Raw genomic sequence first — 55,036 nt, 5'->3', positions numbered from 1 at the left:
GTCATGGCACGTCGTTACGACTGCTCGGACCCGGTCGACCGCAAGCACGGGCTGCGGGAGGCCGCTTCCGCCGTGCGGCGCGGCGACCTCGTCGTGCTGCCCACCGACACCCTCTACGGGGTCGGCGCCGACGCCTTCAACACCGGCGCCGTGGGCGACCTGTTCGAGGCCAAGGGCCGCAGCCGCGGCATGCCGTCGCCCGTGCTGATCGGCTCGCCCAACACCCTGCACGGCCTGGTCACCGACTTCTCCGAACGCGCCTGGGAGCTCGTCGACGCGTTCTGGCCCGGCGCGCTCACCATCGTCGCCAAGCACCAGCCGTCCCTCACCTGGGACCTCGGCGAGACCCGCGGCACGGTCGCGGTGCGGATGCCGCTGCACCCCGTCGCGCTGGAACTCCTCAAGGACTTCGGCCCGATGGCCGTCTCCAGCGCCAACCTCAGCGGCCACCCGCCGCCAGTCGACTGCGACGGCGCGATGGACATGCTGGGCGACGCGATCGCCGTCTACCTGGACGGCGGGCCGACGCTGGACACCGTGCCCTCCTCGATCGTCGACGTCACCGGGAGCGTTCCGGTGCTGTTGCGCGCCGGGGCGGTGAGCGAGGAGGAGCTGCGCAAGGTCGTCCCCGATCTGGAGACCTCGCATTGACCCCGCCCGCGGCCAGCCCCGCGGACACCGGCAACACCGGCATACCGGCCCACGAGGTGCCCGGCGGTCCGCGGCAGGTCTTCCGGATACTGCACGTCAGCACGGGCAACGTGTGCCGTTCCCCGATCACCGAGCGGCTGACCCGCCAGGCCATCGCCGACCGCCTCGGCGGCTACACGGGCGGCCTGGTGGTGGAGAGCGCCGGCACCTGGGGGCACGAGGGCGCGCCGATGGAGGAGCACGCCGCCCAACTGCTCGCCGAGTACGGCGCCGACGCCGGGGGCTTCACCGGCCGGGAACTGCTCGACGAGCACGTGATTCAAGCCGATCTCGTGCTCACGGCGACCCGCGACCACCGGGCCCAGGTCATCTCCATGGGGCACTCGGCCGGACTGCGCACGTTCACGCTCAAGGAGTTCACCCGCCTGGTGCGGGCCATCGACATGACCACGCTGCCGGCGGCCACCTCGCCCGAGGGCCTGGTGGAACGGGCGCGGGCGCTGGCGCGCGCGGCGGCCGCGCTGCGGGGGTGGCTGCTCGCGCCCAACGCGGAGGCCGACGAGGTGCAGGACCCGTATGGTGCGCCCCTGCCCTATTTCCGCAGTATCGGCGAGGAGATCAACGCGGCGCTGGATCCCGTCGTCACGGCCCTGACCGGGGTGCCTTCGCGCGCACCATGGCGGTCGAGGGGGGCGCGGGCATGAGAAGGTGTTCCGCGGTAGTCCAGCGAGACCACTGGGGCATCTTGTGCGCGAATACCTGTTGACGCTCTGCGTCACCGCCGCCGTCACCTATCTGTTGACGGGTCCGGTGCGGAAGTTCGCGATCGCCTGGGGCGCCATGCCGGCGATCCGGGCGCGGGACATCCACCGCGAGCCCACGCCGCGGCTCGGCGGCATCGCGATGTTCGGCGGCCTGTGCGCGGGCCTCCTGGTGGCCGCGCAGCTGGAGAACATCGGCGAGGTGTTCCTCTTCTCGCAGGAGCCGCGGGCGCTGCTCTCCGGTGCCGCGCTGATCTGGATCGTCGGCGTCCTCGACGACCGCTACGGCGTGGACGCGCTGCTCAAGCTCGGCCTGCAGATGATCGCGGCCGGCGTGATGGTGCTCCAGGGCCTGACCATCCTGTGGCTGCCGGTGCCGACCGTCGGCATGGTCGCGCTCACCCCGCTCCAGGGCACGCTGCTGACGGTGGCCATCGTGGTGGTCACCATCAACGCGGTGAACTTCGTGGACGGCCTCGACGGCCTGGCCGCCGGCATGGTCTGCATCTCGGCGGCGGCGTTCTTCCTGTACGCCTACCGCATCTGGTACGGCTACGGCATCGAGGCGGCCGCCCCGGCGACGCTCTTCGCGGCCGTGCTGATGGGCATGTGCATCGGCTTCCTGCCGCACAACCTGCACCCGGCGCGGATCTTCATGGGCGACTCGGGGTCGATGCTGCTCGGACTGGTGCTCGCCGCGGGCGCGGTGTCCATCACGGGCCAGGTCGACCCGGACGCGATGGGCCTCGACCTGACCGGCCGGGAACGCACGGTGCAGCAGGTGCCGGTGTACATCCCGCTGCTGCTGCCGCTGACGATCATCGTGGTGCCGTTCATGGACCTGGTGCTGGCGATCGTGCGCCGGACGTGGAACGGACGCTCCCCGTTCAGCGCGGACCGCGGCCACCTGCACCACCGGCTGCTGGAGATCGGCCACTCGCAGAGCCGGGCCGTGCTGATCATGTACTTCTGGTCGGCGCTGATCTCGTTCGGCGCGGTGGCGTACTCGGCGCAGGCCGCCAACGAGTGGGCCAGCGCGTGGATCGTGCCGACGGTGGTGGTGCTGAGCGCGGTCGGCCTGATCGTGCTCCTCATGCCGCGCTTCACCCCCCGCGCCCCCCGCTGGGCGCAGAGCGTGGTGCCGCCTCGCTACCGCCGTGCGCCTGCCGGCGCCAGCGGCTCGAAGGTACGCGAGCCGGCGACGGCGGAAGCCGACACGGGCGCCCCCGCGGACCCGCTCGCCGCTGGCGCGGCAACCGTGCCGGCTTCGCCGGGTGGCGGCTCCTCGGCGGATGCCGAACGGCTTGCCGCTGGCGCGGCGCCGGCTTCGCCGGCTGGTGGGTCTTCGGCGGAGGCCGAGCCGCTTGCCGCTGGCGCGGCCGCGGCGCCGGCTGGCGCTGAGGTGGGCCTGTCGGCCGAACCGTTGGCCAATGGCGCGGCGGCGCCGGTCGCTTCGCCCGGCGGCGACGAACCGGCTTCGCCGGGCACCGGCTCCTCGGCGGATGCCGAGCCGCTTGCCGCTGGCGCGGCGACGGCGCCGGATGGCGCTGAGGTGGGCCGGTCCGCCGAACCGTTGGCCGCTGGCGCGGCAGCGCCGCCGGCTTCGCGGGGTGGTGGGTCTTCGGCGGATGCCGAGCCGCTTGCCGCTGGCACGCCGGCTTCGCCGGCGGACGCTGAGGCAGGTCTGTCCGCCGACCAGGCGGCTGGTGCGGCAGCGCCGGTCGCTGCGTCGGGCACCGGCTCCTCGGCGGACACCGAGCCGCTTGCCGCTGGCGCGGGAGCGTCGCCGACCGCCACGAGTGGGGGCGTCGATGCCGGCCTGTCGGCCGAGCTCGCCGCAGGCGGCGCCGCAGGCGGTGCCGGTTTGCCGGAGCACACGGTGGGGGACGCCGAGGCGGCCAAGCCCGCCGGGGGCGGCCGGCGGCCGCGGGGGGCCACGGCGGTCGGCGACCGGCAGCGGTTCGGCCGCCGGCGGATCGACAGTCGGTCATGAGGGCGGCTCGCCGGGCCGGCCAGGCCTCCCGTCGGCGGATCGACAGTCGGTCGTGAGGGCGGCTCCGGCTGGGCCGGCAAGGCCCTAGCAGATGACGATCTTCCCGTCAGCACCGCAACGGTTTGATTACCTCTCCCGTGTGAGGTCCTGCACACGAACTGGGTAAAGACCTCATCAAATAGTTTGTGATAGCGTTCACGAAACGCTCGTCAACTCGTCAACGACGACAGTCCCCGAAGCCCGCCGGAGAAACACTTCCATGCAGTCCAACGACGCCGCGATCATCCGTGGCGCCGCGATCCCCACTGCCGCGGTAGGTGTACTCGCCGTCGCCATCGGCGCGGCGGTGGCCGCGGTCGACGGCGCCGTCGGAGTAGCCCTTGGTGTGCTCCTCGCCGCCTTCTTCTTCGGCGGTGGCCTGCTCTCCCTCGGGTACGTCGGCCGGCGCTGGCCCGAGTTGTTCTTCGGCGCGGCCTTCCTGATCTACACCACGCAGATGGTGCTGCTGGCCGCCGCGCTCTTCCTGCTGCGCGACGCGTCGTTCCTCAACGCGCGTGCCTTCGCCATCGGCGTCGTCGCCGGTACCGTCGCCTGGCTCGGGGGACAGGTTCGTGCGCATGTGCGCATCAAGACCCCCTACGTGGTGCCCGAGTCCGCCGGTAGCCCGCCTGGTGGGCGGCCATGAGCGGCAGCGGCGACCGCGGGGGCTGTATAACGAGCCTCGTCGCGGGCTGCTATCGTCCGTCGCCGAGAGCCGAGTCGAGACCGGCGCGCGTGCTGTGCGGGACAGCGGTGCATGTGCCGACCGGCGTTTCTCCCGCCACACCCAGTCCAGTGCCGTTCCGTGGCATGCCGCCACGCCGACACGTAGAGGTTGCCGTATTCATGCGTCACGCCGAGGGAGCTCACGGTGAGTAACGAGGAAGTGCTCGCCTTCGAGACCGATTGCCACCTGTTCCAAGACTGCGGCTTCCCCGCCCCGTCGGTGTGGTCGTTCCTCTTCGAGCCGATCGCCCACATCGGTCCGATCGAGTTCAACAAGATCATGCTGCTGGCGTTCCTCGGCACGGCGCTGATCCTCACCTTCTTCTGGGCCGCCTTCGCCAGCCCGAAGGTGGTGCCGGGCAAGCTCCAGATGGTGGCCGAGGCCGGCTACGACTTCGTGCGCCGCGGTGTCGCCCGCGAGATCATGGGCAAGAAGGGCGAGCCCTTCGTCCCCTTCCTGGTCTCGCTCTTCTTCTTCGTCTGGGTCATGAACCTCTGGGCGGTCATCCCGTTCGCCCAGTTCCCCGTGACCTCGGCCATCGCCTTCCCGGCCGGCCTCGCCGTCGTGGTCTGGGTCACCTACATGACGGTCACCTTCCGGACCAACGGCTTCGTCGGCGGCCTGCGCAACCTCTGTGTGCCCAGCGGCCTGCCCAAGCCGATCTACGTGATCCTGACGCCCATCGAGTTCATCTCGAACGTCTTCCTGCGGCCCTTCACGCTGGCGGTCCGGCTCTTCGCCAACATGTTCGCCGGCCACCTGCTGCTGCTGCTCTTCACCATCGCCTCCTGGTACATGCTGGGGAGCTTCGTCGGCACGCTCTACGCGATCCCCTCGCTGACGCTGGCGCTGGTCCTGACGGCCTTCGAGATGTTCATCCAGGCCCTGCAGGCTTACGTCTTCGTCGTCCTGACCGCCAACTACCTCTCCCAGGCGCTCGAAGAAGCGCACTGAGAGCACCAAGCACAACCCTCCGGTGGGCGCTCACACCCCACCGGCCCACCACAGAGAAGGAATACAACGGACATGTCCGCAGCTCTCGAGACCCTCGCCGCCGCCGACTCCATCGGGGGCAGCATCAACACCGTCGGTTTCGGTCTTGCCGCCATCGGCCCCGGCATCGGCGTCGGCATCGTCTTCGGTAACGGCGTCCAGGCCATGGCCCGCCAGCCCGAGGCGGCCGGTCTGATCCGGACCAACATGCTGCTCGGCTTCGCCGTCATCGAGGCGCTGGCGCTGATGGGCTTCGTGCTGGCCTTCGCCATCTCCTGAGCTTCCGCACGAAGCTCTAACAGACGAGAGGTCCACCAACATGATCACGATGATCGAACTGGCGGCGGAGGAGCCCAACAACCCGCTGCTGCCCGTGTGGCCCGAGGTCGCTGTCGGTCTGATCTGCTTCGGCATCATCTTCTTCGCCTTCTACAAGAAGCTGCTGCCGAACATCAACAAGACCCTCGAGGAGCGCCGCGAGGCCATCGAGGGCGGTATCGAGAAGGCCCAGTCCGTGCAGGCCGAGGCCCGCCAGACGCTGGACAGCTACAAGGAGCTGCTGGCCGAGGCGCGGCACGAGGCCGCCCGGCTGCGCCAGGAGGCGCAGGAGCAGGGCGCCGCGCTCATCTCGGAGATGCGCGCGGAGGGGCAGCGGCAGCGTGAGGAGATCATCGCCGCCGGTCACGCCCAGATCGAGGCCGACCGCAGGCAGGCCACCGAGCAGCTGCGGCAGGACGTCGGTCAGCTGGCCATCGAGCTGGCCGGCCGGCTCGTGGGCGAGTCCCTGGAGGACCACGCCCGGCAGAGCCGCACCATCGACAGGTTCCTCGACGAGCTCGAGGAGCAGGCCAGCGGCTCGGTCCCGAGCCGTTCCGAGGCTGGTCGATGAGGTCGACCGACAGCAGGGCGAGCCGCCGGGCCGGTGCCCGGCGGCGTCCGGCCTGTGAGCGGCAGCGAGTGAGAAGGGGAGCGTGACCAGAATGATCGGAGCGAGCCGTGAGGCCGTCGAGGCCGCGCGCGAGCGGCTTGACGCGCTGACCGACAACACCCGCGTGGACGCCGCCGCGCTGGCCGCCGATCTGGCCGCGGTCACCGTGCTGCTCGATCGCGAGACCGCGCTGCGGCGGCTGCTGACCGACCCGGCGCAGCCGGGCGAGGCCAAGGCGGACCTGGTCGGCCGGCTGCTCACCGGGCAGGTGAGCGGGGAGGCCGTCGACCTCGTCTCGGGCATGGTCAGGTCCCGCTGGTCCAGCTCCCGCGACCTGGTGGACGCGGTGGAGGGGCTGGCCGACAGCGCCGACCTGATCGCGGCCGACGAGGCGGGCGTGCTGGACACGGTGGAGGACGAGCTGTTCCGGTTCGGCCGGATCGTCGTCACCTCGCCGGAGCTGAGCGCGGCGCTCAGCGCCAAGGACACCGACCCCGAGCGGATCGCCGCCCGGGCCGGGCTGATCCGGGAGCTGCTCGGGGGCCGTGCCCACGAGGTCACGATCCGCCTCGTCACGAGGCTGGTGGAACGGCCGCGGGGACGTAGCCTGGACAGTGGGCTGGACGACCTGTGCTCGCTGGCCGCCGCGCGGCGTGGCCGCTCGGTCGCCGTCGTCACCTCGGCGGTGCCGCTCAGCGACGCGCAGCGGGACCGGCTCGGCGACACGCTGGCCCGGCTCTACGGCCGGCCCATCCAGCTGAACCTGGACGTCGACCCGGCGGTCATCGGCGGGATCTCGGTCCGGGTGGGTGACGAGGTCATCCACGGCACCATCGCCGACCGGCTCGACGAGGTCAACCGGCGGATGGCCGGCTGACCCGCCGACGCGGGGGAGCGCCACCTGACGGCGCCACCAACTCAAGAAGCAGTACTAGCGGCCCGAGTTGGGCCGTAGTGGACGTACTTACGGGCCCAACAAGGAGAGCAGGGAACCCAGATGGCGGAGCTCACGATCCGGCCGGATGAGATCCGGGACGCACTGGAGAACTTCGTCCAGTCGTACACGCCGGACGCGGCCTCGCGCGAAGAGGTCGGGACGGTCAGCGTTGCCGGCGACGGCATCGCGAAGGTCGAGGGACTGCCCTCGGCCATGGCGAACGAGCTGCTGGAGTTCGAGGACGGCACCCTCGGCCTCGCCCTCAACCTCGAGGAGCGGGAGATCGGCGTCGTCGTCCTCGGTGAGTTCAGCGGCATCGAGGAGGGCCAGCCGGTGCGCCGCACCGGCGAGGTGCTCTCGGTGGCCGTCGGCGACGGTTACCTGGGCCGGGTCGTGGACCCGCTGGGCAACGCGATCGACGGTCTTGGCGAGATCGAGACCACCGGGCGTCGCGCCCTGGAGCTGCGTGCCCCCAGCGTGATGCAGCGCAAGTCGGTGCACGAGCCCATGGAGACGGGCTACAAGGCCGTCGACACCATGACCCCGATCGGCCGCGGCCAGCGTCAGCTGATCATCGGCGACCGCCAGACCGGCAAGACGGCGCTCGCGGTCGACACGATCATCAACCAGCGCGACAACTGGCGTTCCGGCGACCCGAGCAAGCAGGTCCGCTGCATCTACGTGGCGATCGGCCAGAAGGGCTCCACCATCGCCTCGGTGCGTGGCGCCCTGGAGGAGGCCGGCGCGCTGGAGTACACCACCATCGTGGCCGCCCCGGCGTCCGACCCGGCGGGCTTCAAGTACATCGCCCCCTACACCGGCTCGGCCATCGGCCAGCACTGGATGTACGACGGCAAGCACGTCCTGATCATCTTCGACGACCTGTCGAAGCAGGCCGACGCCTACCGTGCCGTCTCCCTGCTGCTCCGCCGCCCGCCGGGCCGCGAGGCCTACCCGGGCGACGTGTTCTACCTGCACTCCCGGCTGCTGGAGCGCTGCGCCAAGCTGTCCGACGACATGGGCGCCGGCTCGATGACCGGTCTGCCGATCGTGGAGACCAAGGCCAACGATGTCTCCGCGTTCATCCCGACCAACGTGATCTCGATCACCGACGGTCAGTGCTTCCTGGAGTCCGACCTGTTCAACGCGGGCCAGCGCCCGGCGCTGAACGTCGGTATCTCCGTCTCCCGCGTCGGTGGCTCCGCGCAGCACAAGGCGATCCGGCAGATCACCGGTTCGCTCCGCGTGGACCTGGCCCAGTACCGCGAGCTCGAGGCGTTCGCCGCCTTCGGCTCCGACCTGGACGCGGCCTCCAAGGCCGCCCTGTCCCGTGGCCAGCGCATGGTCGAGCTGCTGAAGCAGGAGCAGTACAACCCGTACCCGACCGAGAACCAGGTCGTGTCGATCTGGGCCGGCACCAACGGTCTGATGGACGACATCCCGGTCGGCGACATCCGTCGCTTCGAGCGCGAGCTGCTCGACTTCCTGGGCCGTGAGCACAAGGGTCTGATGACCTCGATCCGCGAGGGCGGCAAGATGTCGGACGACACGCTCGAGGCCGTCGCCGCCGCCGTCAACAAGTTCAAGTCGCAGTTCGAGACGGCGGACGGCAAGCTGCTGGGCGAGGGCTGATCCATGGGCTCCCAGCTTCGGACCTACAAGCGGCGGATCAGGTCGGTCTCGGCGACCAAGAAGATCACCCGCGCCATGGAGATGATCGCCGCCTCGCGGATCATCAAGGCGCAGCGCCGGGTGGCCGCGGCCACGCCGTACGCCGACGAGCTCACCAACGCGGCGAGCGCGGTGGCGTACGGCTCGGAGGTCAAGCACCCGCTGACCACCAAGCTCGAGCGGCCGCGCCGCGCCGCGATGCTGCTGATCACCGCGGACCGCGGCCTGGCCGGCGGGTACTCGTCCAACGCGATCAAGGCGGGCGAGCACCTGACGGGCGAGCTGGTGGCCGCCGGCATGGAGGTCGACACCTACATCGTCGGCCGCAAGGGCGTGACGTACTACGGGTTCCGTGAGCGCCCCTTCGTCCAGTCCTGGACGGGGTTCACGGACAACCCGACGTACGCCGACGCCAAGGAGATCGCGGCGCCGCTGATCGAGGCGATCCGCAAGGACTCCGACGAGGGTGGCATCGACGAGCTCCACATCGCGTACACGGAGTTCGTCTCGATGATCAGCCAGACGCCGGTCGAGCAGCAACTGCTGCCGATGGAGCTCGGCGGCTCCGCCGAGGAGTCCGCCGAGACCTTCAAGCGCGGCGGCGCGCCGCGTCCGCTCTACGACTTCGAGCCGTCGGCCGAGCAGGTCCTCGACGCGCTGCTGCCGCGGTACGTGGAGAGCCGGATCTACGTGGCGCTGCTGCAGGCGGCCGCCTCCAAGCACGCCGCGACCCGGCGGGCCATGAAGTCGGCGACGGACAACGCGGACGAGCTCATCAAGTCGTTCACGCGGCTTGCCAACGCGGCCCGCCAGGCCGAAATCACCCAGGAAATCACCGAGATCGTCGGTGGCGCGAGCGCCTTGGCCGACGCGACCGCGGGAAGTGAACGCTAACCATGACCACTGCTGCTGAGGCGGCCACCAGCAAGGCCGCGGCCACGGGCCGGATCGCCCGAGTCATCGGTCCGGTCGTCGACGTGGAGTTCCCCGTCGACGCCATGCCGGACATCTACAACGCCCTGACGGTCGAGGTCGCCGACCCCGCCGAGAAGGGCACCACCAGGACGCTGACGCTCGAGGTGGCGCAGCACCTGGGTGAGGGCCTGGTGCGCACCATCGCGCTGGAGCCCAACGACGGTCTGGTGCGTCAGGCGCCGGTCACCGACACCGGCCGTGGCATCTCGGTGCCGGTCGGCGACGTGACCAAGGGCCGGGTGTTCAACACCCTGGGCCAGATCCTGAACGAGCCGGAGGCCGAGTCCGAGGTCACCGAGCGGTGGGACATCCACCGCAAGGCGCCGGCGTTCGACCAGCTCGAGTCCAAGACCGAGATGTTCGAGACCGGTCTGAAGGTCATCGACCTGCTGACCCCGTACGTCAAGGGCGGCAAGATCGGCCTCTTCGGCGGCGCGGGCGTGGGCAAGACGGTGCTCATCCAGGAGCTGATCATCCGCGTGGCCCGGCTCCACGAGGGTGTGTCGGTGTTCGCCGGCGTCGGCGAGCGCACCCGTGAGGGCAACGACCTGATCGAGGAGATGGCGGAGTCGGGCGTGCTCCCGCAGACCGCGCTCGTCTTCGGTCAGATGGACGAGCCGCCGGGCACCCGGCTCCGGGTGGCGCTGGCCGGTCTGACGATGGCGGAGTACTTCCGCGACGTCCAGAAGCAGGACGTGCTGTTCTTCATCGACAACATCTTCCGCTTCACCCAGGCCGGCTCCGAGGTCTCCACGCTGCTGGGCCGCATGCCGTCCGCGGTGGGCTACCAGCCCAACCTGGCCGACGAGATGGGCGTGCTGCAGGAGCGCATCACCTCCACCCGCGGTCACTCGATCACCTCGATGCAGGCGATCTACGTCCCCGCGGACGACCTGACCGACCCGGCGCCGGCGACCACCTTCGCCCACCTGGACGCGACCACGGTGCTCTCCCGCCCGATCTCGGAGAAGGGCATCTACCCGGCGGTCGACCCGCTGGACTCGACCTCCCGGATCCTGGACCCGCGGTACGTCGCGCAGGACCACTACGACTGCGCGGCCCGCGTCAAGGGGATCCTGCAGAAGTACAAGGACCTGCAGGACATCATCGCGATCCTCGGTATGGACGAGCTGAGCGAGGAGGACAAGCTCACCGTCCAGCGCGCCCGCCGGATCGAGCGCTTCCTGTCGCAGAACACCCACGCGGCGAAGCAGTTCACCGGCCTCGACGGCTCGGACGTGCCGCTGGAGGAGACGATCGCGGCGTTCAACGCGATCGCCGACGGCGAGTTCGACCACTTCCCCGAGCAGGCGTTCTTCATGTGCGGTGGCCTGGACGACCTCAAGGCCAAGGCCAAGAAGCTGGGCGTTTCCTGACCCTGGTTCGGTCCCGTGGGGCGGGGTACCCGATCTCGATCGGGGGCACCCCGCCCCACGGGTGCCAGGGGACGCCAACTATTCTTTGAGCAAGGAGAGAGGGGAGCCATCGTGGCTGAGCTGCACGTCGAGTTGGTCGCCGCGGACCGCCAGGTCTGGTCGGGCGAGGCCAGCCTGGTCGTGGCGCGCACCACCTCCGGCGACATCGGCATCATGCCTGGCCATCAGCCGCTGCTCGCGGTGCTCAAGCCGGGTCCGGTGACCATCCGCACGGCCGGCGAGAGCGGTCAGGGCAGTGTCGTGGCCGCCGTGCACGGCGGGTTCGTCTCCTACACGGACGGTAAGCTGTCGCTGCTCGCGGAGATCGCCGAGCTGTCGGAGGAGATCGACGTCGAGCGCGCCGAGCGCGCCCTGGAGCGGGCGAAGGCGGAGTCCGACGCTCCCGCCGAGCAGCGTGCCGACGTGCGGCTGCGGGCCGTGGCGGCGAGTCGCTGACGCGCGGCCGGCCGCCAGCGGCCGGCCACCATCTTCTTCGGCAGGCGAAAACGGGGCAGCCGGCACGGGACACGGCACGAGGCGAGGAGGTCGATCAGGATGGTCCTCGCTTTGGTCGTGACCGGTGCGGCGCTCGCGCTGCTGGTGCTCGGGCTCTTCGGCTTCGGAGTGCGGCGCCGGGTGATCCAGCGGTCCGGTGGCACCTTCGACTGCAGCGCCCGGTTCACCGCCCCGCGCGCCGGCCAGTCGCAGGGCAAGGGCTGGCTCTACGGGGTGGCCAGGTACAACGGGGACCACGTGGAGTGGTTCCGGGTCTTCTCCTACGCGCTGCGGCCGCGCCGCACCCTCCAGCGTGACCGCATCCAGGTGCGGGACCGGCGACAGCCGATGGGCGAGGAGGAGCTGGCGCTGTTGCCCGGCGCGGTGGTGCTGAGCTGCCGCCACGACGAGTGGGACGTGGAGCTGGCGATGAGCGAGGACGCCCTGACCGGCTTCCTCGCCTGGCTGGAGGCGGCCCCGCCCGGCCAGCGGGTCAACGTGGCCTGACGTGGCGCCCCGAAGGGGCGCGGGGGCGGTTCGCATCATGCGGCTCCGCGAACCGGCCCCGCCGGATGGGCCGGATCGCCGCCGTCGGCCGGCGGCCTGCTGGCCGTCTCCGCGTGGGACATGGTCACGGCCGGGACGGCGTGCGTTCAGCCGTCCCGGCCGCGGCTTTCTCCGGGCCCGTGTGGGCGCCCCCTCAGGGGCGCGGCGCTCCGCCGTGTGGGCGCGACAAGCCGCCCACGTCCCGCGGTTTACCGACTGTCGGCGGCGGCTTGGCCCACGCCGGCTAGGCCGGCGCCGCCGAGGCCCGTGCTGATGGCGCTGGCCAGGGCGCCGTTCGTACTGTCGCCGGAGAACTCCCAGAAGAAGGCGCCGCCGAGGCCGCGTTGGCGTGCCCAGGCCATCTTGCTGGTGACGGTCGCCGGTGTGTCGTAGCTCCACCACTGGTTGCCGCAGTGGGCGTAGGCGGTTCCCGCCACGGTGCCGGTGGCCGGGCAGCGGGCGGCGAGGACCTTGTAGTCCTCGATGCCCTGTTCGTAGGTGCCGGGCGCGGGTCCGGTGGCGCTGCCGCCCGGCGCGCTTTGACTGACGCCGGTCCAGCCGCGGCCGTAGAAGCCGATGCCCAGCAGCAGCTTGTTCGCCGGGACGCCCTGCGCGATCAGCGCGTTGATCGCCGCCTCGGAGGTGAAGCCCTGGGTGGGCAGCCCGTTGTACGAGGTCAGCGGCGAGTGCGGGGCGGTGGGACCGGTGCCCGCCCAGGCGCCGAAGAAGTCGTAGGTCATGACGTTGAGCCAGTCGGCGTACTGGGCGCCGTAGGCGTAGTCGGAGGCGGAGATCCGGCCGCCGGACGAGGCGTCGGCGGTGATGGCCGCGGTGACCAGCTGGTCGCCGAAGACGTCGCGGAAGGCGCGCATCATGTCGCCGAAGACCCGCGGGCCGCTGCTGTCGCAGCTCAGGCCGCAGGCGTTGGGGTACTCCCAGTCCAGGTCGATGCCGTCGAAGACGCCGGCCCAGCGCGGGTCGTTGACCAGGTCGTAGCAGGACTGGGCGAAGCGCTGCGGGTCGCGCATGGCCTCGGTGAAGCCGCCCGACCAGGTCCAGCCGCCGAAGGACCAGAGGACCTGGATGTGCGGGTAGCGCTCCTTGAGCTGGCGCAGCTGGTTGAAGTTGCCGCGCAGCGCGCCCGGGTCCCAGGTGTCGGCGACGCCGCTGACGCTCTCGGCGGCGCTGTAGGCGCGGTCGTAGGCGGCGTAGGAGTCGCCGATCGCGCACTCGCCGTTGGTCACGTTGCCGAAGGCGTAGTTGATGTGGGTGATGTCCTCGGCGGTGCCGGAGTCCACGATGTCCTTGACGTGGTAGTCGCGGCCGTAGACGCCCCACTCGGCGAAGTAGCCGAGGTTGACCCGGCCGTCGGGCGGGGTGCCGCCGTTGTCGCCCCCGTCGTCTCCGCCGTCGTCCCCTCCGTCGTCGCCGTCGCCGCTGCCGTCACAGGGCTGGCCGTTGAGGAGGCAGTTGGCCGGGGCGCCGGCGCCGCTGCCGTTGAAGCCGAAGCTGGCGGTCTGGCCGGGGGCCAGGGAGCCGTTCCAGCCGGCGTCGCGGGCGGTCCAGTGGGTGCCGTTGTTGGTGACGCGGGCGTCCCAGGCGGAGGTGACGGCGGTGCCGGAGGGGAAGTCCCACTCCAGCGTCCAGCCGCTGAGGGGCTGGTCGCCGGTGTTGCTGATGGTCCACCGGCCCTCGAAGCCGGTGCCCCAGTCGGAGGTCTTGGTGTAGGTGGCGGTGGGGGTGGCGCCCTGGGCCGGGCCGGCCACCGCCACGATCCAGGCGAGGGGAAGGGCGAACACCGCGAGCAGGGCGGTGATTCGGCGTCTGACGCGTGGCAAGGAAGGCTCCTCGAGTCGGCCGGGTGAGATGTGGGGGAGCCCCGGGTGGCGGGGCGGGTCCGTGCCGTGGAGCGGTACGTCGACCGCGTTCGATAGCCGTGAGAGTAGAATGGTCCAGACCAACGGTCAAGAGGTCTGTACCACAGGCGAGTTGGGGGCTCGCCCCGGGGGTCTCAGCGGTCCTGGCCGCCCGTGACGTCCGCCTCCTGGGCCAGCACCGCCGCCTGCACCCGGCTGCGCAGCCCCAACTTGTGCAGGATCCGGCTCACATGGGTCTTCACCGTGGCCTCGGCCATGCCGAGCCGTTCGGCGATCTGGGCGTTGGCGAGTCCGGCGCCGACGTGCGCCAGCACCTCGCGCTCCCTGGGGGTGAGCGTGGCCAGCCGGCTCCGGTCGGCCGCGGGCGCCCGGGGCGCCGGCGCGGTGCGGGCGAACTCGGCGATCAGCCGGCGGGTCACGGCGGGCGCGATGGTGCCCTCGCCCGCCGCCACCGTGCGCACGGCCGCGATCAGCGAGGCCGCGTCGCTGTCCTTGAGCAGGAAGCCGCCGGCGCCGGCGCGCAGCGCGCCGAAGACGTACTCGTCGAAGTCGAAGGTGGTGAGCACCAGCACCTCGGCCAGCCGCTCACCGGTGATCCGCGCCGTCGCCGCGACCCCGTCGAGCACGGGCATCTGGATGTCCATCAGCACCAGGTCGGGCCGCAGCTCGCGGGCGAGCTCGACCGCGCGCTCGCCGTCGGCCGCCTCGCCGACCACCTCGATGTCGGGGGCGCTGCCCAGGATCAGCACCAGGCCCTGCCGCACCGCCGCCTGGTCCTCGGCGACCACCACGCGCACGGTCACGAGCCCGCCAGGGGGAGCGTGGCGCGCACCCGCCAGCGGGGCGCGCTGTCGGGGCCGGGCGCGGGTCCTGCGGCGAAGGCGCCGGCGAGCAGTTCGACGCGCTCCCGCATGCCGATCAGGCCGGTGCCGGAGCCGGGGGCCCGGCTGGGCGCGTCCGCGCCGTAGGGGCTGGTCACGGTGACGGTCAGCGCCTCCTCGTCCTGGGCCAGGGCCACCTCGACCTCGCCGGGCGCGGCGTGCTTGACCGCGTTGGTCAGCGACTCCTGGACGATGCGGTACGCGGCGAGCTCGACCGGGGTGGGCAGCGGGGCGTCGGCGGGGCGCTCGTCCCGGGCGGTGAACTCGAGCCGGCCGGCGCCGCCGTCCCTGGCGCGGCGCAACAGGGCCGGCAGCCCGTCGAGGCTCGGCACGGCCTCGGGCGCGTCGTCGCCGCCCGAGTCGCGCAGCAGCCCGATCAGCCGGCGCATCTCGGTGAGCCCCTGGGTGCTGTTCTCCCGGATCACGGACAGCGCGCGCCGGGTCGCGTCCGGCTCGTCCAGGGTGAGCGCGGCGGTGGAGTGGATGGCGATGGCCGACAGGTGGTTGGCCACCATGTCGTGCAGCTCCCTGGCCATCCGGGACCGCTCGCCCGCCACCGCCTGGGCCCGGTCCATCTCGGCCAGCAGCGCGGTCTGCTCGGCGCGCAGCCGCTCGGCGGCGGCCGCCTCCCGGTGGTCGCGGAGCATCAGCCCGGTCCACGCCGGGGTCGCGGTGATGCCGGCGCACACCACGCCGAGCAGCACGGCCTCCGGGGTGCGCAGCCAGACGATCGCGCCGACGGTGACGGTGATGCTGAGCACCACGCTGCCGTGGGTGACGGCCCGGCCGAACCGGGGGCGGCCGTAGAGCACCGCCGCGTAGACGACGTCCGTGAACATCACCAGGACGGCCAGCAGGCCGCCGGTGGCGGCGTCGACCGCGAAGGCGGCGACGGCCACGGCCAGCGCCAGCCGCGGCGCGGTGCGGCGCAGCAGCTCGGCGCCGCACATGGCGAGCAGCCCCACCAGCACCAGCGGGCCGTGCGGCCGGTCCGGCACGACCGTGTACATCCCGAAGGCGAGACCGAAGAGACCGCCGGCCAGGCCGGCCACGGCGATCCACACGTCGTGGCGGTGCGGGCGGGACGGTCGGGGCATGGCTCCATCGAAACACGTCGCGGGCGGTGCCGGGACCCTCCACCGGTCTACATCGAAGGATGCAGACGAGGGCCTCCGGATCACCGGCGAAGGGGACGCGGCGGCGGTCGGCGACGGTCGAGCATGGAGGCGACGGGGGAAGGAGTCGCTGTTGTGATCGTCGCATTCATCGTGGCCGCCGAGATCGCCTTCTGGGTGGTGCTCGCGGCCGGCCTCGCCGTCCGCTACCTGCTGCGCAGGCAGCGGGCGAGCACCGTGCTGCTGCTCGCTGTTCCGCTGATCGACGTGGCGCTGCTCGCCGCGACGGCCTGGGACCTGAGGTCCGGCGGCGAGCCGTCCTACACGCACGGCCTCGCCGCGCTCTACCTCGGCTTCACCGTCGCCTACGGGCACTCGGTGATCGCCTGGGCCGACCGGCACGCCGCGCACCGCTTGGGCGGCGGGCCGAGGCCGCCCAAGCTGGAGCTGTACGGGAGGGAGCGCACCGCCTACGAGTGGCGGATCTGGACCAGGACGCTGCTGGCCGCCGCCGTCACGGTGGTGGTGATCGAGGCGATGATCCTCTTCGTCGACGACCCGGACGCGGCGACCCCACTCCGCTCGACCGAGGGCGCGGCCGCCAGGGCGGTCGGCATCCACGCCCTGGTCGCCCTCTACTACATGATCTGGCCCGGCAAGGCGCCGAGCGGGCTGACGCCCGGGGAAGCGGTGCGGCGAGACGCCGGGTGAGGCGGTCGCGCCATGGCCCGGCCACCGGCCGGGGCCGTGCGCCCGCCTCACCGGCGTCGCGTCACCGGTTCTCGCCCGGCACCCACTGGATGTCGCCGGTCTCCTTGTTGGCCGTCCTGGCGAGGATGAACAGCAGGTCGGAGAGGCGGTTGAGATAGGTCGCGGTCAGCGGGTTCATCGTGTCGCCGTGCCGGTCGAGCGCGGCCCAGGTGCTGCGCTCGGCGCGGCGGACCACGGTGCACGCCTGGTGCAGCAGGGCGGCGCCCGGGGTGCCGCCGGGGAGGATGAAGCTGCGCAGCTTGTCGAGGTCGGCGAGGAAGCGGTCGCAGTCCGCCTCCAGGCGGTCCACGTAGCTCTGCTCGACGCGCAGCGGCGGGAACTCGGGGTCGGGGACGACGGGTGTGCACAGGTCGGCGCCGACGTCGAAGAGGTCGTTCTGCACCCGGACGAGCACGGCGCGCACCTCGTCCGGGAGCTGGCCGAGGGCCAACGCCGTCCCGATGACGGCGTTGGCCTCGTTGGCGTCGGCGTAGGCGGCGATGCGGGCGTCGGTCTTGGGCACCCGGCTGTTGTCGCCCAGCGCGGTGGTGCCCTGGTCCCCGGTGCGGGTGTAGATCCGCGTGAGATTCACCATGGCACGAGGGTATGGGTCACGCTCCCGCCTTGCGGAAGATGCGGGTGCCGAGGGTGATGGAGACGGCGGCGAGGCCGACCGCGACCAGCGCGCCGAGGGCCATGTCGCCGCCGTAGTCGCCGACGAAGGCGGCGCGGACCGCGTCCACCAGGTAGCGGAACGGCACGAAGTGGGAGACGGCGTCGAGCCACCCGGGGGCCAGGGCCATCGGCAGCAGGATGCCGGAGAGCAGCATCGCCGGCAGGTTGACGGAGTTGATGACCGGGGCGAACTCCTGGATGGTGTTGACGCGCATGGCGAAGGCGTAGGACAGCGAGGCGAGCGAGACGCCGAGCAGACTGACGAAGGCGAAGCCGATCAGCACGCCGAGGACGGGGGCGCGCAGCCCGAAGGCGACGCCGAGCAGCACCAGCAGCAGCGACTGGACGAGCAGTTGGGTGGCGTCCCGCAGCACCCGGCCGAGCAGCAGCGCGAGCCGGCTGACCGGCGTCACCCGCATCCGCTCCACGATGCCGAGCTGCTTCTCCATGATGATGCCGAAGCCGGCGAACGCGGCGGAGAACAGGCCGAGTTGGACGAGCAGGCCGGGGACGAGGGTCTGCCAGGAGTCGCCGCGGCCGCCCAGCGGCACGTCCTCGAGCAGCGGCCCGAAGAAGGCGAGGAAGAGGGTGGGTTGGAGCAGCCCGAAGACGAGGCTGATGCGGGAGCGCAGCGTCTGCCGGAGGTAGCGGCCGTAGACGACGCGGGTGTCGGCGAGCAGGTGGGACATGGTGGCGGTGGTTCCTTCGCTGGGGCGGTCCTGGACGGTCCTTGACGGTGCTTGACGGTCAGAGGGCGACGGGCGCGAGGTCGTCCTTCTTGGGGCCGCGCCCGGTGATGGCGATGAAGGTGTCCTGGAGGGAGGCGTCGGGGGAGCCGCCGTGGCGGGTCTTCAGCTCGCGCGGGGTGCCCTCGGCCGCGACCCGGCCGCCGTCGACGACGACCAGCCGGTCGGAGAGCTCGTCGGCCTCGTCCAGGTAGTGGGTGGTGAGGAAGACGGTGGTGCCCTGCTGGCCGCGGACGCGGCGGATCAGGTCCCACAGGTCGGCGCGGCTGCCCGGGTCGAGTCCGGTGGTGGGCTCGTCGAGGAAGAGCACCTCGGGGCGGTGGACGAGCGCCAGGGCGATGTCGAGGCGGCGCTTCTGGCCGCCGGACAGCTCCGAGCACTTGCGGCCGAGCAGCTCGGTCAGGTCGAGCTCGGCGGCCAGCTCCGCCGCCCTGGCCTCGGCCTCGGCGCGCGGCAGCCGGTAGAGGCGGCCCTGGAAGATGAGCTCGTCACGGACGAGCTCGTCGGGGGCGACGCCGCTGGACTGCGCGACATAGCCGATGACCCGGCGGACCGCCTCCGGCTCGCGGGCCAGGTCGTGGCCGGCGATGGTGGCGCTGCCCCTGGTGGGCGCGAGCAGGGTGGTGAGCATGCGCAGGGTGGTGCTCTTGCCGGCGCCGTTGGGGCCGAGGAAGCCGAGGATCTCGCCGGGCTCGACGGACATGTCGATGCCGCGGACGGCCTCCACCGTGCCGCGCTTGGTCTGGAAGGTACGGGCGAGGTCGTGGGTGGTGAGGATCGGTGCCATGAGCCCCAGAAAAGCAGAGAGACTGAAACATTGCAACGCCACCAAGTTTTAAGTTGGTCAAGGATGGCTACGATGAGGTCATGAGCGGCCTGAGAGAGCGCAAGAAACAACAGACGCGGCAGCACATCTCCGACGTCGCGACCGGGCTGTTCATCGAGCGGGGGTTCGAGGCCGTCACCGTGGCCGAGATCGCCGAGGCCGCCGAGGTCTCCGTCAACACGGTCTACAACTACTTCCCCGCCAAGGAGGACCTCTTCTTCGACCGCGCCACCGACAGCATCGAGCGCCCCGCCCGGCGCGTGCTGGAGCGGGCCCCGGGCGAGTCCGCGACCGAGGCGATCCTGCGCGGCCTGCGGCAGGACATCGAGGAGCGCCAGCCGTGGGTCGGGCTGAGCGAGGGCTACGGGAAGTTCATGCGCACCGTGTTCGCCTCCCCGGCGCTGCTGCACCGGCTGCGCGAGATGCAGCAGCAGACCGGCCAGCGGCTCGCCGAGGTGCTGCGCGCCGAGGCCGGCGCCGCCGCCGACGACCGGATCCCCGAGCTGGTCTCCGAGCACCTGATGTCGGTCCAGGCCAGCGTGTTCCGCACCGGCGGCGCCTGCCTGCTGAACGACGAGCCGGTGCCCGAGGTCGCCAAGCGCATGCTGGAGATGCTGGACGACGCCCAGTGGCTGATGAGCGACCGCGTCCTCGACTACGCCCGGCGCCCCGCCGCGTGACGCGCGTCTCTTCCCGCCCGTGCGCCGTGCCGAACGGCTACCGGTGGGTAGTAGGGTCGTGCACCCCTTAACTCGCACCGGATCGAGGGAGATCACGTGGCCAGGGAGCTCGCCGTCATCGGCGCCGGACTGATGGGTTCCGGCATCGCGCAGGTCGCCGCCCAGGCGGGCTGGCGGGTCACCGTGGTCGACACCACCGAGGAGGCGCTGCGCCGCGGCGTCCAGGGCGTCCAGGCGTCCTGGGCCAAGTTCGTGGAGAAGGGCAAGCTCACGCAGGACGAGGCGGCCGCCGCGCTGGAGCGGATCACCACCAGCACCGAGCTCGACGCCGTGGCCCACGCCGACATCGTCGTGGAGGCCGTCTTCGAGCAGGTCGAGGTCAAGCGCGAGCTGTTCCGCACCCTGGACGGCCTGGTCAAGGACACCACCGTGCTGGCCTCCAACACCTCGGCCATCCCCATCACCAAGCTCGCCGCCGCCACCCGCAACCCCGAGCGGGTCGTCGGCACCCACTTCTTCTCGCCGGTGCCGCTGATGAGCCTGTGCGAGCTGGTCCGCGGGCTCAAGACCAGCGACGAGACCCTCGCCACCGCCCGCGAGTTCGCCGAGTCCACCGGCAAGACCTGCATCGTCGTCGAGCGCGACGTCGCGGGCTTCGTCACCACCCGGCTGATCTCGGCCCTGGTGGTGGAGGCCGTCAAGCTCTACGAGGCCGGCGTCGCCTCCGCCGAGGACATCGACCTGGCCTGCAAACTCGGCTTCGGCCACGCCATGGGGCCGCTGGCCACCGCCGACCTCACCGGCGTCGACATCCTCAAGCACGCCACCGAGAACATCTACGCCGAGTCCAGGGACGAGAAGTTCGCGCCCCCGGAGCTCATGCGCCGCATGGTCGACGCCGGCGACTTCGGGCGCAAGACGGGCCGCGGCTTCTACGCGTACTGAGCCGCCAGTGACCGGCCGCGCCGCCGCCGGTCACTCGCCCGGGTGATCGGGGCGCCGGTTTCGGTATCGGTTTGAGCACGGCTGGCAACCCCGCCACCCACGGCACCGTCTGCTGTATAAGTCTGAAACCTTGAACTCTGAAGCACCGTCAGCCCAGTCAGCACCGTCAGCCGCTGTCACCACCACGGAACCGGGGGAGTCATCCATGCACATCAGGGGCGACCACGCGCGGCTGGTCGTCGCGGGCCGGCTCGACGTGCGCAGCGCGGCCGACGCCAGAACCGCCCTGCACCGCGCGGTGGACGCCGGGGACGGCGACCTGGTGCTCGACCTGGCCGGGCTCGACTCGTGGGACGCCACCGGGCTCGGCGTCATCATGGGCACCCACCGCAGGGCGGGGCGGTGCGGCCGGCGCCTGGTGCTGCACGATGTGCCGCCCCGCATGCGGCGGGTGTTGGTCGCCACCCGGCTGCACCGCGTCCTCACCATCGCCTCGTGATCCCGCTCGCGATCCCGCACCGTGATCCCACGGTGACCTGCCCACTTGTGCGAAGCGTCGGGCGGCGGCGGTAGCGTGGGGACAGCCAAGCTCCCCGGACCGCGCGTGAGAGACACTGACCATGGACCTCAACCACCCCGTACCCTACGGCGAACCGCCCCGGGACTCGGACGGCTCTGACGACGGTCCGCGCCCGATGGTCGAGTTGGTCGCGGGGGACTTCCTCCTCACCGTCAACCCCGTCGACGGCAGCGAGATCGTCTCCTGCCCACCGGGGCGTCGCCCGATAGCCCCGCGCCGGGCCCCCGGCGGCGAGGGCCCCGCGCCCGCCCACGAAGGACCGCTCCTGGAGCGCGAGGAGGAGCGGCACCGGCTCTACCGGCTAATGGCGCGCGGCCGCTCCGTCCGCCTCACCGGACCGGCCGGCAGCGGCCGCAGCACGCTCCTCAACGCCGTCGCCCGCGACTGCGCCGAGCTCGCGCCCTACGGCGTCATCCGGCTCAGCGGCTACCGGCGCGGCCCCAAGGACCTGCTGCACGAGCTGTACGCCGCCGTCCACCACACCCCCGGCTACCGCCCGGGACCCACCGAACTGGTCGCCGAGCTGCGCGAGGTCGGCGCCGTGGTCGTCATCGACGACATCGAGTTCGGCGGCACCGCGCTCGACGAGATCCTGGAGGCCACCCCCGAGTGCGCCTTCCTGATATCCGCGCGCCCCGGCGTGCCGGCCCGCGGCGAGCGCTCAGGCGTGACCGAGGTCACCATCGGCGGCCTCAGCCGCACCGCCTCCCTGGAACTCCTCGAACTCGCCGTCGCCCGCCCGCTCACCGACGTCGAGGCCGACTGGGCCGGCGACCTCTGGTTCCACAGCGAGGGCCTGCCGCAGCGCTTCGTCCAGGCCGGCGCGCTGCTGCGGCTGCGCGGCCAGACGTCCGGCGCCGCCGAACTGCCCGAGCCGGCCGACCTCGTCCTCGCGCTCGCCGAAGCCCTCCCCGAGGGCGCCCGCGAGATCCTGCGTCTCGCGGTGGCGCTCGGCGACGTCGTGCCGGGCCCCGAGCGGCTGCTCGCCCTCGTCGCCGACCCCGCGGCCCCCGACCACCACGCCGAGCTCGTGGCCAGCGGCCTGCTCAGCCCGATCGGCGCCCGCCACCGGCTGACCTCCGCCGCCCTCGGCGACCTGCTGGGCGCCGGCTACGCGGAGGGCGCCGAGGCCAGGTCGCTCACCGCGGCCCAGCACTACGCGGCGTGGTTCGGCCGCCGCGGCGCCACCGGCGCGGACGCCGCGGCCGAGGCCGAGGTGCTGCCCAGCGTCGTCCAGGCCGCGCAGCGCGCCGGCCACGCCGCCGCCGTCGCCGACCTCGCGCGGGTCGCCGCGCCGGCGCTCGCCGCGTCGCTCCGGTGGAACGTCTGGGAGCGGGTGCTGCGCAGCGGCGCCGAGTCGGCGCGCGGCGCCGGGGCGGTCGCGCAACAGGCTTACTTCCACCACGAGTTGGGCGTGCTCGCCATCTGCCAGGGGCAGCTGGCCCGGGCCCGCGCCGAGCTGGAGGCGGCCACGGCGCTGCGCGGCGTGCTGTCCGACGCGGGCGGCGCGGTCGCCGGCCGCCGGGCGCTGGCCCTCGTCGACGACCTCAGCCGGCCGCTCGCCCTGCCGCCGGCCGCCCAGGACGTCACCCAGCCGCTCGCCCTCCCGCCGGCCGCCAGCACGGCGCAGCTCCCGGCGGTCACCGCGCCCGCCTCGCCGGCCGCCGACGATGGCGGCGACCGGGAGACCACCCGCCTCACGCCCGTCGGCTCCGCCGCGCCCCCGCCCACGCGCGACCGCCGGCGCGGCATGCGGCGCAACGTGGCGGTCGCCGGCGCGGCGGCCGCGCTCGCGGCCGTCCTCGGCACGGTGGTCGCCTTCGGCCTCAGCGGCGACGGCGACAACCCGGACGACGGCGGCCGCCCCGAGCCCTCGCCCACCGACGACGACGCCCCCCTGACGACGGACGCCGACCCCACGGAGCCGACGCCCAGCGAGTCCCCGTCCCCGAGCGACGACCCCACGACCCCGTCGGAACCGACCACCGACCCCACGACGCCGCCCGAGACGGCGCCGACGTACGACGACCCGACGTACACGCCGGATGATCCGACGACGGGCGACGGTTCGTCGACCGGTGGCTCGGATGACGGAGGGGCCTCCAGCACCGGAGGCGACTCCGGCGGCAGCGACGGTGAGACGACGGAACCGGACCCCACGACCCCGCCCCCGGACCCCGAGCCCACCGAACCCGAGGAGCCGGAGGAGACACCCACCCCCGAGGAACCCACCGGCGAGCCGACCGAGCCAGGCGACTCCGGCGGCGAGTCCAACGGCGCGACGGCCTCGGGACCGGCCGACCCCACCGAGACGCCGACGGAGACGCCGACCGTGTGACGTTCCGCGGCCGCAGGCCGCGCGCGCCGCGCGGCCCGCGGCCGCGCCGGCGTCGGCCGTACTACCGCACGGAGTGCCCCCGCCGCCGGCCCGTCAGCGCGGCGGCATCACGCAGAACTCGTTGCCGTCGGGATCGGCCAGTACCACCCAGTCGACCTCGCCCTGGCCGATGTCGAGACGCTTCGCGCCGAGGGAGAGGAGACGGTCGACCTCCGCCCGCTGGTCGCCGTCGGCGGGCGGGACGAGGTCGAAGTGCAGCCGGTTCTTCCCGGTCTTCGGCTCCACCGGCGGGCCGCCCCAGGTGATCTTCGGGCCGCCGTGCGGTGAGCGGATCGCCGTCTCCTGGTCCTGGTCCCAGACCAGCGGCCAGTCCAGCGCCCGGCTCCAGAAGTAGCCGACCTCCTGCGAGCCGTCGCAGGCGAGCGCCCCGACGAAGCCGCAGTCGGCGAGGAAGTTGTTGCCCGGCTCGATGACGCAGAACTCGTTGCCCTCGGGGTCGGCGAGCACCACGTGCCCCTCCTCGGGGCGCTGACCGACGTCGATGTGCCGGGCGCCGAGGTCGAGCGCCCGCGCCACGACCTGCCGCTGGTCGTCGGGGGAGGTGCTGGTGAGGTCGAAGTGGGCCTGGTTCTGGCCCCGCTTCGGCTCCTCGGAGGGGAGGAAACGGAGCCGGAACCCGGTGTCGTCGCTCGGCAGGAGCGCGATGGCGTCGTGCGGGTCGTCGGCCGTCTCCCAGCCCAGGACGCCCGCCCAGAAGCGGGCGAGACGTTGTGGTTCGTGCGCGTCGAAACTGAGCGCGTGAAGGTGGGCGGTCATCCCCGTGACATCTCCGATCCGCTGGCTCACAGCCGCAGCAGCGCCATGCTAGGGAGGCGGGGACGGGCGGGCCAAGCGAATAAGACGCCAGCGGCCGTACTCAGAACAGCCGCAGCTTGTCGTCCTCGATGCCGCGCAGCGCGTCGTAGTCCAGCGTGACGCACCGGATGCCACGGTCGGTCGCCAGCGTGCGGGCCTGCGGCTTGATCTCCTGGGCCGCGAAGACGCCCTTCACCGGCGCGAGACGCGGGTCGCGGTTGAGCAACTCCAGGTAGCGGGTGAGCTGTTCGACGCCGTCGATCTCGCCGCGCCGCTTGATCTCGACCGCGATGGTCGTGCCCTCGGCGTCGCGGCCCAGGATGTCGACCGGGCCGATCGCCGTCGGGTACTCGCGGCGGATCAACGTGCTGCCCTCGCCCAGGGTCTCCATCCGGTCGGCCAGCAGCTCCTGGAGGTGTGCCTCGACGCCGTCCTTGATCAGCCCGGGATCGACGCCGAGTTCGTGGGAGGAGTCGTGCAGGATCTCCTCCATCGTGATGATGAGCTTCTCGCCGCCCTTGTTCTCGACGGTCCACACCGCCTTGGCGTCGCCGTCTCCCTCGGCCTCCTTCAGAGTGCACGGCGGCGACATCCAGTTGAGGGGCTTGTAGGCCCGGTCGTCGGCGTGGATCGAGACCGATCCGTCGGCCTTGACGAGGATCAGCCGTGGCGCGGAGGGGAGATGAGCGGTGAGGCGGCCGGCGTAGTCGACCGAGCAGCGGGCGATGACGAGACGCATGCGCTCAGCCTACGGGCCGGGGGAGTGCGCCCGTGCCACCCGTCCGGATCCGGGGGCGCGACGGTCCGGCTGGATGCGTCGCGGAGGTCATCACCACCCGACGGGTGCCGAGCGGCAGGACGCGGGAGTCGGGCTCCGTGAACCCGCCGGCCGCCGCCAGTTCGTCGGCCTCTCGCGCCGAGCGGGGCAACGGCACGTCCGGGGCGAGGAGTTCGGCGATGGCACCCGAGGGACTGAAGTGGGTGGCGAGGGGAAGGGTGAAGACCACGCGGCCGCCGGGGCGCAGCACGCGTCGCCAGTCGGCGAGGGCCCGGCGTCCGAGGAAGTGCAGGGCGGAGGCGCAGAACACGAGGTCGAGTGCCTGATCGGCGACCGGCAGCGGCACGGCGTCGCCGACGCGCCAGTCGATCCCCGGGGCGCCTCCCAGGGCGGCGGCGCGGGCCCGGCCCACGGCGATCATCCGGGGAGACAGGTCGACGGCCAGCACCGGCCGGGCCGTGCCGGGACGGTTCGCGGCGAGGTGCAGGGCGACGGCCCCCGCCCCGCACGCCACGTCGGCGGCGGCCTCGTCCGGACGCGGAGCCACCCACGCGACCACGGCCCGCGCGATCTCCTCGTGGCGCTCGTGGTCGTAGCCGTCGGCCAGTTCGTCGAAGTTCGCGGCCAGCGCCGCGGTCCTGGTCATCGGCCCACCCTAGGGCCTGCCGTGCCGCGATCAGCCACCGCGTGCCGCCCGGATCTGGCCGAGCCACTCCCTGCCGAGGCGGCGCCCGTCGGGGAGTTGGTCGTCCCGGTCCCAGCGCCAGGTCGTGATCATCGCCAGCACGAGGAGCCGGCAGTCGCGCAGCAGGTCGTGGTCGACACCGGGGTAGTGCGCGCCGATCTCTTCGGGGGCATGGGCGAGGTCGAACTCGACCGGCCCGCGGCAGCACGTCTCGAAATCTATGAACAGCAGGCCGTGCTTCGTGGCGAGCACGTTGCCCGGGTGCGGCTCGCCGTGCAGCGGCTGCTCGGCGCCGCCGCGCTCGCCGATCACCCGCCTCAGCGTTCGCAACGTGTCGCCGAGCAGCTCCCGGTCCGCGTCGGCGAGCGCCGGAGTGCGGTCGCGGTCCGCCACGAGCCGTTGGGCCTCCTCGACCCGGTCCGTGAAGTGGGGCGTCGGGACGTCCAGCCCGCGCATGCCGGCATGCAGCCGCCGGAGCGCGTCGGCGTGGTCGGCCGGTGAGAACTCCCGGGGTGACACGGCTTCGCAGTGGGTCCACAGGGTGATGTCGAAGCCGTCGCGCTCATGGACGCGCGGCTCCACCCGGGGGTCGGGGACGGCGACGGGGCACCCGGACTCGGCGAGCCGCTGGGCGAGTTCGACCTCGAACCGGGCGATCTGATGCGCCACGGGTGCCACCCGGGCCACGACATCGCAGGGCAGCAGCCGCAGCGTGAGTTTGTTCGAGTCATGAAGGACGACCGCGTCGTCGACCGTCAGGCCGAGCGACGAGGCGGTGGAGATGGCCGCGGCCGTCGCACGACGGGCCTCTGACGCCTGCATCGTCGCCCCGCCCCCCTCTCCCTCTCCACGCGCTGAACGCGCGCACCCTACCAAGTGGTCGACGGCGCGCCCCCCTCGCCGCGTGGCGAGGGGGGCGCGTCCGGCACGGGGAGCGGTCGGGGTCAGACGCCGGCGGGCTCCTTCGGCTTGGCCAGGTCCGGCTTCGCCGGCTCGGCCGGCGGCGCGCCGTGGCCGTCGTCGACCATCGTGGCCTCGTCGAACGGCAGCTCGCCCCTGAGGACCTGGGACATCCGCTCCTTGTCGACCTCCTTGGTCCAGGTGCCGATGATGACCGTGGCCACCGCGTTGCCCGCGTAGTTGGTGAGGGCGCGGGCCTCGCTCATGAAGCGGTCGATGCCGACGATCAGGCCGACGCCGTCGAGGAGTTCGGGGCGGTGCGACTGGAGGCCGCCGGCCAGGGTGGCCAGGCCGGCGCCGGTGACGCCCGCCGCGCCCTTGGAGGCGATGATCATGAAGCCGAGCAGGGACAGCTGTTCGGCGATGGACAGCGGGTCGCCCATCACCTCGGCGATGAACAGCGAGGCCATGGTCAGGTAGATCGCGGTGCCGTCCAGGTTGAAGGAGTAGCCGGTCGGCACGGTGATGCCGACGACCGGCTTGCTGACGCCCGCGTGCTCCATCTTGGCGATCAGGCGCGGCAGCGCCGACTCGGACGACGAGGTGGAGAGGATCAGCAGGAACTCGCGGCCCAGGTAGCGCAGCAGCGAGAAGATGTTGACGCCGGCGACCACCCGCAGCAGCAGGCCGAGGATGCCGAAGACGAAGACCACACAGGTCAGGTAGAAGCCGATCATGATGACCGCGAGCGAGCGCAGCGCGTCCACGCCGGTCTCGCCGACCACCGCCGCGATGGCGCCGAAGGCGCCGACCGGGGCCGCCCACATGATCATGGCGAGGACCCGGAAGACGAGCCGCTGGATGTGCTCGATGCCGCGCAGCACCGGCTCGCCGGCCGAGCCCATCGCCTGCAGCGCGAAACCGGCGAGCAGCGCGATCAGCAGCGTCTGCAGCACCTCGCCCTCGGTGAAGGCGGAGACCATGGTGGTCGGGATGATGCCGAGCAGGAAGTCCGTGGTGGACTCGGAGGCGCCCTCGGCCTGCGAGGCGCCGACGTCCGCCGCGGCCTCGGTGATGTGCAGGCCGTGGCCCGGCTCCAGGATGTTGCCGACGACCAGGCCGATGGCCAGCGCCAGCGTGGACATCGCCATGAAGTAGCCGAGCGCCAGGCCGCCGACCGCGCCGACCTTGGCGGCCTTGCGGACCGAGCCGATGCCCAGCACGATCGTGCAGAAGATGACCGGGGAGATCATCATCTTGATCAGGTTGACGAAGCCGGTGCCCAGCGGCTTGAGCTCGACACCGAAGTCGGGGACCGCGAGGCCCACCACGATGCCGGCGACCACCGCCGCGATGACGGCGATGTAGAGGTAGTGGGTCCGATCCCGTCGGGTCTTGCCGCCCTGCTCGGGCGCGGTGGGGGTCTGCGCAGCCACGGTTCTCGTCTCCTCGTCCTCGTGGAGTGGTGCGGCTCTCGTGCCGGGTTGCCGAACGTTGCCGAACGGAGGCTTCGCCTCGACGTCCAGGTGAATATGCACCCCCCTGTGACCGGGGTCACGCTTACGTTCATTACGTTCATGACGGCCGCGTGATCGCGCGTGACGGGCGGGTTTCGGCCATCGTCATAATCCGGGCACACTGGCGGCATGTACCTGCCCCGTCCCTTCCGGCTGTCGCGCCCACCGCGGCTGCCGAGGCCGCGCAGCCTGGCCGGCCAGCTCTTCGCCATGCAGGTGGTGCTGGTGGCGGCCGTGGTGGCCGGTTGCGCGGTCTTCGCCTATGTCACCGACCGCGACCAGGCCGAGGACGCGGCGCGTGACCAGGTGACGGCGGCGGCGGTGGCCGTGGCCAACTCACCGGCCGTGCGGGAGGCGGCGGTCGGCCCGAATCCGTCGGCCGTGCTCCAGCCCTACGCCGAGCGCGTGATGGACGGCGGCGGGATCACCTTCGTCACGATCATGGCCCCGGACGGCGAGCGCTGGACCCACCGCGACCCGGCCCGGATCGGCGACACGTTCCTGGGCCACACCGAGTCGGCGCTGCGCGGCGAGACCTTCACCGAGACCTACACCGGCACCCTCGGCCGCTCGGTCCGCGTCGTCACCCCCGTGCAGGACGCCGACGGGCAGGTGATCGGCCTGGTCAGCGCCGGGATCACGGTCGACGAGATCAGCGCCAGGCTGGCCGGCCAGGTCGCCGCGCTGCTCGCGATGGCCGCCGGCGCCCTGGTGCTCGGCGGCGTCGGCACCTATGTGATCAACGCCCGGCTGCGCCGGCACACGCACGGCATGAACGCCGCCGAGCTCAGCCGGATGCACGACTACCACGAGGCCAGCCTGCACGCCGTCCGCGAGGGCCTGCTGCTGCTCGACGCCCAGGGCAGGATCGCGCTGATCAACGACGCGGGCCGGGAGCTGCTGGGCCTCACCGGCGACCAGCTCGGCCGGCCGGCCGACCGCCTCGGTCTGCCGCGCCCGCTGACCGAGGCGCTGCTCTCTCCCGAGCCCCGGGTCGACGAGGTGCACGTGACGGACGAGCGGATCGTGGTGCTCAACACCTCGCCGGTCAACGGCGGCGAGCGGCACGGCACCGTGGTCACCCTGCGCGACCACACCGAGCTCCAGTCGCTGGCCGGCGAGCTCGACTCGGTGCGCGGCTTCGCGGAGGCGCTGCGCTCCCAGGCGCACGAGGCGGCCAACCGGCTGCACGCCGTCGTCTCGCTGATCGAGCTGGGCCGGGCCGAGGAGGCCGTGGAGTTCGCCACCGCCGAGCTGGAGCTGGCCCAGGCGCTCACCGACCAGGTGGTGGGCGCCGTCGGCGAGCCGGTGCTGGCGGCGCTGCTGCTCGGCAAGGCGGCCGAGGCCAACGAGCGGGGCGTGGAGCTGCTGCTCACCCCGGAGAGCCGGATGGACGACGGGGTGCTGCCGCCCGACCTGGCGCCGCGCGACCTGGTGACCATCCTGGGCAACCTGATCGACAACGCGGTGGACGCCTGCGGCGACGGCGCGGCCCCCGGCCGGGTCGGCGTCACCGTCCGGGCGCTCGACGGCGAGCTGCTGCTGAGCGTCGCCGACACCGGCGCCGGGATCGCGCCGGAGGCCGTGGAGGACGCGTTCCGCCGCGGCTGGTCCACCAAGACCGGCAAGCAGGGCGTCGGCCGCGGCCTGGGGCTCGCCCTGGTCAGACAGGCGGTGCGGCGCAACCGGGGCACGATCGAGATCTCCCGGGCACCGGCCGGCGGCGCGCTGTGCGTCGTCCGGCTTCCGCTGCGGGCGGGGGTGGCGGCGTGACGGACGAGATCGGGGTGCTGGTCGTCGAGGACGACCCGCTGGCGGCCGAGGCGCACGGCCGCTACGTGGAGCGGGTGCCGGGGTTCGCGGTGCGCGGCACCGCCCACTCGGGGAGCGAGGCGCAGCGGCTGCTGGAGCGTACCCCGGTCGACCTGCTGCTGCTCGACCTCTACCTGCCGGACGGCCACGGGCTGCGCCTGGTCCGCTCGCTGCGGGCCGCCGGGCACGGCGCCGACGTGATCGCGGTGACCTCCGCCAGGGACTTGGCGGTGGTCCGCGAGGGCGTGTCGCTCGGCGTCGTGCAGTACGTGCTCAAGCCGTTCACCTTCGCGACGCTCCGTGATCGGCTTGTGCGGTACGCGGAGTTCCGGGCCGCGGCGGGGGAGGCCGGCGGCCAGGAGGAGGTCGACCGGGCGCTCGCCGCGCTGCGCGCGCCCCGGCCGGCCGAGCTGCCGAAGGGGATGAGCGGCCCCACGCTCACGTCCGTGACCCGGGTGCTGCGGGAGGCCGGGGAGGCGGGCGTCACGGCCTCGGCGGCCGGGGCGGCGGTCGGCATCTCGCGGATCACCGCGCGTCGCTACCTGGAGCACCTGGTGGACAGCGGCCGGGCCGAGCGCCGCCCGCAGTACGGACAGGTGGGACGCCCGGAGCTGTGCTACCGCTGGCTCACCGAGCGATAACGCCGCGCCTGGCCCGGCGGCCGGCGCGCGTGCCCAAGTGGCGTGTGTGACTTGGGAAATGGTGGGGATTGGTGGGATTCGGTGATGGCCAGTTATCTGCCCGTTCCACTGACATGTGCGGGCCAGGGCGCCTACCGTTGGCCACGGGACGTCGCCGCCTGAACGCACCCGTGCCCATGGTTGGACGCGGTGACGGGCGGCGTGGTTCCCGCGGCCCGTCCGCCAGACCCCCTCGCCAGGGGTCCGAGAGGAGAATCCGATGTCGCTCGACGTCTCACCGGTGCTGCTTGAGCAGGCCGAGCGAGGCGAGGTCGACGAGAAGGAGTTCGTCGACTGCGTCCGAACATCCCTGCCCTTCGCCTGGGACATGATCAGTGATCTGGTCGCCCGGCTGAAGGTCGACGGGGGCGAGTTCGCCGACAACACCACACCCCCGCCCAACGAGCACGCCCGTGGACAGTTGCTGCGCGCGCTCGCCAGCGACGCCATCCGGGGCGCGCTCGAGCGGCACTTCGGGGTGAAGCTGGCCTTCCAGAACTGTCACCGGGTGGCGGTGTTCCCCCTCGACGCCGCCTCCGACCACGCCCATGCCAGGTTCACGTCCGTGCGGAGCCAGATACTCAACCAGTCGCCGGAGCTGCGGGACTGCTGACGGCGTCGGACGGGCCGGCCGCCTCGGCCGCCGGCCCGTCGGGTGCCGCCAGCCCCGCCCTGGCCGCCGCTTCGGCCGCTGTGTGCGGCAGGAGCGGCAGCACCTCGTCCGCGAGCCGCCGGATGTTCGTCTCGGTGACGGCCGCCTCGCCCGAGCCCTCGGCGAGGAGCGCGAAGCGGCTGATGCCGGTGCGCTCGGCGGTCGCGGCGAGCCGGTCCGCGCACAGCTGCGGATCGCCGACCGGGTGCAGCTCGCACAGCAGCTCCGTGTACTCCAGCGGGTCCCGCATCCGGCGCGGCCCGCCGTCCAGCGTCTGGTGCGCGGACAGACCGAGGCGCAGCCAGCCGGGCAGGGCCCGGCGCAGGACCTGGACGGCCTCCGAGTGGCTGTCGGCGACCTGGAACACCCCGGCCGACACGTGTCCCGCGGTGGCGATCTCCTCCGGCGGGTGCCCGGCCGCCGCGGCCCAGGCCCGCCACATGGCGACCATCTCGGCCTTCTCCTCGTCGCCCACGTGCATCCCGAGCAGCATCGGCAGCCCCCGCTCGGCGGCGGTGCGCACCGTGCCGGGTGAGGTGCAGGCGACGACCACCTCGGGTGGTTCGGCCGGTCTCGGCACCACCGGCACCTCGCGGAACCGGTAGCGCTCGCCGGCCGCCGCCACGCGTGGCTCGCGCAGCCAGCGCAGCAGCAGGTCGAGGGACTCGGGGAAGCCCCGTTCGAGCGCCGCGGCGCCGCCGCCGAACACCTCCAGGTCGACCCAGGGGCCGCCGCGCCCCACGCCCAGCGTGAACCGACCGCCCGAGGCGAGGTGCAGCAGCGCGGTCTGCTCGCCGAGCGCGACGGGGTGGGTGGTGGTCAGCACGGAGATCGCGGTGCCGACCCGGATCCTGCGGGTGCGCCCGAGCAGCATCCCGGCCAGGGTGGTGGCGGACGGGCAGACGCCGTAGGGCACGAAGTGGTGTTCGGCGAGCCAGACGGAGTCGAGGCCCACCTCGTCGGCGACCACCGCGGAGCGCATCGCCCGTGCGAGTGGCTCCCGGTGGCTCTGCCCCGGATACTGACCGGCTAGCACAAATGTCCCTATCCGCAGCGTGTTCATCACTGTTGCCCTTCTCGCCAAGCCGTGCGGTGCCTCCCTGAAACAAGGGGTGCCCCCTTGGAACAACGGGTGACACGTGCCAAGGGCACGGGCCAATGGCATTTTTTTGTGATGATCGGTTGATTATGGGTGCAGTGCGGCCCCGGGAAGGGCCTCCGGAGCTGCGTAGACTCGATACACCGGCCTGTTCACCGGCGAGCCAGCCGCCCAGACCATCCGAGGTGCCCCGTGTCCCCGCGTCGTAATCGGCCCTGTCCGCGATCCCAGCCGACCCCGCGCGTGTACGGCATGGAGAGCACGGACACCTGGCGTGGCGAGGAGTGGGTGGTGCGCCGGGTCACCGGCGCGGCGGCGGTCAAGCACTACCGCTGCCCCGGGTGCGACCAGGAGATCCCGCCCGGCGTGCCGCACGTCGTCACCTGGCCCCAGCTCGGCGCCGTCGAGGACCGCCGGCACTGGCACGCACCCTGCTGGGTCGCCCGCGACCGCAGGACCGTCCGTCAGGCGTCCCGCCGCCGCAGCACCAGATAGCCGCCGAGCAGCGCCGCCACCACCCACAGCACCATGATCCCGAGCCCCGCCCACGGGCCGTAGGGACGGTCCCCGGTGTTCACCACCGACATGATCCACGAGCCGGCCTGGTCCGGCAGGTAGCGGCCCAGCTTCCGCGTCGCCGACACGTTGGCCAGGATGCTGGAGATCATGAAGAAGAACGGGATCAGCACCCCGAACGACAGCATCGGGCTGCGCAGCATCCACGCCACCCCCATCGCGAACAGCGCGATGAGGCCCATGTAGAGCCCGCCGCCGAACACGGCCCGCAGCACGTCGGGTTCGCCGAGGTTCGTGCGGTGCGAACCCAGCATCGCCTGGCCGAGCAGGAACGTCAGGAAGCTCGTCGCCATGCCCACCGCGAGCGCCAACACCGTCGCCACCGCGACCTTCGCGGACATCAGCAGCCCGCGTCGCGGCACCGCCGCCAGCGAGGCCCGGATCATCCCGGTGCTGTACTCGCCCGACACCACGAGCACCCCGAACGCGATCATCGCCAGCTGCCCGAGCGAGGTGCCGGCGAAGCTGGTCAGCGTCGGGTCGAACGTCACCCGGTCACGCGGCGACATCTCGTCGAAGGTGTTCCTGACCAGCAGGCAGATCAGCATGCCGAAGCCCACCGTCACCACCAGCGCCGTCGCCAGCGTCCACACCGTGGACCGCACCGAGCGGATCTTGGTCCACTCGGAGAGCAGCACCCGACCCGCCTCACCCCGGCTCATCGTCGCCATCACCACCGTGCGCCTGGTACTCCACCGTCCCGTGCGTCAGCCGCATGAACGCCTCCTCCAGCGACGCCTGGCGCACGCTCAGCTCGTGCAGCGTCAGCCGGTGCCCGGCCGCGAGCTCGCCGACCCGCGCCGCGTCGCCGCCCTCCACCTCGAGCGCGCCGTCCGGCCGCCGCGTCGGCGCCAGACCGGCCCCCGTCAGCACCTCCCGCAGCCGCTCCGCCTCCGGCGAGCGCACCAGCACGAACGACCGCGCGTTCTCCTCGATGAACCGCGCCATCGACGTGTCGGCGAGCAGCCGCCCCCGGCCGATCACCACCAGGTGCTCGGCCGTCAGCGCCATCTCGCTCATCAGGTGGCTGGAGACGAACACCGTCCGCCCCTCCGCGGCCAGCCGCTTCATCAGGTTGCGGATCCAGTGGATGCCCTCCGGGTCGAGACCGTTGACCGGCTCGTCGAACATCAGGATCCGCGGATCGCCCAGCATCGCGCTCGCGATGCCGAGCCGCTGCCCCATGCCGAGCGAGAACCCCCTGGGCCGCTTCCGCGCCACCGCCGTGAGACCCACCAGGTCCAGCACCTCGTCGATCCGGCGCTCCGGGATCCCGTTGCTCTGCGCCAGGCACAGCAGGTGGTGGCGGGCCGTGCGCCCCGGATGCACCGCCCGGGCCTCGAGCAGCGCCCCGATGTACGTCAGCGGATCCCGCAGCTCCGCGTAGCGCCGACCGTCGATCCTGACCTCGCCGCTCGACGGGTGGTCGAGCCCCAGCATCATCCGCATGGTCGTCGACTTGCCGGCGCCGTTCGGCCCCAGGAAGCCGGTGACCACGCCGGGCCTGACGGTGAACGTCAACCCGTCCACCGCGGTCTTCGCGCCGTACCGCTTGGTCAGGCCCGACAGCTCGATCACGCTGAAACGCTAAGACGGCGCAGGGACCGCCGCCCGGTGGGGCGGCGGTCCCTGCGCCGTTGGGGTGACGGGGGCGGGGCGGCGTCAGCGCGACTGCTGGGCCGGCACTCCCTTGCTCAGGCTGTCGCCCGCCTTGTCGTCGTCATCGTCGAACGAGACGGCCGCGACCTGGGCGCCGGTCAGCGTGGCCAGCATCTCGCGGACGTTGGTCAGCTGGGCGTTGATGCTGTCCCGACGGTTGGTCAGCGCCGCCAGCTCACGCTCGGACTCGCTGCGGATCCGGTCGGCCTTGGCGTTGGCGTCCGCCACGATGTCCTCGGCCTGGCGCTGCGCGGTCTCCACCGTCTGGCGGGCCCGGCGCTCGGCGTCGGTGCGCATCTTCTCGGCCTCCAGGCGCAGCTGCTCCGCCCGGTGCTCGATCTCCGCGAGCCGCTTCTCGGCCTTGGCCTGACGGGACGCCAGGTCGCGCTCCGACTGCTCGCGCCGCTTGGCCAGGTTGGTCTCGAAGTCGGCAGCCGCCTGGGCCGCCTTGGCGCGGGTGTCCTCGAAGAGGGCGTCCGCCTCCTCGCGCTTGTTCTGCGCGTCCTTCTCGGCCTCGGCGCGGGTCGCGGCGGCGTCGCTCTGCGCCTTGTCGACGATCCGCGCGCCCTCGTCCTCGGCCTTGGCCTTGCGCTCGGCCGCGTACGCCTCGGCGTCGTTGCGGACCTGCTGCGCGGCACCCTCGGCCAGCTCGCGGTGCTGCTCGGCGGCCCGACGGGCCTCCTCACGCAGGTCCTTCGCCTCCTCCTCGGCGAGGCGGAGGATCTTCTCGACGCGGGCACCGAGACCGGCGTACGACGGCTCGGCGTCGGTGATGGCCGCCTGCGCGTTCTGCGTCTCGAGGTGGAGCTCCTCGATCCGCTTCTCGAGCGAGGTGATCCGAGCGAGTGCGCTGTCGCGGTCGGCAACGAGCTTCGAGATGCGGTCGTCCACCTGCCCGCGGTCGTATCCACGCCGCACGAGCTCGAAGCCGAAGGGGGAGGAAGTTTCGCTCATGGTTTCCTGTCGATTCCAGACGGGTTCAGTGAGTTGGTCGTGTGGGGCCTGGGCGTTCAGCGCTTCGAGGTCGAGCTCCTAAGCCTACGGTCCGGACGGGTCCATGCCCTCGGAGGCATCATCCTAGGGGGCAAACCGGCGTGTCTTCGAGCGGAACAGGTATCTGTGTGGAGAATGTTCGCCCCATCCGCTCAATCGAGTGGCCATATGGACGGGCGGCCGTGACCCACCCTCACGCCCCCGGGCGCCGCCCGCCGGGGCGCGGCGGACCGCCGCCCGCGGCGGCCACGCTGCCCGGCGGCTTGGCACCCCGACCACCGTTCTTCCCACTGGGCTTGGGCGCCTCGAACGACTCCAGGGCCTCCAACACGTCCTGCACGCGCGAGATCTCGGCGTTGATGTCCTCGCGCCTGCGGGTGAGCCGCTCCAGTTCGCGCCGGCCCTCCTCCACCATGCGCTTCGCCTCGCGCTCCGCGTCGGCCTTGGTCTGCTGCGCCTCGCGCACCACCCGCGCCCGCTGCTGCTCGGCCTCCTTCAGCAGCGACTCCGCCTTCTTCACCGCCGCGATCCGCACCTTGCTCGCCTCGGCGTTGGCCTCCGCCACCAGCTTCTCGGCGGTGGCCCGCGCCTCGGCGCGCTGCTCCTCGGCCGCCTTCATCAGCTTGTCGACGCGCTCGCCCGCCGCCCGCGCCTGCTCGGCCGACTCGCGCCTGGCCCGGTCGTGCAGCTCCTCGACCTCGGACTCGATGCGCGAACGCAGCTCCTCCGCCCGGTCCCTTATCGCCGCCGCGTCCCGACGCGCCTCGTCCAACAGCTGGTTGGCGTCCCTGCGGGACGTCTCGACGAGCTCGCCGCCCGCCTCCTGAGCGTCCGCGATGAGCCGGTTGGCCTCCTTGCGGGCCGCGGCCACCATGGTGTCGGACTGCTCCTCGGCGGTCGCCGCGATCCGCAGCGACTCCTCCTGGGCCTTCGCCAGCAACTCGTCGGCCTGCGCCGCCGCCTCGCCGCGCTTGCGGGACGCCTCGCGGCGCGCCCGGTCCTGGATCTCGTCCGCCTCGGCCCTGGTCCGCTCCGCGTACCGGGTCGCCTCGACGCGCAGCCGCTCGGCCTCCGCGATCGCGTCCTTGACGGTGCGTTCGGCGAGGGCGGAGGCCGCCTCCTTCTCCTCGGCCGACTCGCGCAGCACCCGGGCGGCCTCCCGCTCCGCCTCCGCGCGGTGCGTGGCGATCTCCGCCTCCGCCGCCTCGCGCAGCCCGGAGACCGAGTCCCGCACCTGCTGCGCCTTGTGCTCGGCCGCCGCCACCAGCGTGTCGGCGCGCCGCTCGGCCTCGTCCAGCCTGGCGCGCGCCGCGGCGAGCAACTCGTCGCCCTGCTCGCGCGCCTGGGCGCGCTCGGCGTGCGCCGCGTCCCGCGCGTCCGCGAGCAGCACGTCCGCCTCGCGGCGCAGCCGCGCCGCCTCCTCCTGCGCCGCCGCCAGCGCCTCGGCCGCCTCGGCCGCCGTGCGCTCGGCCGCCGCCCCGGCGTCGGCCCGCACCCGGTCCGCCGCCTCCCGGGCCTCGTCCCGCAGCCGGTCGCCCTCGGCGATGGCCTCGCCGCGCAGCCGGATCGCCAGCTCCTCGCCCTCCGAGCGGAACCGCGCCGCGTCGTTGAGGGCCTCGTCCCGCAGCTGCTGGGCGGCCTGCTCGGCCTGCTCCGTGAGCGACCTGATCCGGTCGGCCGCCTCCACGCGCAGCCGCTCGATGTCCGCGTTGGCCTCGGCCCGCAGCCGGTCCGCCTCGACCCGCGCCTCGACGAGCGCCTCCTCGGCGGCCACCAGCCGCCGCTCGGCCTCGGTCCGCAGCCGCTCCAGCTCGGCCGACGCCGCGTCACGCTCCGCCCGGGCGGCCTCCCTGGCCTCCGCCCGCACCCGACGGGCCGTCTCCTCGGCCTCCTGGGTGGTGCGCTCGGCGTGCTCGGCGGCCTCGACGCGCAGCTTCTCCGCCTCGCTCCGCGCCTTCTTCAGCGACTGCTCGGCCTGGTTGCGCAGCGTGGTGGCGCGCTCGATCGCCTCGGTGCGGACCCGCTCGCTCTCGCTGGTCGCCGAGTTCCGCAGCTCCTCGGCGTCGGCCTTGGCCTGGGCGAGCAGCTCCTCGGCCCGCGCCGCCGCCTCCTGGATCTGCTGCACCGACTCGCGGCGCGCCTCGGCCCTGGTGCGCTCGCCCTCCTCGACGGCCTCCGCCCGCAGCTGCTCGGCCTCGCCGCGCAGCCGCCTGGCCTCCTCCTGGAGCTCGACCGTCTTGGCCCGGTACTCCTTGGTGTCGTCCTGCGCGGCGCCCTTGAGCTGCTCGGCCACGTCGTGCGCCTCGGCGCGCAGCCGGTCGGCCTCCGCCTCGGCCTCCGCCCGCAGCCGCTCGGCCTCCTCGGTCGCCGCCTTGGTGGTGGCCTTCGCCTCGGCCGCGGCCTTGGTCAGCACCTCCTCGGCGGTGCGCGCCGCCTCGGCCAGCTGGGCCGCGTACTCCTCGGCCGACTTGGAGCGCGCCTCCTCGGCCGCCCCCGCCAGCACCCGCTCCGCCTCGGCGCGCGCCTCGTCCAACGCGTGCTGCGCCTCGGCGCGGCGGTTCTCCGCGTCCCTGGTGGCCTCGGACACCATGCGCGCGATCTCGGCCTTGGCCGTCGCCGCGCGCTGCTCGTACTCGGAGTCGGCCGCGGCCCTGCGCTTGTCGGCCTCCGCGGTGGCCTCCGCGACCAGCCGCTCCGCCTCCTCGCGGGCCGCGCGCAGCTCGGTCTGCGTCGCGGCGGCGCGCTCCTCGGCCTTGCGCACCAGCGCGGCCGCCTCGCGCCGCCCCGAGTCGGCCTCCTGCGCCGTCGAGGCGCGCAGCCGCTCGGCGTGCTCGCTGGCCTCCTGGGCCTGCGCCGAGGCGGCGGCCAGCAGCCGCTCCGCGTCCGCCCTGGCCCGCCGCACCAGCTCGTCGGCCTCGGCGCGCGCCGCCTCCATGTCGGCGGCGAGCCGCTGCCTGGTCTCCTCGGTCAGCCGCAGCGCCTCGGCCCGCGCCTGGCTGACGGTCCGCTCGGCCTCGGCCCTGGTCTCCTGCAGCAGCCGCTGCGCCTGCGCCTCGCTGCGGGCCCGCAGCTGCTCGGCCCAGGCGACGTTCTCGTTGACGTGGGACTCGACGGTGGAGCGGCGCTGCGCCAGCTCCTCGTCGAGGCGCTGCCGGCGGCCGACGGCCTCGGCGTGCAGCTCCGCCTCCATCCGGGCGCGCTGCTCGGCCTGCTCCTGGAGCACCCGCTGGGACCTGGTCCTGGCCTCCCGCAGCTCGCGCTCGGCCTCGGCGCGCATCTGGTCGGCCTGGTGGTGGGCGCTGCGCAGCAGCTGCTCGGCGTGGGACTGGGCGTCGCCGTAGACCGGGCGCAGGGCAAGGGCACGGCGCACCTCGTGCAGCTTGGCACGCAGCACCTCGACCTGATAGCCGAGGTCGTCGGCGTGATCGACCGCCTTGTCGCGCTCCTTCTTCAGCCGACCCATCTCGGCTTCGAGCTGCGAGAGGTGGTCGTCAGCCTGGGTGGTGTCGTAGCCAGGCACCGCGCGGTCCCATCCGTCCCCTGGTCGTGGTGTAGCAGATCCGGTCATCGGCCGAACTCGGGACGAGAATCACGTCACTGCCCCGGCTGGGCCACTCTACCGGCCGGGGCAGCGCGCGTCAGTGGCCCGAGGGGTCTCCTGGTGCCTGCGGGGCGGCAGCGGTCACGATTTCCGTGAGCACTCCGTGACAGTCCTTGGGGTGCAGGAACGTGATGCGCGAGCCCATGGAGCCGCGCCGTGGCCGGTCGTAGAGCACCCGGACGCCCTTCTCCCCGATGGCCTGGGACTCGGCGTCGACGTCGTCGGTGCCGAAGGCGACGTGGTGCACGCCCTCACCGTTCTTGGCCAGCCATTTTCCGACGGGCGAGTCGTCCCTGATCGGCTGGAGCAGCTGGAGGTAGGAGGCGCCGCCGTCGTCGGTGCCGTTGATGCGGAGCATGGCCTCGCGGACGCCCTGTTCCTCGTTGACCTCGGTGTGATGGACCTCGAAACCGTAGGTGGCACGGTAGAACTCGACGGTGGCGTCGAGATCGAAGCAGGCGATCCCGATGTGATCGATTCGAGTCAACATCCCCCTAGTGCACAGCCCTTGGCGCGGCGGTGCAACGTGCCCACCGTCACAGGTACGTGGCGGTGACCTTCTCCGTCACGCTCTGTAGATTGGTGTGAACGATCGTTCACTCCCGAGATCTCCGCGGAGGGACCCATGACCATGACATCCTCGCGACGGCGTCCGTCCGGCGGCGGCTCGGTGATCGTCGCCGGCGCCAGGACCCCGATGGGCCGGCTGCTGGGCTCCCTGAAGTCGTTCTCCGGGGCCGAGCTCGGCGGCTTCGCCATCGAGGCCGCGCTGAGCCGGGCCGGCGTCGCGCCCGAGCAGGTGGAGTACGTGATCATGGGGCAGGTGCTCCAGGCGGGTGCCGGCCAGATCCCCGCCCGGCAGGCCGCGGTGCGGGCCGGTATCCCGCTCTCGGTGCCCGCGCTCACCGTCAACAAGGTGTGTCTCTCCGGCCTCGACGCCATCGCGCTGGCCGACCAGCTGATCAGGGCCGGCGAGTTCGACGTGGTCGTGGCCGGCGGCCAGGAGTCCATGACCAACGCGCCGCACCTGCTGCCCAAGTCCCGGGAGGGCGTCAAGTACGGCGCGGTGCAGATGCTGGACGCGATGGCGCTCGACGGGCTTACCGACCCGTTCGACGGCATCGCGATGGGCGAGTCGACCGAGCGGTACAACGCGAAGCTCGGCATCACCCGGGCGGAGCAGGACGCGGTCGCCGCCGCCTCCCACCAGCGCGCCGCGGCGGCCCGCGAGGCCGGCCGGTTCGACGCCGAGATCGTCCCGGTCGCCATCCCGCAGCGCAGGGGCGCCCCCGTGGTGTTCGCCGCGGACGAGGGCATCCGCCCGACCACCACGGTCGAGTCGCTGGCCCGCCTCGCCCCCGCCTTCGCCGGCGAGGGCACCATCACGGCCGGCTCCGCCTCCCAGATCTCCGACGGCGCCGCGGCCGTCGTCGTCATGTCCCGCGCCAGGGCCGAGGAGCTCGGCCTCGACTGGATCGCCGAGATCGGCGCGCACGGCAACGTCGCGGGCCCCGACAACTCGTTGCAGTCGCAGCCCGCGAACGCGATCCGGCGGGCGCTCGACCGGGAGGGGTTGACCGTCGAGGACCTCGACCTGGTCGAGATCAACGAGGCGTTCGCGGCCGTCGCCGTGCAGTCAATGAAGGACCTCGGAATCGGCCCCGAAAGGGTGAACGTGAACGGCGGCGCCATCGCCCTCGGCCACCCCATCGGCATGTCGGGCGCCCGGCTCGCCCTGCACCTGGCCCTCGAACTCGGCCGCCGCGGCGGCGGCCTCGGCGCGGCCGCGCTGTGCGGCGGCGGCGGCCAGGGCGACGCCCTGATCCTCCGCGTCCCCGCCCGCTCGTGACCGCGGCGCGGACCGTGGACGTGGCGGCGCTGGTCGCCCAGGCCAGGGAGGGCAGGCCCCGGGCCGTCGCCCGGCTGATCTCCCTGGTCGAGGGCGCCTCGCCGCTGCTGCGCGAGGTGATGGCCGCGCTGGCCCCGCACACCGGCCACGCCTATGTCGTCGGCATCACCGGTGCCCCCGGCGTCGGCAAGTCCACCTCCACCTCGGCGCTGGTCACCGCCTACCGTCGCGCCGGCCGGCGGGTCGGCGTGCTGGCCGTCGACCCCTCGTCCCCCTTCTCCGGCGGCGCGCTCCTGGGCGACCGCATCCGGATGGGCGAGCACGCCTCCGACCCCGGCGTCTACATCCGCTCCATGGCCACCCGCGGCCACCTCGGCGGCCTGGCCTGGGCCGCCCCCCAGGCGGTGCGGGTGCTGGACGCGGCCGGGTGCGACGTGATCCTGGTCGAGACGGTCGGCGTCGGCCAGTCCGAGGTGGAGATCGCCGCCCAGGCCGACACCACGGTGGTGCTGCTCGCCCCCGGCATGGGGGACGGGGTGCAGGCCGCCAAGGCCGGCATCCTGGAGGTCGGGGACGTCTTCGTGGTCAACAAGGCGGACCGGGACGGCGCGGACGCCACGGTCCGCGAGCTCAACCACATGCTGGGCCTCGGCGAGGCCCGCGCACCCGGCGACTGGCGCCCCACGGTGGTCAGGGCGGTCGCCGCCCGCGGCGAGGGCGTGGACGACGTCGTCGCCGCGCTCGACAAGCACCGCGGCTGGCTCGACGAGCACGGCGAGCTCGCCGCCCGCCGCCACCGCCGCGCCGCCCGCGAGGTCGAGACCATCGCCGTCACGGCCCTTCGCGAACGCATCGCCGACCTCCGCGGCGACCGCCGCCTCACCGCCCTCGCCGACCGCATCCTGGCCGGCACGCTCGACCCCTACGCGGCGGCCGACGAACTGGTGACGGGAGTGGTGGCGGGGGAGGGGTGACCGGGGCGCACCGCTCGCCCCCTCCGCCCGGCGGGCGGCCCTGTTGTAGGGGAGCGGTGCGGCCTCATATCGTCAGCCGCTATGGACGGGTCAACTCGCCGCATGCGTGCCCTGCTTCTCGACGCCCCCGGCTCTCCCAGCACCCTGCGCCACGCCGAACTGCCGGTGCCCGAGCCCGGCCCCGGTCAGGTGCGGGTGCGGGTCGAGGCGTGTGGTCTCAACCCGGTGGACTACCAGGTCGCCGGGGGCGGGCACCCGGACTGGAGCTGGCCGCACGTCCTCGGGCTGGACGTGGCCGGCACCGTGGACGCCGTCGGCGCCGGCGTGACCGAGCTGCCGCCCGGGCAGCGCGTCGCCTACCACGGCGACCTGCGCGCGCCCGGCGGTTTCGCGGAGTACGCGCTGGCCGACGCGACGACCCTGGCCCGGGTGCCGGACGCGCTCGAACCGGTGGTGGCCGCCGCGTTGCCGTGCGCCGGCGTCACCGCCCACCAGGCGGTGGTGCGACGGCTGCGGGTGGCCGCCGAGCACACGGTCCTGGTGACCGGCGGCGCGGGCGGCGTCGGCGGCTACGCCGTGCAACTGGCCGCGCTGGCCGGGGCCCGGGTGATCGCGACGGCGTCCGCGGGCAACGCCGAGCACCTGCGGAAGCTCGGGGCCGACGAGGTCGTCGACTACCGGGCGGAGGACGTCCACGCGCGGGTGCGCGAGCTGACGGAGGGGCGCGGCGTCGACGCGATCGTCGACACGGTCGGCCCCGACTCCGCCACGGCCGGCCTCGCCCTGCTGGTGCACGGCGGCGGTGTCGCGGCCGTCGCCGGCCGCCCCGACCTGACGGCGGTGGCGCCGTTCGGCATCGCCCCGTCGGTCCACGAGATCGCGCTGGGCGCGGCGTACAGCCACGGCGACGAACGCGCCCGGGCCGCCCTGTCGTCGACGCTGACCGAGCTGTTCGCGCTGGTGGGCGACGGCCGTCTGGACCCGATGGTGGCCCGCACCCTCACCCTCGATGAGGTCCCCGCGGGCCTGACCGAACTGGCCGGCCGACACGTGCGAGGCAAGCTGGTGCTCTCCCTGGGCTGACCCGCGTGCGCGCCGGCCGGGCCGAACACCAGCCGGTGCCGGCATGCCGGGCACCACGGTCGGGTGACGACGGAGGAGCCGGCGGCCGCGTCAGACTGACGCCGTCTGCCTCTCGGCCGGCTGCTCGCGCAGCGACGGGCAGTACGCGGGATCGGGGTGCTCGGCCAGCTCGATCACCCGGTCGAGCTTCCGCCCCGCCTCCTGCAACTCGCCGACCGCCGCGGCGATCCGGGCGCGCTCGGCGCGCAGCCGCTCCAGCGCCTCGGCCTGCGCGTGCCCCGTGTCGACGCACGGGAGGATCATCGCGATCGTCCGGCTGCTGAGCCCGGCGGCGTAGAACTGCTGGATGAGCCGCACCCGCTCGACCGCCGAATCCGGATAGACCCGCTGGCCGCTCGGGGTGCGCTCGGAGACGAGGATGCCCTGCTGCTCGTAGTAGCGGAGCGCGCGGGTGCTCACGTTCGCCCTGCTGGCCAGTTCGCCGATCCGCACGACGCGCTCCCTTCGGTGTGGCGCACGACACGCGTCGCGTCGCCGTGCTCGACTTGCCCTTGACGTCGACGTCAAGTTTTAGCGTAGCCGACGGATATGGACGCGACCGCGCCCGTCCGCGAACCGAAGGGACCACCATGGACGTCACCGGCTCGACCGCGCTCGTCACCGGCGCGAACCGCGGCATCGGCCGCCGCTTCGTCGACGAGCTGCTCACCCGCGGGGCCACCAAGGTCTACGCCACGGCCCGCCGGCCCGAGTCGATCGACGCCTCCGACCCGCGGGTCGAGGCGCTGCGCCTCGACCTCCTCGACGCCCAGTCGGTGACGGACGCCGCCGCCGCGGCCCCCGACGTCACCCTGCTCGTCAACAACGCCGGCATCGCGACGACCACCAGGCTCCTGACCGACGACCTCGACGCGCTGCGCCGGGAACTCGACACGCACCTCTTCGGCACCCTCGGCGTGATCCGCGCCTTCGCGCCGATCCTCGCGGCCAACGGCGGCGGAGCGGTGGTGAACCTGCTGTCGGCGCTCTCGTGGTTCGCCTCGCCCGGCGCCGGGGCCTACTCCGTGGCCAAGGCCGCCGAGTGGAACATGACCAACGCCCTCCGCCTCGAACTCGCCGACCAGCGGACCCTGGTCCAGGGCGTGCACCTCGGGCTCGCCGACACCGACATGACGGCCGACTTCGACATGCCGAAGATCGACCCGGCGGACGTCGCCCGGGCCAGCCTCGACGGCGTGGCCGCCGGCGCGATCGAGGTGCTGGTCGACGACACGGCCCGCCTCGTGAAGGCCGGCCTCGCGGGGGACCCGGCGGAGCTCTACGCCAAGCTGGGCCTCTGACGGCTCAGGGCACCACGGCGAGGACGTCCGGCCACGTCGTCGGCCGCTCCCGCCAGTACGCCCAGGCGTCGTCGCCGTCCAGGACGGCCCGCAGCGCCTCCTCGGGCGGCAGCGCCTCAGGGCCGGCCAGCTCCCGCAGGATCACGACGGCCGCGACCAGCCCGTCCCTGCCGTGCGCCGCGAGTCGGGCGAGCGGGGCGGCTGGTTCTGCGGCGGCGCGCGCCTCCGCCACCAGCGGCGCGAGCCACCTGGCCCAGCGCGCGTGGTCGCCCTCGCCCGGCGGCTCCGCCTCGGCGAACAGTGGCTCCAGCGCCTGGGTCAGCCGCCCGATCCAGTCGTGCGCGGTGCCGGTCACCGAGGGGTACTCGCGGACGAATTCCGCCCAGCCGTCCGCCATCGGGTTCCCGCTCAGCTCCCGCAGCCGGGCGCGGCAGAACGGCCGCAGCGGATCCTGGTCGTCGGCGCCTGTCAGGAAGGTGTCCCGCACCATCCGATAGCTCGGCGGCTCCCGCTCGGCCAGCAGCACGGCGTCGTAGAGGTCCTTGCCCTGGGGGTACCAGTCGCCGAGCAGCCACATCAGCTTCCAGGCCAGGGAGAGGGCGGGCGAGACGGTCAGCAGTCGACAGCCGGGGCCGCCCTCGCCGAGCGGCCGCAGTTCGGTCCAGGCGGGCGGCTCGGGCAGCGGCTCCTTGAAGACGACGTCGACCTGAACGGTGCCGCCGGGCGTGCCGGGCGCCGACCAGGGCAGCAACATCCTTCGGCCGGGGGCCCGTTCGTAGGTCCAGATGTCCTCGACCGCCATGCCGGGCGCGTCAATCGCCACCGGGCCGTGCGCCGCCGCGGCGGCGGCGTTGGCGAGCTCCCGGAACAGGCGGGTGGTCTCCGGCCCGTCCAGCTGCCACTCCCGGGGGACCACGACGAAGTCCAGGTCGCCGGGTTCGCGGGCGGCCGCCCCGAACCACTGGGACATCAACACGCCGCCGCGCAGCACGAGGTGGTCGGCCCAGTGGCTGTTCCCCACGGCAGCCAGCACCGTGTCGAGCGCCGTGCGGCGCGCCCGCCGCCAGACGCCGGCCGATGCCTCGTCGTCGAACCGGGGCTCGCCGGCGCGGTAGGCGTTGGGGAACTGCTTCAACGCAGGATCGAACACCAGCGGCTGCCGCAGCCCTTCGGGCATCGCGCGCAAGGTGCCGGGGTAGCCGAGGCGGTTACGGGTCTCGTCGTCCAACGGCTTGGTCGGGATGCTGTCGGAGCCGATCCACAGGGTGTCCCAGGGGCGGTCGTTGCTGCTCATGGGTGCTCCCGAGTGATGATCCAGCCGTCGTCCAGGGCGAGGTTGGAGTCGTGGAGGACGAACTCCCGCTCGACCTCCAGGACGTGGTGGCCGTCGTCGTGCAACGCGTCGAGCAGGGCGGCCAGCCGACGCTCGGCGGTCGCCCGCCCCACGTCGTGACACCGCTGCGTGACGAACCGCTCCTGCCGGCCGTCCTTCCGGAGGCGGCGCGCGTTCCACGAGACGTGGGCGCCGTGTTCGGTCGCCAGCCGCTCCAGGGCGGGCCGGTCGTGGTCGGCCGGCAGCAGCAGCTTGACGTGGTGCTCGAAGTAGCGGGCCGGGTCCCGCGCCTCTTCGTCCGACTGTGGCACGCCGTCCACCCACGGCGCGGCCTCCGTCTTGACCCGCGCCACGGCGAACCCCTCCGCGGCGAGGCCGCGCGCCGCACGTTCGGCATCGTCCGCGCCACCGCGCACATTGACCATCGGCTGCGAGCGAGTCTCCCCGCGCGCCAGCTCGATGTGCGTGAACCCGAACCGGTTGGCTGCCGCCCAGGCCGCCAACCGGTCGAGGTCCTCGACGGGGCAGCTCACCGTGAGGTGCGTCTCCAGCGCGCCGGGCCCCGCGGCCCGGCCCGGCGTCGAGGACGGCTGTGGTGACGGGGAGGTCTGTCGCGACCTCAACGCACCGCGAGCTCGGCTGCTCGCCGCGGTAGCTGGACTTGCGGGAAACGAGCTGACCACGAGCGCGGTGCCTCTCGGTGGATGTCCGCGATCAGAGAAACCGGATCAGACTGCGAGAACCCCAGCCTGGGGATGCGGCCGAAGCGTGCGCATGTGGTGACGGCGCCGGCTTCGCCTTCCAGCCAGAGCTTCACCGAGAGTGTATCTACGCGAGCGACGGCGAGCGCCCCGTTTCCGCGAAGGCCGTCTGGAGACGGCGTCGGCCGCGGGCTGGTCCTCGTGGATCGGGGCGGGGCTGTTCGCCGCGAGTTGCTTGGACGTTCCAAGCATGCCGCGCGCGTGACTATGCCGGCGAGCCGGCCAGGACGCCAGGAACACGATCCAAAGCCGCAGGGGGTGCTGCGCGCGGCTGCCGGCGCCGGTGGCGCCGGCCGCGGATGCCGAACGCGGTCGCGGGCCGCTGCCCGTCGGCGCGCTGCCGCGCCGGTGGGGCGTCAGCTCGCTGGCGGTCGGCAAGACGGTGTGGGCCGGGTTCGCGCTGCCGCGCCGGTGAACGGCCGCGTGCGGCGGTCGGTCGCCCAGACCGCCAGCGCCGCGACCGCGAAGGTCGCGCCGAGGGCGCTGGAGCCGGGCCAGCCGGCGGTGGCGAACGCGGCGGTCGTGGTGGTCGCGCCCAGCGCGGAGCCGAGCGAGTAGAAGAGCATGTACCCGCCGACGACGCTGCTGGTGCGGTCCGGGTGGGCCGTGGTGAGCAGGTGCTGGTTGCTCACGTGGACGGCCTGCACGGCGAAGTCGAGCACGACCACCCCGATGACGAGGAGCCACAGCGACCAGGTCGCCTGCCCGACGGCCAGCCAGGAGGCGGCGAGGAGCGCGAGGGCCCCGCCGGTGACGGGGCTTGCGAACCCCGCGTCGGCCCAGCGCCCCGCGCGGGCGGCCCCCAGCGCGCCGACCAGGCCGGCGAGCCCGAACAGGCCGATCTCCGTCGTGCCGAGGTGCCACGGGCCGGCCGCGAGGGGGAGCGCGAGGCCGCCCCAGAGCGCGCTGAACGAGGCGAACAGGAAGAACGCGATCAGCCCGCGTGAGACGAACAGCCGCTCACGGAACAGGCCGCGCAGCGAGGCCGACACCTGCCGGTACGTGACGCGGTCGGCGCGCACGTCGGGCGGCAGCGTGCGCAGCAGGAGCAACGCCAGCGTCGCCAGGAGCACCGAGAGCGTGACGTAGACGCCGCGCCAGCCCCAGGCCGCGGCCAGGGCACCGGCGGCGACGCGCGCCCCGAGGATGCCGAGGACGACACCGGAGGTCACCGCGCCGAGGGTGCGGCCCCTTTCCTCGGGCGTGGACAGCGCCGCGGCGTAGGCGACCGTCGTCTGCACGACCACGGCGAACAGGCCGGCGACGGCCAGCCCGACGAGCAGCACCCAGGCCCGCGTCGCCGTCGCGGCCAGTGCCGTCCCCGTCCCGGCCAGCGCCAGATGGCCGGCGATGAGCCTCCGCCGGTCAAGCAGGTCGCCCAGCGGCACCAGGGTGGCCAGCCCCACCAGATAGCCGAGCTGTCCGGCCGCGACGATCCAGCCCAGCTGGCCGTCCGCCATGCCGAGATCGCTCCCGATCTGCCCGAGGACGGGCTGGGCGGCGTAGACGCTCGCGACCGCGACCGCGCACACGGCGGCGAACAACAACCTTCTGCCGACTGTCAGGCCCATGCACCCTCCCAAATGAGTAGCATATTGCTACCGATGCGAGGCTAAGGCAGACTGGTTTCAAACAGCAACTCTTTGGGGGTGTGGTGGTGACCGTGACCCGCGACAGCGGTGTGGCGTGGACCGACCCGAACTGTCCCGTCGCCCGGACGCTCGACCTGGTCGGCGACCGCTGGAGCCTGCTCATCGTCCGCGACGCCATGGACGGCGCGCGCGGGTTCACCGAGTTCCAGCAGCGCACCGGCATCGCCCGCAACATCCTCACGGACCGGCTCCGCCGGCTCGTCGAGCGCGGCATCCTCGAACGGCGCACCGCGCCCACCGGCAGGCGACAGCTCTACGCGCTCTCCCCGGCGGGACGCGATCTGTTCACCGTCGTCGTCGCCCTGCGCCAGTGGGGCGAGCGCCACGCCTTCGCCCCCGGCGAGCCCCACTCCGTGCTCGTCGACGAGCACGGCGCCCCGCTGCCCGAACTCCGGCCGACCGGATCGAGCGGCGACCTCGTCGACGTCGACACCACCGTCGTCCGGAAGGTCCCCTGACCGACCCGCGCCGGCCGCTGACGGCTAACCCGGGACGGCCACCACGAGCGTCATGTCGTCGCCGGAGCGCCGCTGCTCGATGACGGTGCCCTGCTCGAAGCGGCCGTCCGGGCGGTCCTCGCGGGTGACGGCGAAGCCCTGCGCCTCCAGCGACGCCCGCGCCTGGTCGAACTGCTGGCCGAGGACGTTGGGGGTCTCCTCGGGGGTGCCCGGCTGGTCCTGACCGGTGTCCTGTCCGTTGCCGGCGACCACGGCCACGACGATCTCGACGGGCGTGCCCGCCGCGGCCTGGGTGCCGCCGGCGGGGGACTGGCGGAGGACGGTGCCGGGCGCGACCGACTGGTTGACCTCCTCGACCGGGGTCGGCTGGAGGCCCGAGTTCACCAGCAGCGCGAACGCCGATTCGAGCGGCTGGCCGACGACGTCCGGCACGGTCACCGTCGCCGGCTGGTCGTTCCCCGGCTCCTCGGTGGCGGTCGGGGTCGCCGCGACCGTCAGGGTGACGGTCTCGCCCGGCGGCGTCTCCTCACCCGGCTCCGGATCCTGGCTCAGCACGGTGCCCGGCTCGGCGTCCGCCGTCTCCTCGGTCTCCTGGGCGACCCGGAAGCCGGAGTCCTGGAGCTCGGCGAGCGCGTCCTCGAACGGGTCGTCGAGCACGTTGGGGACCGGCACCGGCTGGGGGCCCGAGGACATCAGCAGGGTGACGGTCTCGCCCCGCTCGATCTCCTCGCCGGTCGGCGGATCGGTCTCGCAGACCGTGTCCTCCTCCTGGGCGCACGGCCGCTGCCCGGCCTCGGCGATCACCAGGCCCTCAGACGCCGCGCGGTCGCGGGCCTCGCGAACGGTCATCCCGGCCAGATCCGGCACGGTGACCAGCGTCGCGCCCTCCGCCTCGCCATCGCCCGCGAAGAGCAGCCGACCGATCGCGACGGCGCCGATCAGGACGAGGACCGCGCCGACGGCCAGCAGGATCTTCGGGCCCTGGGAGGAGCGCCGCGCGGGCCGCCGGGCGGCCCGCCGGCCGCCGTCGGAGGCGCCGACCGCCGGCGCCGGCAGGGTGGCGGTCGCCGGCTCGGGGGCGGGCGCGGGCGAGAACACGGCCATCGCGGTCCGGCCGTCGAGCACGGCCTCGATGTCGGCCCGCATCTCGGCGGCGCTCTGGTACCGCTGCTCCCGGTCCTTGGCCAGGGCACGGAGGACGATCGCGTCGACGCCGGGGGATATGCCCTGCGCCAGCAGGCTCGGCGGCGTCGGCTCCTCGCTGACGTGCTGGTACGCGACGGCCACCGGGGTGTCGCCGACGAACGGCGGCCGGCCGGTGAGGTGTTCGTAGAGCATGCAGCCGGTCGAGTACAGGTCGGAGCGCGCGTCGACCTTCTCGCCCCTGGCCTGCTCGGGCGACATGTAGTGGGCGGTGCCGATGACGGCCGAGGTCTGCGTCATGGTCATGCCGGAGTCGCCGGAGGCGCGGGCGATGCCGAAGTCCATCACCTTCACCTGGCCGGTGCGGGTGAGCATGACATTGGCCGGTTTGATGTCCCGGTGGACGATCCCGGCGGCGTGCGAGTACTCCAGCGCCTGGAGCACGCCCACATGGATCTCCAGCACCCGCTCGGGCAGCAGCCCCCGGCCGGCGACCAGCAGGTCGCGCAGCGTCGAGCCCTCGACGTACTCCATCACGATGTACGGCATCGGGACGCCGTTCACGTGGTCCTCGCCGGTGTCGTACACGGCGGTGATCGCGGGGTGGTTGAGCGAGGCGGCGGACTGCGCCTCGCGACGGAAGCGGGCCTGGAAGACGGGGTCGCGGGCGAGGTCGCCGAGCAGCGTCTTGACGGCGACCGTGCGGCCCAGACGGCTGTCGTAGGCCAGGTAGACCTCGGCCATGCCGCCCCGGCCGAGCACCTGCTGGAGCTCGTAGCGGTCGGCGAAGCGCGGGGGCGCGTCCATGTCGTGTGCTCTCCCGGGGCAGGCTAAGTCCCGTGAGCCTAGCGGGAATTGGTTCCCGCTGTCCGCGAGTCCACCGACGACCGCCAAGAACCGGGCACCGGCGGTTGTCAGCGGCGCGTGCGACGATCACCCCGATCCGCCGCCGAGCCGACCGGGACCTTTCATGGCCGACGAACAGCAACCGCTCGAACTCTTCCGCTTCGCGGACTCCGTCCAGAGCGTGAGCCTGCGGGTGCTGCCCGACAAGGTGCGCGTGGCGTTCGGCCGGGAGTACCGCGAGGCGAGCCTGGTCGTGGCGAGCGACTTCGTCAGTGGCCAGGTCACCGTCATGGTGTCCGATGAGGAGGTCGACGAGTGGGAGCGGTGCCTGGAGGCGCTGGAGCGCGAGGACGGGATCACGTGGCCCGAGAACGACCGGTCGGCGTGGATCCAGGTGATCCCGGACGATCCGGTCGAGGTGACCGTCTCAGACTCGCCCTCGTCGCAGGTGGCGGTGGAAGTGCCCATAGAGGTCGACGAGCACTGGCTGGAGGCGAACCGGGCGCGGCTCGCCGAGGTGCGGCGGTATCTCGCCGGCCGGCCGCCGTCTCAGCCGGCCAGGGACTTGGCGTAGCAGAACGTGCCGGGGCGGTCCGCGTACGTGCCGTAGGGCTCGGTGCGTCGGTAGCCGGCGGACTCGTAGAGGGCGATGGCGGCCGGCTGGAGATGTCCGGTGACCAGGCGGAGGCGGTCGTAGCCGAGGTCGGTCGCCCGCGACTCGATCTCCTTGAGGAGGGCGCGGGCGATGCCCTGGCCACGGGCGGCGGGCGCGACGTACATCCGCTTGACCTCGCCCGTGCCGGCGACGTCCGTGGTCTGGACGGCGACGCAGCCGACCGTCTCGTCGTCCACGACGGCGACCAGGTAGTGGGCGCCGGGGCCCACGCCGGAGCGGCCCTCCAGGCCGTAGCGGGCCACCAACTCGGCGAAGGCCGCGTCGAGCAGCCGGATGAGGGCGAGGTCGTCGGCGGTGCGCTCCTCTATAAACATGCCGAGGATTGTATAGGTATAAGCGGGTGCGGGCCAGGGAGTAGGCTCCCCGGCCCGCACCAGGCGGCTACCGCGCCCCCGTTAGGGGCGGCGGGGTGGCTCAGTCGTCGTCGCCGTCCTCGTGGTCGTCGTCCTGGTCGTCGCCGTGGTCGTCGTCACCGTCGTCGTCCTGGTCGTCCTGCTCCTGGGCGGTGATGTCGCCCGAGGCCGGGTCGATGGAGACCTCATGCTCGGTGCCGTCGTCCCCACGCAGCTCGACGTCCCAGCGGCCGTCGTCGAGGCTGACGCTCTCGACCGTGCCGTTGCCGGAGACCTCGCCCAGCGCGATGTCGACGGCCCGCGCCGCGTCCACCCGGGCGTCGGCGGCGGTCCGCGCGTCGTCCTGGTCGTCGCCGTCCTCGTCCTGGTCGGTCCGGCTGTCGACGACCTCGGCGCCGTCCTCGCTCACCCGCACCTGGTACCACTGGCCGTCGTCGCCGAAGACCTCAACCTCCCAGGTGCCCGCGTGGCGGCCGTCGTCCTCGTGGTCGACCTCGGTGACCACGCCGGCCCGCTCGGCGAGCGCGGTGGCCGCCGCCTGCTGCGCCGCCGTGCCGGCACCCCCGCCGGACCGGTCGTCGGAGGAGCGGTCGTCCGAGCCGTCGTCGTCGGGCCGGTCCTCGCCGTCGGTCTCGGCATCGGTGACCGCCAGGTCGTCGGTCGACGCCGACACCAGCTGGCCGGTGCCCAAGGCCGACGTGGCCTCGGAGGAGCCGGACGAACCGCCACCGAGTGCGGCGGCCGAGAGGACGCCACCACCGATCACGGCTGCGGCGGCGACGGCGGCGATGCTGACCTTGCGCTTCATTTCGGGTTCCTCCCCGATCGGCTGGTGCGAACGAGGACGACGATCCCCGACCCTTGCTGAAGCGGAGCTGAAGTCACCTGAAGAACTCTTCAGGAACGATTTGCCAAGCTGGGGCCCATGCGCGTGCTGATCGTGGAGGACGAACGACGCCTCGCCCGCTCCCTCGCCCAGGGGCTGACGGCCGAGGGCTTCGCCGTGGACGTGGTGCACACCGGCACCGACGGCCTGCACCAGGCCACCGAGAACTCCTACGACCTGATCATCCTCGACATCATGCTGCCCGGCCTCAACGGCTACCGGGTCTGCGCCGCGCTGCGCGCCGCCGGCGACGAGACGCCGATCCTCATGCTGACGGCGAAGGACGGCGAGTACGACGAGGCCGAGGGCCTGGACACCGGCGCCGACGACTACCTGACCAAGCCCTTCTCCTACGTGGTGCTGGTGGCCAGGGTCCGCGCGCTGCTGCGCCGCAGGGGCGGCCGGGGCGCCGCCCCCGAGCTGCGGGTCGGCGACCTCACCGTGGACCGCGCCACCCGCCGCGTCACCAGGGGCGACACCGACATCAACCTCACCGCCAAGGAGTTCGCCGTGCTCGAACACCTCGCCGGCAGAGCCGGGGAGGTCGTCTCCAAGGCCGAGATCCTGGAACATGGCTGGGACTTCGCCTACGACGGCGACCCCAACATCGTCGAGGTCTACATCAGCGCCCTGCGCCGCAAGCTGGGCCCGGGACTGATCCACACGGTGCGCGGCGCCGGCTACCGACTGGCCGCGTCCCATGGCTAGCGTCCGCGCCCGCGCCACGCTGGGCGCCACGGCCGTGGTGGCCGTGGCGCTGGTCGTCGCCGGGCTGCTGCTGCTCAACACGCTGCGCGCCAACATCACGCGCCAGATCGACCTGGAGGCGGAGGTGACGGCGCGCGGCGTCGCCACCGAGCTGGCCACCGGCACCACCTTCGCCGAACTCAACCTCGACTCGGACACCCCCGTGCAGGTGCTGGACGAGGACGGCGCGGTCCGCGCGGTCAGCGACGACCTGCAGGCCATCAGCGGCACCGGGAACGACCAGGTGACGCCGGTCCCCGAGAACCAACGCCCCGCCACGGGCGACGACGACGGCGATGACGACGACGGCGACGACGGGGACGACGACGAGGCGCTCCGGCCCGGCGAGGTCGCGGAGGGCGTCACACCGTCCGCCGGCAGCGCCACCATCGACGGGGAGACCCACGACTACCGCTTCGCCCGCGTGGAGGTGGAGACCGCGCACGGCGTGGAGGCCTTCGTCTACGCCGGCGCGCCGCTCGACGTCGAGCGCGCGGCCATCTCCAGCGCCCGCACCTCCATGCTCGTCGGCTTCCCGCCGCTGCTCGCCCTGGTGGCCGTCGTCACCTGGCTGGTGACCAGGCGGGCCCTCGGCCCGGTGGAGGGGATCCGCCGCGAGATGGCGGCGATCACCCACTCCGAGGACCTGTCCCGCCGCGTGCCTGAGCCGGGCAGCAGGGACGAGATCGGGCGGCTCGCCAGGACCACCAACGAGACACTGGCCGCGCTCGAGTCCTCCGTCGAGCGGCAGCGCCGCTTCGTCGCCGACGCCTCGCACGAGCTGCGCAGCCCGATCGCCTCGCTGCGCACCCAGCTGGAGGTGGGCGAGGCGCACCCCGAGCTGCTCGACGTGCCGGGCGCGGTGCAGGACACCGTCAGGCTCCAGCAGCTCGCCGCCGACCTGCTGCTGCTGGCCAGGCTCGACGCGGGCGAGCGACCGCTGGCCGGCGCCGTCCGGCTCGACCGGCTGGTCGCCGACGAACTGACGCAGCGGGCCGGCGACCGGGTGCCGGTCGCCTCCGGCGAGGTGGCCGAGGCGACGGTCACCGGCTCGCGCGGCCAGCTGGGCAGGGTGCTCGGCAACCTGCTGGACAACGCGCAACGGCACGCGGCCGGCCGGGTCCGGGTGACGCTGCGCCGCGAGGGCGACCAGGCGCTCCTGGAGGTGGCGGACGACGGCGCCGGCGTGCCGGCCGGCGACCGGGAGCGGATCTTCGAACGCTTCGTGCGGCTCGACGACGCCCGCAGCCGGGACGACGGCGGCGCCGGCCTCGGCCTGGCCATCGCCCGCGACGTGGCCACCCGCCACGGCGGCACCCTGACCGTCACCGACGCCCCGAAGGGCGGCGCGCTCTTCACCCTCCGCATACCGCTACGCGGCTCCGGTGCGGCTGCGTAGCTGCGACGACGGCGCCGGCCGCGCCTCGGCCGTGCGCCGGCCGGCTTCGTCGGTGCGCCGCGCCTCGCGGCTTCGCCGCGTGGGCGCCTGCCGGCGCGGTCGCCGGTCGCGTCGTTGCGCGCCCGCGCCTCGCGGCCAGGTCCGCGCCGGTTCCGGCGGCTCGTGGGTGCGGGCCGCAGGCCCGC

Annotated in this window: 53 protein-coding genes and 1 pseudogene; 30 read left to right on the top strand and 24 right to left on the bottom strand. The window is 73.1% G+C overall.

The genetic code is table 11. The features are described from left to right. Positions 1 to 3 precede the first annotated feature (3 nt). From RNC47_RS15580 to RNC47_RS15520, 13 genes and pseudogenes are all read left to right on the top strand, one after another. Entirely contained in the window at positions 4 to 651 is a 648-nt protein-coding gene (locus RNC47_RS15580; protein ID WP_311599224.1) for an L-threonylcarbamoyladenylate synthase, read from the top strand. 41 nt (positions 652 to 692) lie between these two features. Then, entirely contained in the window at positions 693 to 1,355 is a 663-nt protein-coding gene (locus RNC47_RS15575; RefSeq protein WP_311599245.1) for an arsenate reductase/protein-tyrosine-phosphatase family protein, read from the top strand. Between the two features lie 43 nt (positions 1,356 to 1,398). Then, a pseudogene (locus tag RNC47_RS15570) lies at positions 1,399 to 2,578 on the top strand (MraY family glycosyltransferase); the annotation flags it as partial. Between the two features lie 1,086 nt (positions 2,579 to 3,664). Next, positions 3,665 to 4,090: a hypothetical protein gene (locus RNC47_RS15565; RefSeq protein ID WP_311599222.1), complete on the top strand. Its 426-nt coding sequence runs from the start codon at positions 3,665 to 3,667 to the stop codon at positions 4,088 to 4,090. 240 nt (positions 4,091 to 4,330) lie between these two features. Next, positions 4,331 to 5,125, top strand: coding sequence for a F0F1 ATP synthase subunit A (atpB, locus tag RNC47_RS15560; protein WP_387087907.1), 795 nt, complete (start codon positions 4,331 to 4,333; stop codon positions 5,123 to 5,125). Positions 5,126 to 5,197: 72 nt separating this feature from the next. Beyond that, entirely contained in the window at positions 5,198 to 5,443 is a 246-nt protein-coding gene (gene atpE, locus RNC47_RS15555) for an ATP synthase F0 subunit C (protein WP_311599219.1), read from the top strand. A gap of 49 nt (positions 5,444 to 5,492) precedes the next feature. Beyond that, positions 5,493 to 6,053 (top strand): F0F1 ATP synthase subunit B, encoded by a 561-nt coding sequence (locus RNC47_RS15550; RefSeq protein ID WP_311599243.1) that lies wholly within the window; start codon positions 5,493 to 5,495, stop codon positions 6,051 to 6,053. A gap of 91 nt (positions 6,054 to 6,144) precedes the next feature. Beyond that, a complete protein-coding gene (locus RNC47_RS15545; protein ID WP_311599242.1) occupies positions 6,145 to 6,969 on the top strand; it encodes a F0F1 ATP synthase subunit delta in 825 nt (274 codons plus the stop codon). Positions 6,970 to 7,089: 120 nt separating this feature from the next. After that, entirely contained in the window at positions 7,090 to 8,661 is a 1,572-nt protein-coding gene (atpA, locus tag RNC47_RS15540) for a F0F1 ATP synthase subunit alpha (protein WP_311599217.1), read from the top strand. 3 nt (positions 8,662 to 8,664) lie between these two features. Further along, the gene (locus tag RNC47_RS15535) at positions 8,665 to 9,594 is read left to right on the top strand and encodes a F0F1 ATP synthase subunit gamma (RefSeq protein WP_311599216.1); all 930 of its coding nucleotides are present in this window, start codon (positions 8,665 to 8,667) and stop codon (positions 9,592 to 9,594) included. A 2-nt stretch (positions 9,595 to 9,596) separates the two neighbouring features. Further along, the gene (atpD, locus tag RNC47_RS15530) at positions 9,597 to 11,051 is read left to right on the top strand and encodes a F0F1 ATP synthase subunit beta (RefSeq protein ID WP_311599214.1); all 1,455 of its coding nucleotides are present in this window, start codon (positions 9,597 to 9,599) and stop codon (positions 11,049 to 11,051) included. Between the two features lie 111 nt (positions 11,052 to 11,162). Beyond that, on the top strand, positions 11,163 to 11,546 hold the full coding sequence (locus RNC47_RS15525; protein ID WP_311599213.1) for a F0F1 ATP synthase subunit epsilon: 384 nt from the start codon (positions 11,163 to 11,165) through the stop codon (positions 11,544 to 11,546). A gap of 99 nt (positions 11,547 to 11,645) precedes the next feature. Beyond that, on the top strand, positions 11,646 to 12,092 hold the full coding sequence (locus RNC47_RS15520; RefSeq protein WP_311599212.1) for a DUF2550 domain-containing protein: 447 nt from the start codon (positions 11,646 to 11,648) through the stop codon (positions 12,090 to 12,092). 248 nt (positions 12,093 to 12,340) lie between these two features. Here RNC47_RS15520 and RNC47_RS15515 read toward each other — a convergent pair whose 3' ends face one another. From RNC47_RS15515 to RNC47_RS15505, 3 genes are all read right to left on the bottom strand, one after another. Next, the gene (locus RNC47_RS15515; RefSeq protein WP_311599210.1) at positions 12,341 to 13,969 is read right to left on the bottom strand and encodes a glycosyl hydrolase family 18 protein; all 1,629 of its coding nucleotides are present in this window, start codon (positions 13,967 to 13,969) and stop codon (positions 12,341 to 12,343) included. A gap of 173 nt (positions 13,970 to 14,142) precedes the next feature. After that, positions 14,143 to 14,811: a response regulator transcription factor gene (locus tag RNC47_RS15510; RefSeq protein ID WP_311599208.1), complete on the bottom strand. Its 669-nt coding sequence runs from the start codon at positions 14,809 to 14,811 to the stop codon at positions 14,143 to 14,145. Further along, the gene (locus RNC47_RS15505; protein ID WP_311599207.1) at positions 14,808 to 15,986 is read right to left on the bottom strand and encodes a sensor histidine kinase; all 1,179 of its coding nucleotides are present in this window, start codon (positions 15,984 to 15,986) and stop codon (positions 14,808 to 14,810) included. Before RNC47_RS15505 ends, RNC47_RS15510 begins: the two co-directional genes overlap by 4 nt. Positions 15,987 to 16,139: 153 nt before the next feature. On the opposite strand from RNC47_RS15505, the gene RNC47_RS15500 reads away from it, so the two are divergent. Continuing rightward, on the top strand, positions 16,140 to 16,715 hold the full coding sequence (locus RNC47_RS15500) for a hypothetical protein (protein ID WP_311599205.1): 576 nt from the start codon (positions 16,140 to 16,142) through the stop codon (positions 16,713 to 16,715). A 61-nt stretch (positions 16,716 to 16,776) separates the two neighbouring features. Here RNC47_RS15500 and RNC47_RS15495 read toward each other — a convergent pair whose 3' ends face one another. The 3 genes from RNC47_RS15495 to RNC47_RS15485 are packed head-to-tail and all read right to left on the bottom strand — an operon-like array spanning position 16,777 to position 18,962. Continuing rightward, positions 16,777 to 17,349 (bottom strand): cob(I)yrinic acid a,c-diamide adenosyltransferase, encoded by a 573-nt coding sequence (locus RNC47_RS15495; RefSeq protein ID WP_311599204.1) that lies wholly within the window; start codon positions 17,347 to 17,349, stop codon positions 16,777 to 16,779. 16 nt (positions 17,350 to 17,365) lie between these two features. Next, complete coding sequence (locus RNC47_RS15490) at positions 17,366 to 18,118, bottom strand: ABC transporter permease (RefSeq protein WP_311599202.1); 753 nt, start codon at positions 18,116 to 18,118, stop codon at positions 17,366 to 17,368. Between the two features lie 58 nt (positions 18,119 to 18,176). After that, positions 18,177 to 18,962 carry an ABC transporter ATP-binding protein gene (locus RNC47_RS15485; protein WP_311599200.1) on the bottom strand — a complete coding sequence of 262 codons (786 nt, stop codon included), beginning with the start codon at positions 18,960 to 18,962 and terminating at the stop codon, positions 18,177 to 18,179. An 80-nt stretch (positions 18,963 to 19,042) separates the two neighbouring features. Here RNC47_RS15485 and RNC47_RS15480 point away from each other — a divergent pair, with 80 nt between their 5' ends. The 4 genes from RNC47_RS15480 to RNC47_RS15465 all read left to right on the top strand — a co-directional run bounded on the left by RNC47_RS15480 (position 19,043) and on the right by RNC47_RS15465 (position 23,544). Next, positions 19,043 to 19,681 carry a TetR/AcrR family transcriptional regulator gene (locus RNC47_RS15480; protein WP_311599198.1) on the top strand — a complete coding sequence of 213 codons (639 nt, stop codon included), beginning with the start codon at positions 19,043 to 19,045 and terminating at the stop codon, positions 19,679 to 19,681. 96 nt (positions 19,682 to 19,777) lie between these two features. Next, on the top strand, positions 19,778 to 20,626 hold the full coding sequence (locus RNC47_RS15475; protein WP_311599196.1) for a 3-hydroxyacyl-CoA dehydrogenase family protein: 849 nt from the start codon (positions 19,778 to 19,780) through the stop codon (positions 20,624 to 20,626). 205 nt (positions 20,627 to 20,831) lie between these two features. Further along, positions 20,832 to 21,125, top strand: a complete 294-nt coding sequence (locus RNC47_RS15470) for an STAS domain-containing protein (protein WP_311599194.1) — start codon at positions 20,832 to 20,834, stop codon at positions 21,123 to 21,125. A 121-nt stretch (positions 21,126 to 21,246) separates the two neighbouring features. Further along, positions 21,247 to 23,544, top strand: coding sequence for an ATP-binding protein (locus RNC47_RS15465; protein ID WP_311599192.1), 2,298 nt, complete (start codon positions 21,247 to 21,249; stop codon positions 23,542 to 23,544). A gap of 93 nt (positions 23,545 to 23,637) precedes the next feature. Here RNC47_RS15465 and RNC47_RS15460 read toward each other — a convergent pair whose 3' ends face one another. The 5 genes from RNC47_RS15460 to RNC47_RS15440 all read right to left on the bottom strand — a co-directional run bounded on the left by RNC47_RS15460 (position 23,638) and on the right by RNC47_RS15440 (position 28,198). Further along, positions 23,638 to 24,360, bottom strand: coding sequence for a VOC family protein (locus tag RNC47_RS15460; RefSeq protein ID WP_311599190.1), 723 nt, complete (start codon positions 24,358 to 24,360; stop codon positions 23,638 to 23,640). A gap of 100 nt (positions 24,361 to 24,460) precedes the next feature. Next, complete coding sequence (gene nucS, locus RNC47_RS15455; protein ID WP_311599189.1) at positions 24,461 to 25,138, bottom strand: endonuclease NucS; 678 nt, start codon at positions 25,136 to 25,138, stop codon at positions 24,461 to 24,463. Positions 25,139 to 25,142: 4 nt separating this feature from the next. Then, positions 25,143 to 25,823, bottom strand: coding sequence for a class I SAM-dependent methyltransferase (locus RNC47_RS15450; protein WP_311599187.1), 681 nt, complete (start codon positions 25,821 to 25,823; stop codon positions 25,143 to 25,145). A gap of 30 nt (positions 25,824 to 25,853) precedes the next feature. Then, positions 25,854 to 26,684 (bottom strand): phosphotransferase enzyme family protein, encoded by an 831-nt coding sequence (locus RNC47_RS15445; protein WP_311599185.1) that lies wholly within the window; start codon positions 26,682 to 26,684, stop codon positions 25,854 to 25,856. 122 nt (positions 26,685 to 26,806) lie between these two features. After that, positions 26,807 to 28,198: a cation:dicarboxylate symporter family transporter gene (locus RNC47_RS15440; RefSeq protein WP_311599183.1), complete on the bottom strand. Its 1,392-nt coding sequence runs from the start codon at positions 28,196 to 28,198 to the stop codon at positions 26,807 to 26,809. Between the two features lie 210 nt (positions 28,199 to 28,408). Here RNC47_RS15440 and RNC47_RS15435 point away from each other — a divergent pair, with 210 nt between their 5' ends. From RNC47_RS15435 to RNC47_RS15425, 3 genes are all read left to right on the top strand, one after another. After that, entirely contained in the window at positions 28,409 to 30,052 is a 1,644-nt protein-coding gene (locus RNC47_RS15435) for a sensor histidine kinase (RefSeq protein ID WP_311599181.1), read from the top strand. Beyond that, complete coding sequence (locus tag RNC47_RS15430; RefSeq protein WP_311599179.1) at positions 30,049 to 30,732, top strand: response regulator; 684 nt, start codon at positions 30,049 to 30,051, stop codon at positions 30,730 to 30,732. The genes RNC47_RS15435 and RNC47_RS15430 overlap by 4 nt, the downstream gene beginning before the upstream one ends. Before the next feature lie 259 nt (positions 30,733 to 30,991). Continuing rightward, entirely contained in the window at positions 30,992 to 31,384 is a 393-nt protein-coding gene (locus RNC47_RS15425) for an SCO5389 family protein (protein ID WP_311599177.1), read from the top strand. Here the strand turns inward: RNC47_RS15425 and RNC47_RS15420 are convergent. Next, positions 31,353 to 32,477: an LLM class flavin-dependent oxidoreductase gene (locus tag RNC47_RS15420; protein WP_311599240.1), complete on the bottom strand. Its 1,125-nt coding sequence runs from the start codon at positions 32,475 to 32,477 to the stop codon at positions 31,353 to 31,355. The two genes, RNC47_RS15425 and RNC47_RS15420, sit on opposite strands and share 32 nt — an antisense overlap. 297 nt (positions 32,478 to 32,774) lie before the next feature. Here RNC47_RS15420 and RNC47_RS15415 point away from each other — a divergent pair, with 297 nt between their 5' ends. Continuing rightward, entirely contained in the window at positions 32,775 to 33,017 is a 243-nt protein-coding gene (locus RNC47_RS15415; RefSeq protein ID WP_311599175.1) for an ATP/GTP-binding protein, read from the top strand. Here the strand turns inward: RNC47_RS15415 and RNC47_RS15410 are convergent. From RNC47_RS15410 to mce, 5 genes are all read right to left on the bottom strand, one after another. Further along, entirely contained in the window at positions 32,987 to 33,760 is a 774-nt protein-coding gene (locus RNC47_RS15410; protein ID WP_311599173.1) for an ABC transporter permease, read from the bottom strand. The genes RNC47_RS15415 and RNC47_RS15410 overlap by 31 nt on opposite strands. After that, positions 33,747 to 34,676 carry an ATP-binding cassette domain-containing protein gene (locus tag RNC47_RS15405; RefSeq protein WP_311599171.1) on the bottom strand — a complete coding sequence of 310 codons (930 nt, stop codon included), beginning with the start codon at positions 34,674 to 34,676 and terminating at the stop codon, positions 33,747 to 33,749. Before RNC47_RS15405 ends, RNC47_RS15410 begins: the two co-directional genes overlap by 14 nt. Before the next feature lie 84 nt (positions 34,677 to 34,760). Beyond that, positions 34,761 to 35,711, bottom strand: a complete 951-nt coding sequence (locus RNC47_RS15400; RefSeq protein ID WP_311599170.1) for a coiled-coil domain-containing protein — start codon at positions 35,709 to 35,711, stop codon at positions 34,761 to 34,763. 232 nt (positions 35,712 to 35,943) lie between these two features. Further along, positions 35,944 to 39,270, bottom strand: coding sequence for a hypothetical protein (locus tag RNC47_RS15395; RefSeq protein WP_394814788.1), 3,327 nt, complete (start codon positions 39,268 to 39,270; stop codon positions 35,944 to 35,946). 118 nt (positions 39,271 to 39,388) lie between these two features. Further along, positions 39,389 to 39,841: a methylmalonyl-CoA epimerase gene (gene mce / locus RNC47_RS15390; protein ID WP_311599169.1), complete on the bottom strand. Its 453-nt coding sequence runs from the start codon at positions 39,839 to 39,841 to the stop codon at positions 39,389 to 39,391. A 141-nt stretch (positions 39,842 to 39,982) separates the two neighbouring features. Here mce and RNC47_RS15385 point away from each other — a divergent pair, with 141 nt between their 5' ends. The 3 genes from RNC47_RS15385 (at position 39,983) to RNC47_RS15375 (ending at position 43,257) form a co-directional block, all read left to right on the top strand. Next, positions 39,983 to 41,200: an acetyl-CoA C-acetyltransferase gene (locus RNC47_RS15385; RefSeq protein ID WP_311599236.1), complete on the top strand. Its 1,218-nt coding sequence runs from the start codon at positions 39,983 to 39,985 to the stop codon at positions 41,198 to 41,200. Beyond that, positions 41,197 to 42,174 carry a methylmalonyl Co-A mutase-associated GTPase MeaB gene (gene meaB / locus RNC47_RS15380; RefSeq protein WP_311599167.1) on the top strand — a complete coding sequence of 326 codons (978 nt, stop codon included), beginning with the start codon at positions 41,197 to 41,199 and terminating at the stop codon, positions 42,172 to 42,174. Before RNC47_RS15385 ends, meaB begins: the two co-directional genes overlap by 4 nt. A 102-nt stretch (positions 42,175 to 42,276) precedes the next feature. After that, on the top strand, positions 42,277 to 43,257 hold the full coding sequence (locus RNC47_RS15375) for a zinc-binding dehydrogenase (RefSeq protein ID WP_311599165.1): 981 nt from the start codon (positions 42,277 to 42,279) through the stop codon (positions 43,255 to 43,257). Positions 43,258 to 43,347: 90 nt separating this feature from the next. Here the strand turns inward: RNC47_RS15375 and RNC47_RS15370 are convergent, their stop codons facing one another. Next, on the bottom strand, positions 43,348 to 43,749 hold the full coding sequence (locus RNC47_RS15370) for a MerR family transcriptional regulator (protein WP_311599164.1): 402 nt from the start codon (positions 43,747 to 43,749) through the stop codon (positions 43,348 to 43,350). A gap of 137 nt (positions 43,750 to 43,886) precedes the next feature. Between RNC47_RS15370 and RNC47_RS15365 the strand changes: the two genes are divergently transcribed. After that, entirely contained in the window at positions 43,887 to 44,597 is a 711-nt protein-coding gene (locus tag RNC47_RS15365) for an SDR family oxidoreductase (RefSeq protein WP_311599162.1), read from the top strand. A 4-nt stretch (positions 44,598 to 44,601) separates the two neighbouring features. Here RNC47_RS15365 and RNC47_RS15360 read toward each other — a convergent pair whose 3' ends face one another. From RNC47_RS15360 to RNC47_RS15350, 3 genes are all read right to left on the bottom strand, one after another. After that, positions 44,602 to 45,891: a nucleotidyl transferase AbiEii/AbiGii toxin family protein gene (locus RNC47_RS15360; RefSeq protein ID WP_311599160.1), complete on the bottom strand. Its 1,290-nt coding sequence runs from the start codon at positions 45,889 to 45,891 to the stop codon at positions 44,602 to 44,604. Then, entirely contained in the window at positions 45,888 to 46,463 is a 576-nt protein-coding gene (locus RNC47_RS15355; protein ID WP_311599158.1) for a hypothetical protein, read from the bottom strand. The genes RNC47_RS15360 and RNC47_RS15355 overlap by 4 nt, the downstream gene beginning before the upstream one ends. 584 nt (positions 46,464 to 47,047) lie before the next feature. After that, a complete protein-coding gene (locus RNC47_RS15350) occupies positions 47,048 to 48,256 on the bottom strand; it encodes an MFS transporter (RefSeq protein ID WP_311599234.1) in 1,209 nt (402 codons plus the stop codon). A 92-nt stretch (positions 48,257 to 48,348) separates the two neighbouring features. Between RNC47_RS15350 and RNC47_RS15345 the strand changes: the two genes are divergently transcribed. Beyond that, complete coding sequence (locus tag RNC47_RS15345) at positions 48,349 to 48,801, top strand: winged helix-turn-helix transcriptional regulator (RefSeq protein WP_311599156.1); 453 nt, start codon at positions 48,349 to 48,351, stop codon at positions 48,799 to 48,801. Between the two features lie 24 nt (positions 48,802 to 48,825). Here the strand turns inward: RNC47_RS15345 and pknB are convergent, their stop codons facing one another. Beyond that, positions 48,826 to 50,751 carry a Stk1 family PASTA domain-containing Ser/Thr kinase gene (pknB, locus tag RNC47_RS15340; protein ID WP_311599154.1) on the bottom strand — a complete coding sequence of 642 codons (1,926 nt, stop codon included), beginning with the start codon at positions 50,749 to 50,751 and terminating at the stop codon, positions 48,826 to 48,828. A 163-nt stretch (positions 50,752 to 50,914) separates the two neighbouring features. On the opposite strand from pknB, the gene RNC47_RS15335 reads away from it, so the two are divergent. Next, positions 50,915 to 51,364, top strand: a complete 450-nt coding sequence (locus RNC47_RS15335; RefSeq protein WP_311599153.1) for a DUF5959 family protein — start codon at positions 50,915 to 50,917, stop codon at positions 51,362 to 51,364. On the opposite strand, the gene RNC47_RS15330 is transcribed toward RNC47_RS15335, so the two are convergent. Together RNC47_RS15330 and RNC47_RS15325 are read right to left on the bottom strand one after the other, a co-directional pair. Continuing rightward, positions 51,340 to 51,780: a GNAT family N-acetyltransferase gene (locus RNC47_RS15330; protein WP_311599151.1), complete on the bottom strand. Its 441-nt coding sequence runs from the start codon at positions 51,778 to 51,780 to the stop codon at positions 51,340 to 51,342. The genes RNC47_RS15335 and RNC47_RS15330 overlap by 25 nt on opposite strands. A gap of 100 nt (positions 51,781 to 51,880) precedes the next feature. Then, the gene (locus RNC47_RS15325; protein WP_311599149.1) at positions 51,881 to 52,627 is read right to left on the bottom strand and encodes a PepSY domain-containing protein; all 747 of its coding nucleotides are present in this window, start codon (positions 52,625 to 52,627) and stop codon (positions 51,881 to 51,883) included. Positions 52,628 to 52,744: 117 nt separating this feature from the next. Here RNC47_RS15325 and RNC47_RS15320 point away from each other — a divergent pair, with 117 nt between their 5' ends. Continuing rightward, on the top strand, positions 52,745 to 53,413 hold the full coding sequence (locus RNC47_RS15320; protein ID WP_311599148.1) for a response regulator transcription factor: 669 nt from the start codon (positions 52,745 to 52,747) through the stop codon (positions 53,411 to 53,413). Then, the gene (locus tag RNC47_RS15315; RefSeq protein WP_311599147.1) at positions 53,406 to 54,851 is read left to right on the top strand and encodes a sensor histidine kinase; all 1,446 of its coding nucleotides are present in this window, start codon (positions 53,406 to 53,408) and stop codon (positions 54,849 to 54,851) included. The genes RNC47_RS15320 and RNC47_RS15315 overlap by 8 nt, the downstream gene beginning before the upstream one ends. Positions 54,852 to 55,036: the final 185 nt, after the last annotated feature.

Source organism: Streptomyces millisiae, from assembly GCF_031845425.1.
In the GTDB taxonomy this organism is placed as follows: Bacteria; Actinomycetota; Actinomycetes; order Streptomycetales; family Streptomycetaceae; genus Streptomyces; species Streptomyces millisiae.
This window is presented reverse-complemented; position numbering and strand designations above follow the sequence as displayed.

What these genes read in the sequence shown, in the direction of transcription:
- RNC47_RS15435 (WP_311599181.1), top strand. Translation starts at nt 28,409, where the DNA reads ATGTACCTGCCCCGTCCCTTCCGGCTGTCGCGCCCACCGCGGCTGCCG.
- RNC47_RS15450 (WP_311599187.1), bottom strand. Translation starts at nt 25,823, where the DNA reads ATGACCAGGACCGCGGCGCTGGCCGCGAACTTCGACGAACTGGCCGAC.
- RNC47_RS15485 (WP_311599200.1), bottom strand. Translation starts at nt 18,962, where the DNA reads ATGGCACCGATCCTCACCACCCACGACCTCGCCCGTACCTTCCAGACC.
- RNC47_RS15520 (WP_311599212.1), top strand. Translation starts at nt 11,646, where the DNA reads ATGGTCCTCGCTTTGGTCGTGACCGGTGCGGCGCTCGCGCTGCTGGTG.
- RNC47_RS15325 (WP_311599149.1), bottom strand. Translation starts at nt 52,627, where the DNA reads ATGAAGCGCAAGGTCAGCATCGCCGCCGTCGCCGCCGCAGCCGTGATC.
- RNC47_RS15535 (WP_311599216.1), top strand. Translation starts at nt 8,665, where the DNA reads ATGGGCTCCCAGCTTCGGACCTACAAGCGGCGGATCAGGTCGGTCTCG.
- RNC47_RS15480 (WP_311599198.1), top strand. Translation starts at nt 19,043, where the DNA reads ATGAGCGGCCTGAGAGAGCGCAAGAAACAACAGACGCGGCAGCACATC.
- RNC47_RS15320 (WP_311599148.1), top strand. Translation starts at nt 52,745, where the DNA reads ATGCGCGTGCTGATCGTGGAGGACGAACGACGCCTCGCCCGCTCCCTC.
- RNC47_RS15365 (WP_311599162.1), top strand. Translation starts at nt 43,887, where the DNA reads ATGGACGTCACCGGCTCGACCGCGCTCGTCACCGGCGCGAACCGCGGC.
- RNC47_RS15330 (WP_311599151.1), bottom strand. Translation starts at nt 51,780, where the DNA reads ATGTTTATAGAGGAGCGCACCGCCGACGACCTCGCCCTCATCCGGCTG.
- RNC47_RS15565 (WP_311599222.1), top strand. Translation starts at nt 3,665, where the DNA reads ATGCAGTCCAACGACGCCGCGATCATCCGTGGCGCCGCGATCCCCACT.
- RNC47_RS15315 (WP_311599147.1), top strand. Translation starts at nt 53,406, where the DNA reads ATGGCTAGCGTCCGCGCCCGCGCCACGCTGGGCGCCACGGCCGTGGTG.
- RNC47_RS15385 (WP_311599236.1), top strand. Translation starts at nt 39,983, where the DNA reads ATGACATCCTCGCGACGGCGTCCGTCCGGCGGCGGCTCGGTGATCGTC.
- RNC47_RS15505 (WP_311599207.1), bottom strand. Translation starts at nt 15,986, where the DNA reads ATGCCCCGACCGTCCCGCCCGCACCGCCACGACGTGTGGATCGCCGTG.
- RNC47_RS15580 (WP_311599224.1), top strand. Translation starts at nt 4, where the DNA reads ATGGCACGTCGTTACGACTGCTCGGACCCGGTCGACCGCAAGCACGGG.
- RNC47_RS15410 (WP_311599173.1), bottom strand. Translation starts at nt 33,760, where the DNA reads ATGAGCCGGGGTGAGGCGGGTCGGGTGCTGCTCTCCGAGTGGACCAAG.
- RNC47_RS15400 (WP_311599170.1), bottom strand. Translation starts at nt 35,711, where the DNA reads ATGAGCGAAACTTCCTCCCCCTTCGGCTTCGAGCTCGTGCGGCGTGGA.
- RNC47_RS15335 (WP_311599153.1), top strand. Translation starts at nt 50,915, where the DNA reads ATGGCCGACGAACAGCAACCGCTCGAACTCTTCCGCTTCGCGGACTCC.
- mce (WP_311599169.1), bottom strand. Translation starts at nt 39,841, where the DNA reads ATGTTGACTCGAATCGATCACATCGGGATCGCCTGCTTCGATCTCGAC.
- atpD (WP_311599214.1), top strand. Translation starts at nt 9,597, where the DNA reads ATGACCACTGCTGCTGAGGCGGCCACCAGCAAGGCCGCGGCCACGGGC.
- RNC47_RS15545 (WP_311599242.1), top strand. Translation starts at nt 6,145, where the DNA reads ATGATCGGAGCGAGCCGTGAGGCCGTCGAGGCCGCGCGCGAGCGGCTT.
- atpA (WP_311599217.1), top strand. Translation starts at nt 7,090, where the DNA reads ATGGCGGAGCTCACGATCCGGCCGGATGAGATCCGGGACGCACTGGAG.
- RNC47_RS15460 (WP_311599190.1), bottom strand. Translation starts at nt 24,360, where the DNA reads ATGACCGCCCACCTTCACGCGCTCAGTTTCGACGCGCACGAACCACAA.
- RNC47_RS15490 (WP_311599202.1), bottom strand. Translation starts at nt 18,118, where the DNA reads ATGTCCCACCTGCTCGCCGACACCCGCGTCGTCTACGGCCGCTACCTC.
- RNC47_RS15550 (WP_311599243.1), top strand. Translation starts at nt 5,493, where the DNA reads ATGATCGAACTGGCGGCGGAGGAGCCCAACAACCCGCTGCTGCCCGTG.
- RNC47_RS15415 (WP_311599175.1), top strand. Translation starts at nt 32,775, where the DNA reads ATGGAGAGCACGGACACCTGGCGTGGCGAGGAGTGGGTGGTGCGCCGG.
- RNC47_RS15360 (WP_311599160.1), bottom strand. Translation starts at nt 45,891, where the DNA reads ATGAGCAGCAACGACCGCCCCTGGGACACCCTGTGGATCGGCTCCGAC.
- RNC47_RS15425 (WP_311599177.1), top strand. Translation starts at nt 30,992, where the DNA reads ATGTCGCTCGACGTCTCACCGGTGCTGCTTGAGCAGGCCGAGCGAGGC.
- nucS (WP_311599189.1), bottom strand. Translation starts at nt 25,138, where the DNA reads ATGCGTCTCGTCATCGCCCGCTGCTCGGTCGACTACGCCGGCCGCCTC.
- RNC47_RS15470 (WP_311599194.1), top strand. Translation starts at nt 20,832, where the DNA reads ATGCACATCAGGGGCGACCACGCGCGGCTGGTCGTCGCGGGCCGGCTC.
- RNC47_RS15495 (WP_311599204.1), bottom strand. Translation starts at nt 17,349, where the DNA reads ATGGTGAATCTCACGCGGATCTACACCCGCACCGGGGACCAGGGCACC.
- atpE (WP_311599219.1), top strand. Translation starts at nt 5,198, where the DNA reads ATGTCCGCAGCTCTCGAGACCCTCGCCGCCGCCGACTCCATCGGGGGC.
- pknB (WP_311599154.1), bottom strand. Translation starts at nt 50,751, where the DNA reads ATGGACGCGCCCCCGCGCTTCGCCGACCGCTACGAGCTCCAGCAGGTG.
- RNC47_RS15445 (WP_311599185.1), bottom strand. Translation starts at nt 26,684, where the DNA reads ATGCAGGCGTCAGAGGCCCGTCGTGCGACGGCCGCGGCCATCTCCACC.
- RNC47_RS15465 (WP_311599192.1), top strand. Translation starts at nt 21,247, where the DNA reads ATGGACCTCAACCACCCCGTACCCTACGGCGAACCGCCCCGGGACTCG.
- RNC47_RS15375 (WP_311599165.1), top strand. Translation starts at nt 42,277, where the DNA reads ATGCGTGCCCTGCTTCTCGACGCCCCCGGCTCTCCCAGCACCCTGCGC.